Source organism: Paenibacillus athensensis, from assembly GCF_004514475.2.
GTDB classification, from domain to species: Bacteria; Bacillota; Bacilli; order Paenibacillales; family NBRC-103111; genus Paenibacillus_AL; species Paenibacillus_AL athensensis.
Window position 1 is genome coordinate 518,824 of record NZ_MYFO02000002.1, and the last position, 44,441, is coordinate 563,264.

Here is a 44,441-nt window from a genome sequence, read left to right on the forward strand (position 1 = left end):
CGGCGCGCAACTTCGGCGGTTTCGATTACCGCCGCTATTTGCGCCTGCATCGCATCCATTGGCTGATCACAGCCAAAGGGACGGAGCAGGCGGAGGTCGTGCCGGCCCGCTTCGCGTTCGGGCTGACGTCGCTGCTGCGCGCGAGCGACGGGCTGCGCGACGCCCTTGGCCGGCGGATGGACGTGCTTTTTCCCGGCGAGCACGCGGGATTAATGAAAGGCATGCTGATCGGCCTGCAGGACGATCTGGACCCCCAGCGGTTTCAGCAGTTTTCTGAGCTCGGGTTGACCCACATCCTGGCGATTTCCGGCTTGAACGTGGCGGTATTTCTCGGCGTGGCGATTTGGGCGATGCGCCGGCTGCGGCTCACGCGGGAAACCTATCTGGCAGTTGCGATGGCGCTGCTGCCCGTTTACATCGTGTTGACCGGCGCTTCGCCATCCATTGTTCGCGCAGGGCTGATGGCGATGCTGGGATTATTCGCGACGCGTCGCAAATGGAAGTATGAAGCGCTGCACCTTGTTGCGGTTGTCGGCTGGGCGATGCTGCTCTGGAATCCGTATTATGTGCTCGATGTCAGCTTCCAGCTCTCGTTTCTGGTTACGCTGGGCCTGATCCTCGGCGTACCGGCAGTCGACAGTGCGCTGGCCGGACGGTTGCGGCCGGAGTGGCTGCGCAAAACGCTGGTCATCACGCTGGTTTCACAAGCGGTGTCTTTTCCGTTATCCATCTACTACTTTAATCAGTTTTCTCTGCTGAGCTGGCTGGCCAACGCTGCTTTGGTCCCGGTGATCAGTTTGGTTATTTTTCCCGCTGGTCTGATTACATTGGTTGCAGGACTGCTCTATATGCCGCTCGGACAGCTGTTGGGCAAGGTGGTCGGTTGGCTGAATCAAGCCGTTTTTTGGCTTACCGACCGCATGCAGGAAGGGAGCGCGCTGCTGACGGTTTGGCCGTCGCCTTCGTTGGTCTGGATTGCGGCGTATTTCGGTTTGTTGGCCATGTTGTACATCGCATTACGCCGCCAAAAACGGCTGGCGGTCGATCCGCTTGCCGAAAAGCCGCTGCTGTCGCATCCCTTGCAGCTTGCTCTAATCGGCTGCGGGCTTCTGCTGCTGCTGTGGATCGGTTACAACCCGCAGCGTTTTTCACATGACGGGCTGGTGCAATTCATCGATGTCGGTCAAGGGGACAGCATCCTGATCCGCACGCCGTCAGGCAAACATCTACTGATCGACGGGGGCGGCACGCTGGACTTCAGCCGGCCCGGCGAGGAGTGGAGAAAGCGCAAGCGGCCCTTCGAGGTCGGTGCCAAGCTGCTTGTTCCGTTGCTCAAAAAACGCGGTGTTCATCACATCGACATGCTGATCATGACGCATGAAGACGCCGACCATAGCGGCGGACTGCAAGCCGTTGTTGAGCAGCTGCCGGTTCGCCAGCTGTGGTTTAACGGTACGTACAAGCCAAACCGGGACATTCAAAAACTGTTTCAGACGGCTTTGGACAAGCGCATCCCGCTGCTCCCCGCCGAGGCTGGGGAACGCATGCAAATCGATCGGCAGACGACGTTGACCTGGCTGCACCCGTTTTCGTCCGCTCAAGCGCAAGTTGAGGTACAGGCAGAGCAAAACAACGCGTCCGTTGTATTTGTGCTAGAGATGGAAGGAACCCGCTGGCTGTTTACCGGCGACATGGAAAAAGAAACGGAAACCGCCGTGCTGCAGCACCTCGAAGCCAATCCACTTCCCGCGGCGGCGGCAGGCGCTTCCGTCGACGTGCTGAAAATCGCCCATCACGGCAGCAAAACCTCAACCACTCAGGCATGGCTGGATTACTGGCGTCCGCGTACAGCGGTCATCTCCGTTGGAGCTACGAACAGCTACGGTCATCCGTCTCCTGACGTATTGACCCGGCTGGGACTAGCCGGTATTCAGGTATTGCGCACCGATCAAAGAGGCGAAATCCAACTGCGCGTCGTGCAGGGGCACATCAAGGTGCGAACGATGCTGCAGCCGCCGTGAAATCGGCAAAATAGTTTGTCGCTCATCCCGAGTTTGCATGAGAATCTCGGCACCCTATGCCTTCTTCCGAATCACGTTTCAGTGCCCATTCCGGCACCTCTTTTGGGCACACGAGTCTTCCCCGCACACGTCTTTCGGCATGCCAGTTTGCCACATAGCGACGGGCAGATGCGGACCCGATCTTTGCGAGAAGAAGACTATACGGAAAACATATAAAATGGTAAAATTTAGGATGTTAATCTTGAGATGTATAGCATGGAGGGATTTTCATGACTTATCTGGGCATTATTATTGCTCAATCCTTGACCGACGCTGAAGCGTTGCGGCAATTTGATATCCTGGCAAAACGGCAAAGCGGCGATTGGTCATTCGTTATGGTCTCCACTGGAGCAGCTTGACTTTCAGCCTTGTACGCGCGTCGAGGCCCTGCAGTGGTTTGAGCTGAATGAGCAACAGGCCTGACAGGAACCGATGGGCATGAATCCGGCCTGGACTTGCCTGAACCTGCCTGCAGATCAGCAGATACGGACCCGTTCCGAGTTGCTTTAAAACAATTTTTTCCTGTGAAATTAAAAAACAGCCCCCGCAGCATGGCGGAAGCTGGAGCTTTTGACGAATAGCTAATTGACGAGCTTTAACTGGATCAGCATCGCTTTGTGATCGGACAGCTTGGTATCCTTGCGCGTATCGTACGAAAGCACATCGACCTTTTTATTGTAAAGAAAATGATCGATTCGCCACCAGAAAATGCCATTTTCCTTCCATGAGCTTGGCACAAAATCCTTCGATTCCCACGTCGTCGGCACGATTTCTTTCGAATGCTTGACAGCGTCGCTCAACTCGCTGCGCAGCGTCTCCAGTCCGCCCATCAGCAGCGTCGTATTAAAATCGCCGGTGACGATCAGCGATTGGCCGTTCTCTTGCTTGACGAATTGTTGGATTTCATCCAAGCCTTGGGTGCGGATTTGATGGCGTTCTTTGACATAGTTCCAGAAAATCGGCGACAGCAGCCCGTTGCCCAAGTCAACATGCGGCCGCAAATGGACATTGACGATCGACAAGGTCCGTCCGTTCACATTCAGGTGCAGCAGCAAAACCTGCTTCGACGCGGAAAGCTGATGGTCAAGAATTGGATATTTGCTGATCACGACAAATTGATCTATCGTCATGATTTGATAATCGGGGAAATTGTCGCGCAGCTCCTTGCTGCGGTCAATCAAATAGGGCTCCCAGTCCTTGGTAATGTATTCGTATTCCTGCAACACGTAAATATCCTGATTTTGTTGCTTGATAAAATCATAAATGCTGTCGTCTTCGTCAATCTGGTCCCACAGCTCCGTATTCCAGCCCATTATTTTAATTGCACCGGGGTCGTTGACCTCCGGCGAAGCGCTAAACGCGTGGAGATTGATATCGATGCGCGGCAACAAACCCAGCAGCAAAATGAAAGAGCTTAAAAAATAAAACAGCTTGCGCTTTTCCCTAATGGCGAGCAAAGCAACCAGAACAGGCAGCAGGAGCAGAAACAGGGTAGGTACACTGCCGACGACGTTCCACCAGAACAGCCGCCCGGCGATCAGCCAGCTGCAGATGAACGAGATGATCACTACGGCAATAACGGTATAATGCTTCCAGCGTAATTTCATGACGTCTCCTTTAAGATTCGCTTAATTTTTTGACATAATCGAGTCCGACCTTCCACAAGCTGCCGGAAAGCACCTTTTTCAGCGACTCAATAAAGTAGTCGATATGCTCCTTGCCAATGATCAGACTCGGCGTGATCAGCAGCTGGGCCGAATCGTGCGGCGGCGTAAATGTCAAAATATTGTATTGCTTGAGCAGCGTCGTAATAATGGCGCCGGTGACGAATTTCTCCATATACTCGGTGCCAGCGCTGGAGATCAGGCGCATCAGCTTTTCGCCCTTGGTCTTGAATTTGATGCATGTCAGCAAGCCGATTCCACCGACGTCGGCAACGATATCCGGAAATTCTTTTTTGACCTCCTGCAGACGGCTGAGCAGGTAACGGCCCATGTCTTCGGAATTTTCCACGAGCCGCTCATCGTTTAAAATGTGCAGCACCTCCAGCGCCGAAACGATTTCTTCGCCGTAGCCGTTGTAGGTGGTCGAATGAAGCGTGGCTTCGTTCATTTTCGGATACGCCTTGCTGTAGATGCGCGGCCGGGCTATAAAAGCGGCAAACGTCGCTTTGCCTCCGCCAAACGCCTTGGAAAATGAACAGATGTCCGGACTGACGCCAAAATGCTCGAACGCGAACATTTTGCCGGTTCGACCGAAGCCGGTATAAATTTCATCAAAAATAAGCACGATATCGTATTCATCGCAAAGCTGGCGCACCTGCTTGAAATAGTCGCGGTCGGGAATGACGACGCCTTCCGTGCGGATTGCTTCCACGATAAACGTTCCAACTCGCGAGCTGTTTTTGCCGGTTTTGTGGGCTTCAACAACGCGGCGCAAATCGTCGATGTCGCCATATTTGACCATGACGCAGTTGTCGATTTGATGAAAATGGTGATTTTGATGCTTTTCCGAGCCGGATACGGTCAATGTGGCGTGCGTTTTACCGTGGAAGGAAATATCTGTGTATACGATCAAATTACGATCAGGACCGGCGTATTTTTCCGCCAGCTTCATCGCTCCCTCATTCGCCTCCGCGCCGCTGTTGCAAAAAAACACAACCTCCAGATCCTCTGGAAAGATCAGCGACAGATTGTGGCATAATGCGGCTTGGTAGGGGGAAGGGAAAAACTTCCACGTTTCCAGTCCTTTGCGCTCAGCCCATTTGCGGCGCGCCTCCAAAATGCGCGGGTGGTTGTGTCCGGCGACCAGCACGCCGACGTGGCCGGTCATGTCGAGGATCTTCCGTCCGTCGCTCAAGGTGATATACATACCTTCGGCTTTGACCGGAATGGAATCCCCAAAGCCAAGCATCGACAGCATTTTACCGAGATTGCCGCCGAGATGTTTTTTAAACAGGCGCAAATTTTCTTTCTCGCTCATTTGATCCGCGTCTTCGACTGACATCAATTTCAAGCCTTGCAAGGTTGGCATAACGGATTGCTCCCTTCCGGATTAAAAGAAAATTTTAGCGTATTTCAGCACGCCCTGATTCCATACGGCATTGTTGCCGAGGCCGGGACTTTTGGCGTTTTTGCGATTTTCCATATACCAGTGGTAATTGCGGATCAGCGATTGCTTGTTCGAGTACACCGGCCGATAGCCGAGCTTCGTTGCCGCCTTGTCCAGCGAGACGTAATAATCGCGATTCAGCTTCATATAAAGTCGCTTGTAAAAAGGGGATAGCTTCAGCTTCTCCAGCACCTGCAAAATCAGCAGCATCGGACGGGCCGGCAGGCTGATGATCCGTTTGCCGAAGCCCGCTTCGTCCAGCACGGCCTGGTAATCTTCTTTGATCGTGGTGAACTCGCCTGCGCCGATGTTGAACAAATCGCTGACCTTGGCCGGATCGCCGGACATCGCCAAATAGACGGCCTGGCACAAGTCTTCGACATCCAGCAGCTGGTAACGGTTGCTGCCCGGTCCAAGCATCGGGAAATGACGGCCTTCGCTGGCCCATTCATAGAGAATGGCGAACGTTCCGAGCCGGTGCGGACCAAGGAACGAGCGTGGACGCAGCACGGTGACGCATTTGCCGCGGTCTCGCCAAGCCGAGCAAAGGGCTTCAGCCTGAATTTTGCCTTTGTTATAGGCGTCGTAGGGTTTTACTTCATCCGTTTCCAAGGTCGGCGCCTTCTCCGGGACACCATAAACCGAGGTCGAGGAGATATACACGAACCGCTCGACTTGATTGTCGCGGAAGGCGCAGTCGAGCAGGTTGCCGGTGCCGCCGATGATGATATCAAGAATATCCGCTTCGGGAAACGACGGTGAAGCCGAGGCGCAGTGTACGACAATGTCGATATCCTTCATCAGCTCGCGCACGATGACAGGATCGCGAATGTCTCCCGTAAAGGTTGCGTATCGGGCCGTATGCTCGGTGCTTTGGGCGATATCAAAGAGCACCAGCTCGTATTCGCCATTGTACTGCCGCTCCAGATAGTGGACGAGATTTTTACCCAAAACGCCGCTGTTGCCGGTAATCAGCACTCTTTTTCTCATCTTTTTACTCCCCGTAGCTATATTTCAGACGGAAATCTTTGCTGGTCGCAAATTCGAACAGACCGCGGACAAAGCCCCAGAAGACGACGGCCGTAATCAGCCAGTGGACAACGATAAAATACATCGTAAACAGCGGGCCTTTTTCCTTGAACACAAAGGTGTATTGACCAAAATCGGTCAGCAGGAAAATGAGCAGCGAAGCCAGAAACAGTCCGAAAAAAAGCGGATGGACGAGCGAGAGTGGCAGCGCGACGCTGCTTAATCCGACAAACATCATGCCGATGCCGCGCAGCGGCGTTTCAAAGCCCTTTGTAAACTTTTTACGATGAAAATAAAATGGCACTCGCTGGCGTGCGCGTTCGTGCATTTTACGGGCCAGTCGCTTGAATTCATGCTCGTCGTCGTGGTAGCCCATGACGGTGCTGGTCAGCAGCAGCCGATAGTTGATATTCAGCCGGTGACCGAATTCGATGTCCTCCGAGTTGTTCAGGTTTTCGTTGAACCCGCCAAGCTCGATAAATACCGATTTTTTAACCGCACCGAGCGAAAAAAATCCGGCAGTTACATAGCCCTCTGAGCTTTTGCGCCAATAGTAGCCCTGCAGCGTGCGATATTCCTCGAACAAGCTGTCGGTAAACAGCGCCTCCTTCGCATAGATGCCGCAAACCGAGCCCAGCGTTTCGTCCTTTCGGAACGCGTCCACGGTATTGGCAATCGCGTCTTCAAACAGCGCTACGTCGCTATCGAGGAAAAAAACGATTTCTCCGGCCGATTCGGCGACGCCGGTATTGCGTGCTGACGAAACGCCTTTATTTTGCGTGCGAATCAGCTTGCACGGATATTTCTGAATAATCTCCACCGAATTGTCGGTACTGCCGTCGTCAACGACGATAATTTCCAGCGGCTGATACGTCTGCTGCATCAATGAATCCAAGCAGCGGGGCAGCGTTTTGGCATAGTTGTAATTCGGTATAACAACCGATACGAGCGGTTTGCGTTCCATGAAAGAGCTCCTTTCGTTATTTGCTCAAGCCGGCTTTCTTTTCCTTGATCAGCGATTGGTTGATCTGCATGCCGACAAGCCTGATCTTGATATAAAATAAAGTGAGCACCCAATAGACAAGACTGTATTTGTATTTCCCCATCATGTATTTCAGGTTTTTCAGCGATTGCTTCGTCCGTTCGGCGATATTGAAGCTGCTGTCGTGCAGCAAATGATAGGCAGTGATACTGTTATCACGCGAAAAGGGAACGCCGATCAGCGAAAGCCGGATGCCCAGATCAAGGTCCTCGTGGCCCCAACCCTGAAATTGTTCGTCAAAGCCGCCGGCTTGCTCGAAATGGCGCTTCTCCAATGACACATTGCCTGTATAAAACAACAGCCAATTAAATCGGCTGTTCAGTCTGATCGGCATTGGCTTGTGCAGCTCCCCGTCGGTCAGCTTCTCCTTCAGGATTCTTTCCGTATGGCTCACCTTGCCGTGACGGAACAGGGCTTCGATTTCAAATTCGGAGACCAGCGAATCCTGCCGGCCGCCAAGCAGCACGCAAGGCGTGCGGTGCCCCTCGCGATGTTTGCGGATAAAATCGTCCGCAGGTACGCGGTCGTCGTCGAGAAACACGATGATATCGCCCGATGCGTGCTTGACGCCCAAATTGCGGGCTGCGGCGCGTCCGACATTGCGCGCGCAGACCACCGTTACCGGAGTGAAGGAAAAGGGAATCAGAGCGAATTGCTCCACCATCGACGGCTCGCAGCCGTCAAAGACGATCACGACCTCTGAATTTGCGTCCATTTGCGCTTCGAGCGCCTGCAGCGTCAGCTTGAGACGGGAGAGCTTGTCCTTGGTGGGAATGACAATGCTTAGCTTCATCAATTTGCGGAAACCTCCTTGCTTGGGATAGCGGTTTTTCCGGCTTCGCCGGGCAAGTAGCGGCGCTGGATGAACAGGATGAACGTACCGAGCAGCACCAACTGTGTGAGCAGCGAAGCGAGCATCGTTCCCGTGATGCCGAATTTCATGGTCAGTCCGACGGTTGCGAGCAGCAGCAGGGGCAGCGGCAATCCGAGAACGATCAGGTTCAGCGTTGCTCCCTTGCGGCCTTCGATCGTGAATACGGAATTGAACACCCAGTAGATAAAATGGAAGCCTGTGCTGGCGGAAACAAAACCTACGTATGTCCAATGGAGCGTGTAGCCGGAGCCGTACATGAACAAAAGCAGCAGGCATAAGACGGCGTTGGCGGCGACGGATAACGGCAGCAGCCAAGGGATCATACGCAGCACGGTTTTGTAGATGCGGATCTTGTCCATGTGGGCAATTGCCGGCAGAAACACGACAGCAAATACCTCAAAAAACATCAGATTGAAAAAATTTCGCACGTTGATTTGATAAACGGAGTATACCCCGACATCGTAAGCCGAGCAGAAGTAATTGACGATAAACAAGTCGCTGGAAAACAGCAGCATCGACAGTGTGCCGCTCACCATGTTGATGGCTCCGAAGCCGTACAGCTTGCGGGACATCGGCCAGGAGAAGCCAAAGCTGCGAATGCCTGAACCGAACCAGGCAATGACGGCAAATATAGCGAAATTGGCAACCAGCGCGCCGATGAAGTAGGAGAAATTGTCCGCCTTGGGAGCGTAAAGCAGCACGATCAGGAAAAACACGACGGTACCGATCATTTTGCTGGCGCTTAGCAGAAAAAATTTGTTTTGCGCTCGCAGCACCGCTTCCAGTACGGTAGAAAAATTGAGCGCGACCGCGAGCGATACGCTCAGCCCCCATTTCAGCGGGGAGAGGTGCGTCCATCCCGAAAACCAGGCTGCCAGCAGCACATACAGAAGCAGGAAGCCTGCCGTCAACAGCAAATTCCACGTCCAGACCGAGCCGATCAGCCGCTTGGCGTCGGCCGGCGCTGCGAGCGGCAAATATTTGATGATTGAGAACGGTACGCCAATAACGATCGGAATGATCAGAAAGTAAGCGGCGTTTTGCACAGTAACGATATCGCCGAGGGCCGTCACCCCCTGATAGCGGGCTGCCAGCGTCAAGCCAAGCAAATTCAGCGCCGCCGACAGCAGACGGAATATGAATACAATGCTCAACCGGCTGAAAAAGCTGGAGATATCGCGGTTATGGCGCAGCGCAAGCAGCCTGTCCCACAGCTGCAGCGCGCTTTTGCCCGGTCCGTTCGGCGCTGTTCTTCTCACAGGAACGGCTGCCCGAGCAGCGAGACGTAGACAACAAGCCACAGGAGCATGATCAGGACGATGGGCTTGTCCTTGAGCAGCACTAGCTCCGGACTTTCCCCGTAATCCGTGCGGCTCGTCAGGTACTGGTAACGCAAAATGCCGTACAGCGCCATCGGAATGGTCACGATCATCAGCTTGGAGCCCGTTTCGTAAATGATGAAAAATGAATAGGACAAAATGGTGCAGGAAGTCAACATCGGAATAATTTCGTTGATCAGCGCAATCGAATACTTATCGAGATTTTTGCGATGATGATGCGAGCCTTCGGCCAGCGTCAATATTTCCTTCTTCCGTTTGTTCAGACCGAGAAACAGCGTCAGAAAAGCAATCGCAAGCAGAAACCACAGCGACAATCGCCCTTCGACGACAAAGATGCCCGAAAGCGCACGCAGGACGAAGCCTGTAGAGATGATAATGACATCGACGAAAACATAATCCTTGAGCTTGAAGCAATAGCTCACATTCAGCAAAAAATAAGCGGCGACGACGCAGCCGAACTGCGGATTGAGCCAAAACGAAGCGACGAGCGTACACGGTCCCAGCAGGAGCAGGGCGGCCACAGCGTGCCGCAGCTTGATCGAGCCGGACGGAAGCGGACGGAGCTTCTTTCTGGGGTGCAGCCGGTCCTTTTCGATGTCGACCATGTCGTTCAGGATATAAACGGAGCTGGATATGCAACAAAACAGTAAAAAAGCGAGCAGCGAGCGGCCGACGGCCGTCCAGTCCAGCGTATCCAGCGACAGCAGCAGTCCGGAAAAAACGAAAATGTTTTTCGTCCACTGCTTGATGCGGAAAAGCTGTAAAAAATGTCGGATCACGTTCATCTTCTCGATGTACAGTCGAGTTTCTTCGACTTTTGGAGAAAAATGCAAAACGATCATCTCTTTTCGTTCAGATTTCGTTCGTACCTGATTTCCCTCCTTTGCTGACTGATGGTGAATGGATATCGATTTACACGACCTAACTATATGGCAAAAAAATCAACGCGTGCAGTACCAACTTTTTTAGTACCGTTCGTGGAAGCGTTGACATTTAATGTAATTTTTTATAAAGTTAACGTGAAAAAGGTCGATGCAGCGCAGTTTAAAAATACTAAATCATACAAAATATTGCATTTTCGGCGTCAATTGTTTAAGATAAAACTATTATTCTCTGATTTAGCAAAAGGGGGGTATGATAGTGCCTATCAAGATTTTGGTCGTCGAAGATCATCCTGACTGGTTAAAGTTAATCCCGGCTTTTCTGAACGAGGAAAACGATTTTGAAGTGGTGGGTATGGCCGGCACGCGCAAAGATGCCGTGGAGCTGGTGGAGAAGCTGGACGTCGACGTCGTGCTGATGGATTTGTTTTTGACCAACAGTCCGTATGACGGCATTTATGCGGCTGTCGAAATTTTCGAAAAAAAGCAGGTCAAAATGATCATGTTAAGCGCTCTGGACGCCAATGATCTGATTTTGCAGGCTTTTACCGCTGGCGCTGTGCAATTTTTGCAAAAGGAGCGGCTGTCCGAGCTGCCGCGCGCCATTCGGGCCTGCGTGCAGGAAACGCCGGCCTTTGAAGTTGTGCTGCGCGACTACCGGCGCTTGAAGCGGGAAGAGCAGCTGCAGGCGCTGACGCCGGCCGAACGAAGCGTGTACGAGCAGGTGCAGATGGGCGTAACGCTGCCGCAAATGGCGGAAATGATGCTCAAATCCGAGCGTACGCTCAAGAATCAGGTCAATTCCATGCTGAAGAAGCTCGGCGTTTCGAGCTGCAAGGAAGCGATTATGAAAGTCAACCGGCGGGGGCTGTTCACTGCCAAAAATCAGACAGATAAAAAAATAACCGGATAGTCAAAAGGAGAGTCACTGTGCGAGACATCAACGCCCCGCAGAGTGATTTTTTCTTCTTCTCCCGGATTTCATGCTGTCGGATCTTCAGATTGCTTTTGCCCCTGATCGGGAGCGGCCATTTGCTCGGCCCGCTTCCAAGGCGGCGTGCCTGCTTCGTGCAGCTTGCGCACCAGCCAGCCGACAACCAGCGGAATCAGTCCGGACAGCAGCGCGCAGCTCATCACCAGCTTGGTCGGTATTCGGCCCAAAAACGTTTCCCACATAGCGCTCACTCTCCATCGTCGTTGTTGGTTTTGTTCTTGTTGGCTTCATCCATTTTATTTTCATGACTGTGGCTTTTGTTGATGTTGCCGATACGGCGGAGAATTACGTTCGTATGCACCTGAATATCGGCTTGCGAAAACAGGTTTTCGCCATTGTCCCAATTGGCAGCGATCGGCTTCCAGACCTTGTAGTGATTTTCATACAAATACATGCCCAACCCAAGCACATCTTTACGGTATGTTTGCTGTAATTTGTGAATGGTTTCATAGCAAATAGCTTGCATTTTCCGCTCCAATATTTCTTCCGTTTCCACAATCGTTGGTTTTTTCATAAAGTTGATCGAGTTTGGGGATTTATCCAGCACGCCTTCCAACTGGATGTTGATATGGAAAATAAACCGATTACCTGATTTTTCATAACGTATCGTGCGCTTCCCGCGTTCAATCAGAAAATCAACACGGTTTACACCTTCCGCGGCCTCCAAAACACCTCCTTTGATTTGACCTTTTATCATATTTAGCCCTTGCGTTTCCTGCCCGTTCAGTTGACCCACCATACGGTTGGAATTGCCGTCAAAAATCGCGCACCCCGATACGGATACGCCTTGTTTTTGCGTGTTGGCAATTCGTTGCACGACGTAGCTTTCCTTGCGCATCAAATATTCATGAATTTGTCCGATTGCCGTTTCCGGCAGCATGTAGGTTGTTTTTCGGTTGTTATTCACAATCGACTCGATATAGGAGGCGGGAATACGCTCACTTTTTGGTTTGGTGCTCAAGACACTCAGAGCGCTGCCATCAGCGATCAGCACTTTAATGCCGCGGCGCATTTCGCTATTTCGCAGGAAATAATCCATGATGCTGGAAAATTCCTCTGGCTTTCGCGCCAGCGAATCAGAAACAATGATCAGTTTCAAATGCTCGAAATAAGGAGAGCGGCTCGTTTCGCTGGCCATTTTGGCGCTTAACGCGGACATGGAGCTTTCCGTCGTACCCAAATTCATATAGGCTTGCGTATCGTACGAGCTTGATCCGGAAGGGCTGCTCATCTTGAGTCCTCCAGGGACAACGAACTGGTAAGTACCCAAATAACGTGTGTTACGCTCTTCCGATTCGTCGATAGCGATGCCGACAACAAAGCCGCGCTGGTCGATTTCCACCCGGTCCCAGCAGCCCGCAAGCATCAGACAGGCGCAGCAGCCTGCTGCTTGTACCAGCTTTTTAAGGAACATGAGATTTCCTCCTTCGCACCAGACTGATCAGCAGAATAAGAATGGGCGCTCCATAAGCAAATACGTTGGCGAAATCACAGACCAGCTTGCCGAGCAAATCGAAGTCGACGTTGTCCTGCGGCACCATACAGGTCAAATAAATAAGTGGGCAAAGCGCAATGACCCAGGTCGTCCGCTTCACCTTGCGGAACAGGGAGCTAAGACAATAAATGGCCGAATCAAACGCCATGCTCATCGTGTTAAATACGGTCAATAGCCAGATCGTAAACAGCATCGATTCAAATCTTTCGAAAAATTGTCCCGGCACGCGAACCTCTTTGGCCAGCTCCAGTGTCGGGTATTTGATTTCGCGCAGTGAGGCGTTCGAGAATACGCCGACTGCTGTAATATAGATCAGCAAATAAAGCACGGTTGGCACGATCACCCCGAGCATGGCGGCTTTGGGAGCATCCTTGGGCTTGTTCATGATCGAAATATATATAAGGATCGTTTCAAAGCCGAGGTACGGATATTCGCTGCGTTTCATTCCATGAACGATCTGCTTCCAATCCGAAATGAAAAACGGTTTGAGATCGCCAAAGGAAAATATCGAATAGCTGCAAAAGGTCACGATTATCGCGATCACAATGACCAGAGGCAGAAACAGCACATTCAAGCGAATCAATCCGACGCGCGTCCCGCTGACGGCATAAGCCACGACAAGCAGAAATATGAGCGCGATCACTTCTGCAGGCGTCTGTTCAAACAAATATTGCTTGGACGTATTGGCGATTGACCGGACCTCGTATGATGAGAACAGCAGGAAGTAGACGCTTAAACCGAGCATAAAAATCGATGCAAGCGGCTTGGTGATGACGGACGCGCTGTAGCCGTACAAGCCCTTGGTGCCTACGCGAATCGCCAGCTTGCCGATGATCCAGGCGCAAGCGACAGCGATCAGTCCTGCAGCGGCAATCGATATCCAGCCGTCTGAGGCTTCCGTAACTTCGGCGACTTCGCGCGGCAAATTCAAAATGCCGACATCGATCAAAATAGAAGCGATCGTAATCGCCATTTGCGCGGACGAAATTTCCTGATCTCCGTATTCGAAAGCTTTCATAATGAGCCGTCACCTTTTTTTCGTTTGACTTATCCGCTTCTGATCCGGGCTTTGAGTCAGCCTCGGTCGGGAATTCATAAACATGACAGGGGCGCGCAAAATCAAATCTTTCCAGTCCTTGGCGAAGAAGGGGGCAAACGGCGTTGAATAGGGAATGCCGAAGCTTTTGAGATTGACCAGATGCACATTGATCATCACGTACGCCATAATGACGCCGAACAAGCCCATCACCGACGCGGCCAGCATGATGCCGAAGCGGAGTATGCGCAGCGAAATTGCAAACGAGTAAGACGGCAGGGCAAAGGATGCAATCGCCGTCACCGCTACAACGATGACCATAATCGGACTGACGATGCCGGCAGCGACGGCGGCTTCACCAATGACAAGCCCACCGACGATGCCGATCGTCTGGCCGATCGGCTTGGGCAAGCGTAGCCCCGCTTCGCGCAGCAGCTCCAGTGTAATTTCCATCATGAACGCCTCAATCACAGCGGGGAACGGCACGCCTTCGCGTGCTCCAGCAATCGAGAAAGCAAGCCGCGACGGGATCATGCCGTGGTGGAACTCCAGCAGCGCAATGTACAGTGACGGCAGGAACGTTGCCATAAAGGCGGCCATCAGCCGCAGAATTCGGGTCAGCGTAGAAATCAGCCAGTGCTGGTAGTAGTCTTCGGGCGACTGGAAGCAGGAAGAAAGCGTGATCGGCAGGACGAGCGCAAACGGGTCTCCGTCCACAAGAACGGCTACGCGGCCCTGCAGCAGCGCTCCGGAAACCTTGTCCGGTCGCTCGGTGTTCAGCACAAGGGGAAACGGCGTCAGGAAGCTGTCGGCAATCCATTGCTCGACGTAACCGGAGCCCTCCACGTCGTCTATATCAATCGTATCCAGCCGTCGCTTCAGCTCGGGGACGAGCGCGGGATGCACAACGCCGTCGATATAAGCGATCATAACCTCGCGCCGCGCACGCCGTCCGATGCGTTGAATGTCAAAGCATAAATTGACATCGCGTATACGGCGTCGCAACAGCGACGTATTCGTGCGCAAATCCTCGGTAAAACCGATACGCGGACCGCGGATGATCGATTCTGTCTGCGGTTCTTCGAGCGCGCGGGTTTTCCAGCCGCGGCTGCCGACGACCAAACCGCAGTCCGCGCCGTCGGCCACAAGCAGCGTATCCCCGGATAACACGGCCAGCAAGCCGTCGTCGAGCGTTGTGACATGATCGAGCTCAAAGGCAGTGAGCACCTCGCGCTCCACCGTTTCGAGTAACCGGACGCCATCCTCGTCGGCGGCGCAATAATGAATCAGCGGCTTGAGCACCTGCTCGTTGATCAGCGCGGCATCCACCATCCCGTCAATGCAAAAGAGAGCGAACGGACAAGCGGCGCTGCCGACCGTAAATTCGCGCACAATCAGATCGTTGGGGGAATGCAGTGCGGTGCGGACCGCTGCAAGCGTCTCAGCCAGACTAGGCGGAATCGGCGTTCCGGGCGAAGGTCCCGCTGCCGCGGCTTGCGCTGTGCGGGCAATCGCCCTGCGAAAAAAGAGCTGTTTGAACATGTTCATCCCTCCGTTCGGTACAGTCGTTTTACTATTTGCTATTTCTGGATTTGTTAACCGGATTCCACAAAGCCAATGGATATTTTTAAAGAAAATCAGCATCTTCAGAAAACGATTTCTGATAAAAAGAACAATGGAAAGTTAAAAATGACAGCGTTATTTACTTGAATTAGAGAAAATTGGCATATTTTTTTGTCGAAATTATCGGAAAACGATTTCCAAATTCCGTGAAATAAGCTAGAATACAAGTATCAGCTGAAATAGACGGGAGGAGCAGCTTCACGTAATGCGATGTATGAAAGGGGGAACCGATAATGATACGAGTGATGCTGGTAGAGGATGATCCGTTTTGGATCGAACATTTGCAGACCGAGCTCGGACAAGAGGAGGACCTTCGCGTCATCCGGGTTGCAACCACCCGTGAGGAAGCGGTAGAAGCTGTGCGCAAGCTGGCCATTGACGTCGTTTTGATGGATGTCAACCTGACCGCAAACAACCTGGACGGCATTCAAGCGGTGCGTGAGATTTCCCGGCTCGGGAAAACGAGAGTCATTATGCTGACATCCTTCACGGAAAAAACGATCATTCTGGAATCGCTCAAAAATGGCGCCGTCAACTACATCACCAAGGAGCATTACCGCGATATCGTATTTGCGATTCGCAACGCCCATGCGAATCAGTCGCCAATTCATGCCAGCGCCGCAGGCGCGCTGCTCAAGGAGCTGCGCCTGAAGGAGCTGACGCCGACAGAGCGGATTGTTTACGACCTGCGCGAGCAGGGGTTAAGCAAATCGGATATCGCCGTTCGGCTGCAGCGTTCCATCGAAACCGTCAAAAGCCAGTTCAAGAACATTTCGAAAAAACTGTACCGCTAACCTATCCGAAACAATGGAGATGAGGCGATGAAAGGAAGCCGTATCGCGGCTTTATTGGCCGTGTTTCTGTTAGTTGCGCTTCCGCAGCTGCCGGCTGCCGCTTCCCCGGACGCTTCCCCAGAAGCCAAGCTGTCCGGCGGCATTCAACTGGACCGCGGCTGGGAGTACCGCTGGAGCGAATCGGACGATTGGCGGCGGCTACAGCGCTTGTCCGAACCGCCGCAGCGCGAGCGCCGGACCTCCGTGTGGCTGAAGACGAGGCTGCCCGAACAGCGGTTTCCGGAAGCTACGCTGTATGTGAAGGACATCGAGCAGTCGTACGAGGTGTTTTTGGACGGTCGGTCGCTTCGCACCGTCGGCGATGTCAGCGGAGAGAAGCGCTTCACCGGCTATGAGCTCAATCTGATTCCGCTCGATTCGGATTATGCAGGCAAGGAAATCGTTTTCCATATTGTTTCCGATTATTCGCAGATTGGCTTGTTCGGCGGTGCGGAGCTGAATTCGCGTTCGGCGCTGATCGAGCGAATGGTGCGGTCCGACGCTGTGCGCATCGGATTTGCGTTCCTTTACGTGCTTGTCGGCATCTTTTTTATGTTTTTGTTTCTCAAGGATAGGCAGAAAGCGTATTGGTGCTTCGGCTTTTTTTTGATATTCATGGGTCTGTGGATCGTTGCGCGTACGGAATCGAGATTTTTGCTCTGGGATGCGCCCGCTTTTTGGCTGGACTGCCGGATCTATGCGATTTATCTGGTGCCCGTATTTTTCGTGCAATTCTACGAATGCTTGCTGGGAGAGGGCTATCGCAAGCTGAGCAGACGCATTTGGCAGCTGCATTTGCTCTATGCCGTAGGGGCGGCTGTAGCTGTTGAGTGCCGTCTGGTGCCGATCATGAACACGCTCGTACCGTTTGATATTTTGCTGCTGCTGAGCATTTTGTACACGATTACGTTCGGCATTGTCAAATCGCTGCAGGGCAGCAGCGAAGCGAAAATATTTTCCCTCGGCGTCATTACCTTTGCGCTGACTTCGGCTTACGACATCCTGAACACGCTTGGGCTTGTCAAATGGTCGCAGCCGATCAGCCACTGGGGTTTGTTTATTTTCGTCGTCAGCATGGTGTTTATATTGGGCCGGCAGTTTTTGCGATACGGCATTATCGGAGCGACGCTGAATTTCCGCAAGGAGCAGATGGAGCAGACGATGCGGGCAATGACCACCGGAACGGCAATGATGAATCATATGATCAAAAACGAAATTACAAAAATCAATTTTCTGGCCGGACGCATCAAGGATGCAATGGCCGAGCGCCACTATGAGCAAGCCGATCGCTCGGTGGATTCGATTTTTTTTACCGTGCAGCATTTGAAGGAAATGGTTGACAAAATTAAGGAACGGACAGCGGAAATTCATCTGAACGAAATGGTGTGCGAGGTCGAGGCGCTGGTCGAGCAAGCGGTGTCGTCCGTGCAGCCGTATCTGGAGCAAAAAAACGTCGAGCTGGTCAGGGAGCTCAAGGATAAGGGTATCCTGCGCTGCGATCCGTGGTATTTGAGCGATGCGATTGTCAATATTTGCTTGAATGCCGTCGAGGCGGTTGAGCCCGGCGAAGGAAAAATTGCGCTGAAGGTATGGCGTTCGCGCAAGGAGCTGCTGCTGGAGATCCGCGATAACGGCTGCGGTATTCCCGAAGCGTATGTCAGACGGGTGCTTGAACCGTTTTTTTCTACCAAAAATCGCAAGGACAACCACGGGCTTGGTCTGAGCTATTGCTACAATGTGGTCCGCAAGCATGGCGGAACGCTCGATATTCAAAGCCGCGTGCAGAGCGGCACGTCGGTGACGATACGCTTGCCGGCCAAAGCGGGCTCGTAGGTGATCGGCAAAACGCAGGAAATAAGGGAATAACGCAGGAAACGGCCTTGGACGACGGGGTCGTTTTTTTATTTTGCGTCGTAAGCTACGGCAAGGGTAAGGGGAAATGGAGGGGCTAAGGAGCCCGATGAAAGGAATTTTGTCGTTCGCGTCGAAACCAAACAAATTGAAAACCGCGGCTGCTTCACAAACCGCGTGCGGCAAGGTACTAGGCGAAAATAGTACTATCCGGCAACAGCAAACTTTTTAGACAATAAGAGTACACTGATTTTCTTGAACTGACGGAGGATGAAGCATGCTGACTCGCGACGTTAAAATAGAAGGAACGGGCAAATATTTGCCCCGAAAAGCCGTTTCGGCGGAGGAAATGGACCGGCGTCTCGGCGTGGCCGAGGGTTGGGTGCGCAAAAAAACAGATGTCGCTGTGCGATATTTTGCCGATGAATCGGAAAGCGCCGCATATATGGGCGCAAGAGCGGCCGAAGCCGCTTTGGCTGCGGCGGGCCTGGGCTTCGCCGACATCGATTGTCTCGTCTGCGCGAGCGGCACGATGGTGCAGCCGATCCCGTGCACGGCGTCGCTGATTCAAGAGGCGCTCGGCGAGCTGCATGCCGGCGTACCGGCGTTTGATCTGAATGCGACCTGTCTGAGCTTTGTCGCCGCGCTTGATATGCTGAGCTGCTTGATCGAAGCGGGCAGGTACAGGCGGGTGCTGCTGGTGTCGTCCGAGATCGCTTCCAAGGGCTTGAACTATAAGCAAAAAGAAAGCGCGGCGCTGTTCGGCGACGGCGCTTGCGCCGTTGTGCTCGGCCGCAGTGGGCCTGGTGAGCAGTCGCGTATTTTGCATGCGCAGCTGGAGACGCACAGCGCGGGAGCGCACTTGTCGGAAATCCGCGGCGGCGGCAGCAGGCTGCACGCCAGCGACCGCAGTGAGGCTAATGTCGATGATTATTTGTTTGATATGGACGGCGAAGCGATTTATCGGATGGCTTCGCGTTTGCTGCCGGCATTTGTGGACCGCTTGCTGGCCGGAGCGGGAATCCGCATGCGCGATTTGCGTTTGGTGGTGCCTCATCAGGGCAGTGCAATGGCCATGCGGCTGCTGCGTCGCAAGCTGGGCATCGCCGAGGAGCAGCTGATGTATATTGCCCGCGACCACGGCAACACGATTGCCGCCTCCATTCCGATGGGCCTGCACGAAGCGGTGCGCCAGGGCCGGATCTCGCGCGGCGACAAGGTGCTGCTGCTCGGCACGTCGGCCGGCTTTTCGCTGGGAGGCGTCGCGCTTGCGTACTGACGGTCCCGGCGTGTTGCTGACCGGCGGCCGCGCGCCTGCGGCGCTGGAGCTGGCCCGGGCGCTGGCGGAAGGGGGCTGGCGCGTGCATGCGGCGGAAAGCCTCAGCCGCCATCTGTGCCGCGCTTCCCGCGCCGTGGCGGGCAGCCATCGCGTGCCGGCTCCGGCGGAGGACCCGGGCCGCTATGCAGCCGCGCTCGCCGAACTGGCAACGCGCGAAGGGCTTGGCGCGCTGGTCCCGGCATGCGAGGAGGTTTTTCATATCGCCCGCTATGCGCAGCAGCTGGCGGCGAGCGGCTGCCGGGTGCTGGCGGCTCCGCTGACGGCGCTGGCGCGGCTGCACAGCAAGTGGGCGTTCATCCGGCTCGCGGCAAGCTACGGCTTCGACGTGCCGCACACGCGGCTGCTGACCTCACCTGCCGCTTGGCGCGAGGCCGTGGAGCAGACGGATGAACGGCTTGTGCTCAAGCCGGTGTATTCGCGCTTCGCCGCGAACGTGACGTTTGTAGGCGCTATGCCGGGAATACCCGCAAAGCGCGGGGCGGTTGGCGTTTCACCCGCGGATCATTTGATACCGCCTGTGTCCGAGCGTTATCCGTGGGTGGCGCAGCAGTATGTCGCCGGCCGGGAACTGTGTGCATACGCGATCGCGCACGAGGGGAGGCTGGCGGCTTTCGCTGTGTACGAATCGTTTTACCGGGCGGGACGTGGAGCCACGGTGTACTTTGAGGCGCTCCCTCATGCGGCGCTGCGGGAATGGGTAGGGCGCTTCGTGGCGCTGGAGCGCTTTAGCGGACAAATCGCCTTTGATTTTATCGAAACGCCGGAGGGACGACTGTACCCGCTGGAATGTAATCCGCGGGCGACCAGCGGCGTGCATTTGTTCCGCGGCGACGGAGCGCGGCTTGCTGCAGCGCTGCTTGCGCCGGAGCGGCTTGACGGTGTGTGCTTGCAGCCGCGGGCCGGGGCGAAGGCGATGCTGACGCTGCCTATGCTCGCTTGCGGGCTGGCGGCGCAGCCAACGCCCCGCGGGGCGTTGCGCTGGCTCGGCAAGCTGCTGACGGCGCGCGATGCGGTGTTTCGCTGGCGTGATCCGCTGCCATATGCGGGCCAGCTAGGCCTGCTGGGCGAATTAGCCCGCATAGGCCGCAAGCGCGGAGTCTCGCTGATGGCGGCATCGACACTCGACATGGAATGGAATGGTGATGCATGAAGGCGTTAGTTACGGGAGGCACCGGCTTTTTGGGTGGACGGCTGGCCCGTCGTCTGCAGGCGCTGGGCTGGTCGGTGACCGCATTGGGGCGCAGCCTGGATGAAGGACGGCGGCTTGTCGAGGACGGCATTGTTTTTGCAGCGGGTGACGTGCGCGACGGGCGGCTGGTTGATCGTCTTTGCGTTGGGCAGGACGCCGTGTTTCATTGCGCTGCCTTGTCCGCGCCGTGGGGCGCTTATCGTGATTTTTATGAAACCAATGTCGGCGGCACCGAGCATGTGCTTGCCGGCTGCCGGCGTGCGGGAGGGCCGCGGCTGATTTACGTCTCTACGCCAAGCGTATTGTTTGGTCACCGCGACCGGCTGAGCGTGGCTGAGTATGCCGCACCGTCCGCTGCACCAGTCAACGCGTATGCTCGCACGAAATTGCTCGCCGAGCGGGCTGTGGCGTTGGCCTCGGCGGCGGGGCAGCCGGTGGTGACAGTGCGGCCGCGCGCCATATTCGGCCCCGGCGACCGGACGATTTTCCCGCGGCTGATTGCAGCGAATCGTCGGCGCGGAGTGCCGCTAATCGGTGGCGGCCAGGCGCTGCTCGACTTAACCTATGTCGATAACGCCGTCGATGCGCTGCTGCTCTGTCAGGCGGCTCCTGCCGCGACCGTGCTCGGCCGGACGTTTCACATCACGAACGGCGAGCCGGTGCCGTTTGCGGCTGCGCTGCGAGAGCTGTTTACGCTGCTGGGCGAGCCGCTGCGCGAGCTGTCGCTACCGCTGGCTGCTGCGTATGGCATCGCTGCGGCGCTGGAGCTGGCCGCGCTGCTGACGCCCGGCCGTCCGGAGCCGCTGCTGACGCGAGCCGTCGTCTCGATGCTCGGCCGCTCGCAGACGCTGGACGTGTCGGCGGCCCGGCGCGACTTGGGCTACACGCCCAAAATCAGTGTCCGCGACGGCTTGGCGGCATACGCAAGGTGGTGGCGCGCATGCAAGAGCTGAAGCCGGAGCAGCGACAGCAGGGCCGTGCCGGGGAAGCCGGGCTTGCCGCAGCTGCGGTAGGGCCGCACGGAGCTGACAGCCGCCGTTCGGCCGGCACCGCGCTGCGGGAGTCGCGCGCTGTGCGGTTGACCGCGGCAACGGGCGTCAGCGAGGTATCGGAACCGGAGCGTGCATCCGCGGTAACGGACGTCAACGAAGCATCGGAACCGTGTCGTGTGTCCGCGGCAACAGGCGTCAGCGAAGCATCGGAACCGGAGCGTATCCCGGCTCCTGCGGCGTTCCTGCCGCCGATGCCGCGCGTCAAGCTGCGTCTGTTTGCCACGGGCTGCTGCACGCATCCCGAGTGGGTGACGCTGCGCGGAGGGTCGCTGCGCGTGGTACCGATTCCCGCGTTGTTTGCCTTGATCGAGCACCCCGAGCGGGGGCTGATCCTGTTCGACACCGGCTATGCCAGCCGGTTCTACAGCGAGACGAGCCGCTTGCCGCAGGCGCTCTACCGCTGGGTGACTCCCGTGCTGCACAGCACGTCGCAGGACGCCGTCCGCCAGCTTGCCGAGCTCGGCGTCAAGCCCGATGACGTCAGCGTTGTCGTCATCTCGCATTTTCACGCCGACCACATCGCCGGTCTGCGTGATTTTCCGTCCGCGCAGCTGCTGTACCGGCAAGCCGCCTTTGACGCCGTGCAGCCGCTTCGCGGGCTGCGCGCCGTCCGGGCGGCCTATTTGCCGGGCCTCTTGCCGGACGATTTTGCCGCGCGCGCCCGCCCGATCGACGGCGCGCCCGCCGCGCAGCTGCCGCAGCTGCCTTTCGGCCCGGCGCTGGACATCCTCGGCGACGGCAGCCTGCTCGCCGTGGATTTGCCCGGCCACGCGGCCGGGCAGATCGGGCTGCTGCTGGCGACGGACCGCGGACCGCGGTTATTGTGCGCCGACGCAGCCTGGTCCAGCGCGGCGTTCCGAGAGAACCGGCCGCCGCACGCATTGGCAGGTCTGATCATGCCAAGCCGCGCCGATTACCGCCGCAGCTTCGCTGCGCTGGTCCAGACGCATCGTGCTTACCCCGACCTGCTCATTTTGCCTTCGCATTGTATGGAGGCGCGGCAGCGTTTTGTGGAAGGAGGCGAGCCGCTGTGAAGCTGCGCGAGCAATTAACGGTGCTGTATCACTTCATGCTCACCCGCAGCCGTCACTGGAGCGGCCGCAGCGAGCTGGAGCACTGGCAGGAAGCGCGCATCCGCACGCATATCGAACGCGTGCGCAGCGCTTCGCCGTTTTACCGCGAGCTGTGGGCCGGTCGGCCGGCCGCTGAATGGCGGACATTTCCGACGATTGCCAAAGCCGAGATGATGGCGCATTTCGACGCGCTCAATACGGTCGGTCTGCGCCGGGAGGAGGCTTGGGCCGCTGCAGTCGAAGCCGAGCGTACCCGCGGTACGGCTCCGGAGCAACGCGGCTGCGCAGTCGGCTTGTCGTCAGGCACATCGGGCAGCCGGGGGCTGTTCGTGGTCAGCCGCAAGGAGCGACTCGCGTGGGCCGGTACGGTGCTGGCCAAGGTGCTGCCGGGCTCGCTTGTGCAAGCGCACCGCATCGCTTTTTTCCTGCGCGCCAACAATGAGCTATACGGTTCGGTCGGCAGTCGGCGCATCGCCTTTGATTTCTACGACCTGCTGCAGCCGTTCAGCGATCATATCCGCCGGCTAAACGAGCAAGCGCCGACACTGCTCGTGGCCCCGCCGTCCGTGCTGCGGCTGCTGGCGGCGGCGCTCCGCCGGGGCGCGCTGCGAATCGGGCCGCGCAAAATCGTCGCCGTCGCCGAAGCGCTCGATCCGCTGGATCGCGAGGAGATTGAAGCGGCGTTCGGCCAATTGCTGCACCAGGTCTATCAATGCACGGAAGGATTTCTGGCTGCGACCTGCGCCGAAGGACGGCTGCATATCAATGAAGATATCGTCCATATCCAGCAGGAGCCGCTGGATGCGGCGGCGCGCAAGTTCGTGCCGATCGTCACCGATTTTTCCCGTTTGGCCCAGCCGATCGTGCGTTACCGTCTGAACGACGTCCTCACGGCGGCGGCTGCGCCGTGCCGGTGCGGCTCGCCGCTGGCAGCGCTCGACGCCGTGGAGGGACGCTGCGACGATATGTGGTACGTTCCGGCTGGCAGCGGAGCGGGTCTTGTCCGGCTGTTCGCCGATTATATCAGCCGCGCCATCATCGGCGCTTGCGCCAATCTCGAAGCCTATCGGGCCATTCAGCATGCGCCCGAACGCATCGAGATTGAACTGGCGGCGCCACCCGGGCAGCTGGCTGCTGCCGAGTCGGCCGTTCGGCAGGCCCTTGCGGCGCTATGCGCCCGCGTTGGCGGCAGATTGCCCGCCGAGCTGACGTTTGCGGCTTATCGGCCACCGGGAGGCGACCGCAAGCTGCGGCGCGTGGAGAGGAGGTTTGCTGTTGATGAAAGCCGCGATGCGATTGTGGAATAACCTGTCCGCAGCGGAAAATGGCCCCGCATGGCTCGATACGACCGAGGGACGCTACGCTCAAGCCTACTTGCAGCCGTTGCTTACATCGGGAAGCCGCGCGTTCGCGGCCAATATCGACACGCAGATCCTGCTGCTGGAGACGGCCGATGCGATCGTGCCGGTTACGTTGAACGACAGGCAATACGACAGCTCCTACGTTGTCTCGCCGTATACGCATTATGTCAGCTATGCGATTCAAGAGCTGCAGCTGCTTCGCAATAAGCCGCTGGAGCTGCTGCTGGCCGGTTTGCTGCGCTCGCTGGGCCTCTTGTTCAAAGCCGCGGGCATCAACCGAACGGTGCAGCTCAACAATTGGCTGCTTTCGACCAATTTATATCCGGCAAGCCTGACGCCCGATATGGCGCTGGAGGCTGCCGGTCTGCTGCAGGCCGCTTATCCCGACCATACGGTGATTTTTCGCTCCTTGTGCCGGACCTTGCACGGCCCGCTGCTTGACTCGCTGCGCGCCAGCGGTTTCCGGCTGGTGCCCAGCCGGCAAATCTATCTGTGGGAGCCGTCCCGGCTGAACTCGAAAGCCCGCTGGCTGCTCAAACGCGATCGCGCTTTACTGGAAACGCACGGCTACGAGCCGGTCGAGCATGAGCGCCTCGGCGAAACGGATGTACCCCGGCTGCTGGAGCTGTATAACCTGCTGTATCTGGACAAATATTCGCTGCACAATCCGCAGTTTACCGAGCGGTTTTTGCGGCAGGCGCTGCGCGAGCAAACGCTGCGCCTGCATGCGCTGCGCTGCCGGAAAAGCGGACGGATCGACGCCGTGCTGGGCTGTTATACGCGCGGCGGCATCATGACGACCCCCGTATTCGGCTACGATACGTCGCTGCCTCAGGAGCTGGGACTGTATCGCATGTTGTCGGCTGAGCTGCTGCGGCTGGCGGCTGCCGGTCCATACCTGCTTCACGAAAGCTCGGGAGCGGCGGAATTCAAGCGCAACCGCGGCGCTTTTGCCGACATTGAATATCTCGCTGTTTATGACCGGCATTTGCCTTTGCGCCGCAGGCTTGTCTGGAGCTTGCTGGAAGGCGTGCTCAACACGTTAGGCGTGCCTCTTATGAAAAAACGCAAATTATGAACCGAAAAGCCCCAAGCCGCGTCCAAGCTGATGAACAGTATACCTGGCGCGGTTTTTTTGATATTCTGATAGAGATTCTCCTGGGCTTGAAAATTTATAGAATGGTATGCAACCTTACCGGCGTTTCCGCCGTCAATAGGAATGCAAGAGGGGGGATCCCAGTGGTAGCACCCGAATTGGTCAAAGCCGCGCAAGCCGGCGACCGCGATGCTCTCATAACCCTGTTGCGAGAAATTGAGGCCCATGTTTACCGGACCGCCTACTATATTCTCGGCAGCGAGCAGGATGCGATGGACGCTTCGCAGGAAGCTTTGATCCGCATATATACAAAAATCGGCTCCTATGAAGAAAAGGCGCTTTTTAAAACATGGGTGCAGCGTATCGTAACGAATATTTGCATCGATAAGTTCCGCAAGATGAAACCAACGGTGTCGATCGACGAGCACGAAATGGTGTTTGCGGCATCGCAAAATGTAGAAGAGGAAATGTTAACCGGCTATTTGGCGAAAGATATTCGGGAAGCGATCGACAAGCTCCCGGCTCACCACCGATCTGTGGTCGTGCTCCGATATTTGCAGGACTTTTCGTATCATGAAATCGCCGAGTCGCTCAATTTGCCTCTGAATACGGTGAAGTCTTATTTGTTTCGGGCGCGGCAGCAGTTGCAGACGCTGCTGCAGGATTATCAGAAAGGAGGTGTGCGGGGATGAACTGTCCTGAGGTGATGGAATTGATGCAACGACATTTGGATGAGGATTTGGATCAAAAAGAAGAAACTGAGCTGGCCGCTCATTTGCAGGGCTGTCTGGATTGCCGCTTGATGCTGGAACGGCTGCAGGAGCTGTCCGACGAGCTGGCGCAGCTGCCCAAGGTCATGCCGCCGTTCAGTCTGGTCGACTCGATATTGCCGCAGCTCGATGCCATTGATCGGCAGGCGGCAGGCCAGCCGGAGCCGTTTGCTGCGGCTGCGGGCGGCGCAGGGCGCGTCGATTCCGGCGATGTGACGGTGCTGCCGTTTGATAAGCCGGGCCGTGAGCGGCGTACGGGTTCGCCGATTTCCTGGAAGGTGGCGGGCGGCGTAGTCGCTGCCGGCTTGATCATCGGCCTGTTCGCTTTTAACGTCAATCAGCCGTCTACGCAAAATGCGGATATGGCTCCTGAGCTGGCGCGTTCGCAGGCCAAGATGGCCGACCAGCGTTCAGCGGCAGCAGCGACGGAGCAGCAGGAAGGCCAGAGCTACGGCTACACCTCGCAAGACCAGTCCGGCATCCACGAGAAGCAGGATGTTAACGGAAACGCATCGGCATCGGCAGGTGGCGGCTCGGCCGAAGGGTCGGGGACGATTTCGTCGACGGAAGCGCCGCAATTGGTTGAGCCGCAAGCGGTGAAGCCAGAGGCGTCCCTGCACTTTAGCGCCGATGCTCCCGCTTCCGAGCCCAGCCCTCCGGGCACGGCCCCGAGCGGCAAAGCCGGCGCGGCAAGCAAGCAGCCTTCCGCAAGCGCGGGAGCCGGCGCAAGCGGTGCAGACGCGTCCGGCGGCGAATCCGGCACGGCCGGCGCGTTGGCTGCGCCTGCGCCCGACAGCGGCGGCGGGGCAGCGGCGACGGATGGCGGCACTATGGGCGCTTCGCCGGCAGCAGACGAAAGCCGGCGCGCTACGCTAGGCGCTTCCGGCGACTCGGCGGCTGGCGATGCGCCGCAGACGAAAGCCGGCAAGATGATGCTCGGTACAGCAGCGATCCCCACGACGCTGGCTTCGCCAAGCGGCATCTACGTGGCAGCGCTTGAGGACCGGCGCGTCGTGATTCGCCAAGCCGATTCGCAGGAGATTGTTTTTGCCTCCGAGCGCGTATGGAGCGATTCCGATACAGTGAGCTTGCTGGCATGGTCGCAGGACGACCGGCTGACATACAGCGTGGAAAGCGGTCAGGTTACGCAGGTGTTTACGATGGACGTCAAAGCGCATACCGAATCGCAAGCCAACAAATAATTGCTTGCGCGCATGCACCAAATGCCCGCAGGCGCGTATAGTGTAGTAAACGCTTTGCCCAGTCGTGAACGCTGCGATCGGGAGGTACGGTCACTCGGCATAAGGTTTCTAGAGCCTTGCGCCGGTGTTTAAATAGATGCGGTGCCCGGGAATGTTCCGGGATACTTGCTTCCATTTGCTCGGCAAAGGGATTGTGTTAAGCCCGAAAAGGGTTTTGACGCAATCCCTTTGTTGTTGGTAAGATAAGCGAAAGAGGTGGAAGCGATGGATGTCCGAAAAGCGGCCAAAGACCTACAAGCCGGCAACCCCGCGCCGGTTTACTTATGCTACGGGCCCGAGAAATACCGCATGCGCGAATTTATCCAGCTGCTTTCCGATTCGTTGTTTGACCCCGATATGAAGGAGTTCGCGGTCAGCAAATTCGATCTGAGCGAAACGCCCTTGTCGCAGGTCATCGAGGACGCGGAGACGCTGCCGTTCATGGTGCCGCGCAAGCTGGTCATTGCGACCAATGCGCTGCTGTTCACGGGAGCCAAGGAAAGCAACAAAATCGAGCATCACGTCGACCGTCTGCTCGATTATTTGAAGGCGCCGGCCGAGCACGCGATTATCGTGTTCACGGTCGATGCGGACAAGCTGGATGAACGCAAAAAAATCGTCAAGGCGCTCAAGGAGCGCGAAGCGGCGGTGCCGTTCCCTACGCTGACGGCCGAGGAGCTGCTTCAGTGGGTGGCGCGCCGGGCGCAGCGGTTGGGATTTGCATTTGCTCCGGGCGCTGCCGAGCAGATTGCCATGTACACGGGCGGTAATTTGCAGGCGTTATCGGCCGAATTGGAAAAAATCTCGCTGTATGTCGGCGCCGGCGGCACAGCAACTTCGGCGGTTGTCGATCAGCTTGTGCCGCGCACGATTGAGCAGAACGTCTTCATGCTGATCGAGGATATCGTGCAGCTGCGGCTCGACCGCGCGTTTGTACTGCTCGAAGAGCTGTTGAAGATGAAGGAGGAGCCGATCAAAATTACGATGCTGATCGCCCGCCAGTTCCGGATCATGCTGCAAGTCAAAGAGCTTGGCAAGCAAGGCTACTCGCAGCAGCAGATGGCCTCGCAAATCGGGCTGCATCCGTTTGCCGTGCGCATCGCCGAAGGACAGGCCCGCCGGTTTGATCTGCCGCGGTTGTGCGCGATTCTCGCCCAGCTGGCCGATCTCGATTTTCAAATGAAAAGCGGCCGCATTGACAAGGTGCTGGGGCTGGAGCTGTTTTTGCTCAAGCTGGCGGCTTGAGCGGCGGCAAGCAACCAAAAAAGTCCAGTTCTCATCGAGAACTGGACTTGCTTTGTCGCACGTATGTGTGTGAACCTTACGCTTGAGCCGAAAGAGCGTTCAGCTTTTTAGCCAGACGGGACTTCTTGCGGTTAGCGGCGTTTTTATGAATTAAACCTTTGGAAGCTGCTTGATCCAATTTCTTGGAAGCGTAAACGAGAGCTTCTTTGGCCGATTCAACGTTACTGCTTGCAGCTGTTTCGAAAGCTTTCACAGCGGTACGCAGTGCGGACTTTTGCGAAGCGTTGCGCTGACGGCGTTTCTCGCTCACTTTCACACGTTTGATAGCGGATTTAATATTTGGCATGGACGTTCACCTCCTACTTCACGAAACACGTTCAACGTTACTTTTCAGGTTCGCTGACAACTTTAGATATTCTACCATGCTGATTGGAAAATTGCAAGAGGTTCGTTTTGGCAAACGAAAGCTGCCGTGCATAACGCTTCAGGCTTCGTTGCACACTAAGCTATGCACGTTATCTGGAAAGGGGTTTATCCTATGGAGGAGTTGCAAAGCTATTCCACGCATACCGACCTTGCGCTGGACGCCCGGGATCTGGCGACGGCTGCCAGTCGCGGCGAAGCCATCCCCGGCATCGAAACGGAAACGAAACGGGAAAACGGCGTTCGGATTACCAAAATCAAGGTGCTGAACGAGGAGGGCTCGCGTGCTCTGGGCAAAATGCCGGGCCATTACATAACGATTGAGGTGCCGGCTTTGCGGCAAAAGGACAGCGACCTGCAAAACCGGGTAGCGACCAAATTCGCTCAGGAATTCGAGCAATTTCTTGTAGATATCGGCATCCGCAAAGACGCCAAGGTGCTGATTATCGGCTTGGGCAACTGGAATGTAACGCCGGACGCGCTCGGACCGCTGGTGGTCGAGAACGTGATGGTGACGCGGCACTACTTCGAGCTGATGCCGGATGATGTAGGCCCCGGCTATCGCCCGGTCAGCGCGGTCGCTCCCGGCGTGCTGGGCACGACAGGCATCGAGAGCAGCGATATCGTGCAGGGTATTGTTGAGAAGTCGCGGCCGGATCTGGTCATTGCCATTGACGCGCTGGCTTCGCGTTCGCTGGAACGGGTCAACACGACGATTCAGATTGCCGATACCGGCATTCATCCCGGCTCGGGCATCGGCAACAAGCGCAAGGGACTGACCAAGGAATCGCTTGGCGTCCCGGTAATAGCGATTGGCGTTCCCACCGTCGTGTACGCCTCGACGATCGTCAACAGCGCTTTTGATATGATGCGCAAGCATTTCAGCGAGCAGACCAGCAACACCGGGCAAATTCTCGGCATGCTCGACAACATGCACGAGGAGGAGCGGCTGATGCTGGTCAAGGAAGTGCTCAATCCCGTCGGGCACGACCTGCTCGTAACGCCCAAAGAGATCGACGAGTTCATTGAAGATATCGCCAACATGATCGCCAGCGGTCTGAACGCTTCGCTGCACGACGCGGTGAGCGTGGACAATGTCGCGGCGTATACGCACTAGCTTTTTACGGAATGGACTCTCATCTATCGGGGGTTCTTTCTTTTTTTATCGGCTTTTTGTCGGCAATTGCGAGATTCCAGGCGATTTGCGGTTCTAGTGAAGCGATCCGGTTCATAGAGTGAAAGTAAGATAGATTAGGAGGAATCACACTATGAAATGGACATCCGCTACACTGAATCTCAGCCAAGTTCGCAAAACGTACCAGAGCGCAAGCTCGATGGGCAAAACCTTTCTGCTGCTCAGCGTGGCTACCTTCCTGCTATTCGTGCTGCTGGGTGTCGGCGGCTTTGTGCAAGCCAGATGGATGACGGCTTCGCCGGTTTCGTCGATGAAGGGGCTCGCCGCGTCGGTTTCCAATCAATTTTTCATTGATATGCTTGGTATGGAAGTGCCGCATCTCAATCAGGACCATAAGAAGTTTACGTTTTCCCAGCACAACGTGTTTAATTTCGCCTTCCGGCTGATGACGGATATTAATCCGAATGATCCAAAAAGCTTGATCGCCAGCGAGGTCGCCGGCATGGACGCCGGCAAAACGACGCTGCTGATCGCCGGCAGCGCAACGAATCCGAGCGAGCCCGTGGAATACGGGCCGAAGCAGGGCGCGCTTGATGCCGAGCCTAAGGTTGAGCCGATGCCGTCCGCAACGCCCGACGTATCCCAGGAGCCGTCGGCAACGACGAACCCGGCAGCCGGAGCGGGAGCAGGCGCGGGCGCGCAAGCCGGTTCCGGATCTACCGCACAGCCGCCCAAAACAGCGGGCGCGAACATCGCGTTCATTTACCAGACGCATAGCAATGAATCGTTTCTGCCGGAGCTTAAAGGCGTCACCGACCCGGACGAGGCTTACAGCGACAAGGTCAATATCATTTCCGTCGGCCAGCGGCTGGCGCAAAATCTCGAAAAGGACGGCATCGGCGCGGTGCATTCCAATACGATTTATCCCAGTACCGTACGCGGCTTCAAATATCCGTATTCCTATAAATACTCTGCGAAAACGCTGCAAGAGGCCATGTCGTCCCATCCCGATCTGACGTATTTCTTCGATATTCACCGCGATTCGGCGTCGCGCAAAAATACGACCGTGACGATCGGCGGCAAGGACTATGCGCAAATCTTTTTTATCGTAGGCGGCAAAAATCCGAATTGGAAAAAGAACGAGGAATTCGCTAATCAAATTCATCAGGTGCTGGAGGACAAGCATCCGGGTCTGTCCAAGGGCATTCACGCCAAAACGGCAGCCGACGGCAACGGGCTGTACAATCAGGACGTATCGCCGAACAGCATTTTGATCGAGGTTGGCGGTCCGTATAACTCGCTGGAGGAGTGCTATCGCACGACCGATTGGCTGGCCGAGGCGATTTCCGAAGTGATTTTGAATGCCAAGAAGGTCGACGCTCCGGTAGCCTCGCCCAAGGTAAGCTGATACTCGCGACGCTTGTCGGAGCAAGGAGATGCCAGACAGTTCATGACATTGGCCCGGTTGCTGTGATCGCCGAACGTGCGTTGTTCAAGCTTGGAAGCCGTGGAGGAGGGAGTGGGCATGAAACGATTTTATGTAAAGGTAACGTTGTTTGGATTGCTGGCGTTATTTTGCGTGATGTTCGGGGTCAGTCTGGCTTCGAGCGGCGTGGCGCGCATTTCCGGCCCGATCGGTCAAGCCGGTGCAGCGGTCATGGGTGCGGACGGCGTTCGGGCTGCGTCGGCAAACGGCGCTGGAACGGCGCGCGCCAAAGCAGGAGCACAGGCAAACGGCGAGGAGCAGGCGACGGGACGTGTTGGCAAGGCAGCGGTCACAGGGGGCAAAGCGATAGAGGCAAGCGGCGCGGGTGGCGAGCAAACGGCGAAGGGAGCGGGCGAAGGCGGAAAGAGCAAGCAGGCAGGCAAGATGATAACGGACGCTGACAAGGGAGCGGGCGTCGGCAAGGAAAGCGGCCCCGCTGCCGCTGGCAAAGACGCTGCGCTGAATCAGGTGGGCAACAAGCTCGGCGACCTGCTGCAAATTATGGCTCATCACAGCATCCGCGCGTTTATCGGTTTGTTTGACGCTGTGCTCAGCAAAGGATAAATCTGGGCTGTGGCGGCGTGGCCCGCTGCAGCCGCATCGCGGCGCGGCAGCACCCGGTTGTCGATTAGGCTCCCGCTAGGCGGGGGCTTTTCTTTGTCCCGACATTGAAGCAGGTTCCCACAACTGTTATAATGAAAATTATTTGCAGTTAGTGGGGGTAAAACGTTAGCATGACGGACATTCGCGCCAGACAAAAGAAAATCCGCAACTTTTCAATCATTGCGCATATTGACCACGGCAAATCGACGCTTGCCGACCGGATTCTGGAATATACGGGCGCGCTGTCTTCCCGCGAGATGCAGGAGCAGGTGCTCGATCAAATGGACCTGGAGCGCGAGCGCGGCATTACGATCAAGCTGCAGGCCGTGCGCTTGAACTATCGCGCCGACGACGGAGAAGAATACATCCTCAACCTGATCGACACGCCGGGACACGTCGACTTTACGTATGAAGTATCGCGCAGCCTCGCGGCTTGCGAGGGCGCGCTGCTCGTGGTAGACGCCGCGCAGGGGATTGAGGCGCAAACGCTGGCCAACGTCTATCTGGCGCTCGACAACAACCTGGAAATTTTGCCGGTGATCAACAAGATCGATTTGCCAAGCGCCGATCCTGACAAGGTGAAGCAGGAAATCGAAGACGTCATCGGTCTGGACGCCAGCGAAGCGGTGCTCGCTTCGGCCAAAGCCGGCATCGGAATCAAGGACATTATCGAGCAGGTGTGCCAAAAGGTGCCCGCGCCCGAGGGCGATCCGGACGAGCCGCTGAAGGCGCTTATTTTCGACTCGCATTATGACCCTTACAAGGGCGTCATTGTGTATGTTCGCGTCGTGGACGGCTCGATTCGTTCCGGCTCGAAAATCAAAATGATGGCCACGAACAAAACGTTCGAGGTGATCGAGGTCGGCGCGTTCAAGCCGCGGATGTCGATGGTCGATGCGCTGGAGGTCGGCGATGTCGGCTTTATCGTCGCCGGGATCAAAAACGTCGGCGACACGCGCGTCGGCGACACCGTGACCGATGCGACGCGTCCGGCCGCCGAGCCGCTGCCAGGCTACCGCCGGATCAATCCGATGGTATTCTGCGGCTTGTACCCGATCGAGACGTCGGATTACAACGATTTGCGCGAAGCGCTGCAAAAGCTGGAGCTGAATGACGCATCGCTGCGCTTCGAGCCGGAAACGTCGTCGGCGCTGGGCTTTGGCTTCCGCTGCGGCTTCCTCGGCCTTTTGCACATGGAGATCATTCAGGAGCGGATCGAGCGCGAATTTAACATTCCGCTGATTACGACGGCGCCGAGCGTTATTTATCGCGTGACGCTGACCAACGGCGATGTCATCGACATCGACAACCCGTCCAACTATCCGGAGCAGCAGCGGATCGAATACGTGGAGGAGCCGTTCGTCAAGGCGTCGGTGATCGTGCCCAACGATTATGTCGGAACGATTATGGAGCTTTGCCAGGGCAAGCGCGGCGAATATTTAAATATGGAATATCTCGACTCCAACCGCGTCACGCTGACGTATGACATTCCGCTTTCGGAGATTGTCTACGACTTTTTTGACCAGCTCAAATCGCGGACAAAGGGTTATGCTTCCTTTGATTACGAAATTTCCGGCTACAAGAAGTCCAATCTCGTCAAAATGGACATCCTGCTCAACAACGAGCAGGTCGATGCGCTGTCGTTCATCGTTCACCGCGACGGAGCCTATAACCGCGGCAAAATCATTTGCGACAAGCTCAAGGAGCTGATCCCGCGGCAGATGTTCGAGGTGCCGATTCAAGCCGCGATCGGGCAAAAAATCATCGCCCGCGAAACCGTCAAGGCGATGCGCAAAAACGTGTTGGCCAAATGCTACGGCGGCGACATTTCGCGGAAGCGCAAGCTGCTGGAGAAGCAAAAGGAAGGCAAAAAGCGCATGAAGCAGGTCGGCAGCGTCGAGGTGCCGCAAGAAGCGTTTATGGCCGTTCTGAAAATCGACGAGTAGTCTCATCAAGCCGGGGAGGCGGAGCGATCCGTCCCTTGGCTTTTGTTATCCCCTGCGCGTTTCGCGCGGAAAGGAAGAGGGCCGTGACGCTGACAGCTGCCGCGACGCCGCAAGCGGTATATATCCATATCCCGTTTTGCACGAACAAATGTCATTATTGCGATTTTAACTCTTATGTGCTCAAGGGCCAGCCGGTCATGGACTATCTGGATGCGCTGGAGCGCGAAATGGAAGCGACGGTCAAGCTGGCGCCGCCAGGCGAGATCGAAACGATTTTCGTCGGAGGCGGTACGCCGACGGTGCTGTTGCCGGAGCAGATGGAGCATTTTCTCAAGCTGGTGCGGACGTATTTTCCCGCGGACCCGGAGCGCGTTGAGTTTTCGATGGAGGCCAATCCGGGCACGACGGACGCCGACAAGCTGGCGGCGATGAAGGCTGGGGGCGTCAACCGGATCAGCTTCGGCGTCCAGTCGTTCGATAACGGCTTGCTGGCGGAGATCGGGCGGATTCACAATACCGACGACGTATACCGGAGCTTGGAGAATGCGCGCCGCGCGGGATTTACGAATATGTCGATCGATCTGATGTTTGGCTTGCCCAAGCAAACGGTCGAGCTGATGGAAGCGACGCTGCGCGAGGCGCTGGCGCTGAACCTACCGCATTATTCGATCTACAGCCTCAAGGTTGAGGAAAACACGCTGTTTCATACGTTGTTTCATAAAAACCAGCTGCCGCTGCCGACCGAGGAAGAGGAGCTGGACATGTATGTGCTGATCATGCAGCGACTGAAGGACGCGGGCTACGGTCAATATGAAATCAGTAATTTTGCCAAGCCGGGCTTTGAAAGCCGCCATAATTCGATGTATTGGCGCAATCGTTATTATTACGGGCTTGGAGCGGGCGCGCACGGCTACCGAAGCGGCCGCCGTCATGTGAATATCAAGGGCGTGCAGCCGTATATCGATGCAACGCGGCACGGACTTCCGGAGCTGGAAAGCTTCGACGTTTCGCGTCAGGAAGCGATGGAGGATTTCATGATGGTCGGCTTACGCTTGCTGGCGGGCGTGCGGGAGGCCGATTTTGCGCAGCAATTCGGCACGAGTCTGGCGGCGACTTTCGCGCCGCAGCTGCAGCGGCTGCTGGGGCAGGGGCTGCTGGAGCGAACGGCCGAGGGCTTCCGGCTGACCCCGCAGGGCGTGCTGCTGGGCAACGAGGTGTTCGGGTCGTTTCTGGTTGATTGATCCGCCGGCGCATTGCGGAAAAAAGCTTGTGCAAATATACGATTTGTTGTATATTTATACATAAATCCACGCGGTACGATCGTTTTTGGTGCACAACCGCGGTGGATTTTGTGTATTTTTTGTATGTGAATGGTGGGATGGACGATGACGACGACAGTAACCGTCAGAAAAGCTTCCGTTGCGGATATCGGAAAGCTGCACGATATTATACAGGGGTATGCGCGCCAGGGCATCATGCTGCCGCGCACGCGCGAGATGCTGGAGGAGAACATCGATTCGTTTGTTGTGGCGGAAGCGGACGGCGAGCTGATTGGCTGCGGCTCCTTGACCCGGCTGGGACCGGATCTCGTGGAGATTCGCTCGCTGGGCATTACGCAGGGCTTCAAGGGACAAGGAACGGGCCGCAAGCTGGTTGAGTTTCTAATAGAAGAAGCCCGCAACATGAACATCGTCAAGGTGATGGCTTTGACTTACGAGGTCGCGTTTTTTCAGAAAAACGGCTTTACGGTCGTGCCCAAGGAGATTTTTCCGGAGAAGGTTTGGAAGGATTGCATTCATTGCAAAAAGCAGTATTGCTGCGACGAAATCGCCGTACTTAGGCGCTTGGATTGACTTGACAACAGACCTTAGGGTCTGTTATTTTTGTATTAGGATTTAGCACTCATCAAAGTGGAGTGCTAACGATGATCAACGAGGGTGCCAGAAGGAGGAATAACGATGTTGTCCGAACGCCAGCGAATGATTCTCAGCGCCATCATCGACGATTACGTGCGTTCCGCCGAACCGATCGGTTCACGAAGCATTTCCAAGCGGGGCGACGTGGCTTTCAGTCCGGCTACGATCCGCAATGAAATGTCCGATCTGGAGGAAATGGGCTTTCTGGAGCAGCCGCATACGTCGGCCGGCCGCATTCCTTCCCATAAGGGCTACCGTTATTACGTCGATCATCTGCTGCAGCAAGGCGCGCTAGGGCCGCACGATCTGGACGCGGTCAAGCTGATGTTTGCCGAGCGCATTCAGGAAATGGAAGATGTGATTCAGCATGTGGCGAGCATGCTTTCCGGTCTTACGAATTATACGTCGATTGTGCTGGGTCCCGAAGTATTCAGCACGACGCTCAAGCATTTGCAGATTGTGCCGCTGACCGACACGACGGCGGTGGCAATTATTGTCACCAATACGGGACATGTCGACAATAAAACGGTGACCATTCCCGAGGGCATGCCGATGGCTGAAATCGAGAAGGTCGTCAACCTGCTGAACGCGCGGCTGAAGAACGTGCCGCTGCTTCAGTTCAAGTCGAAGCTATATAATGAAATTGCCAAAGAGCTCAGCAGCTATATCAGCGGCTACGAGGAGCTGATCGGCGTCGTTGAAAGCGTGCTGGAGAACGATGAAAAGGATCGTGTTTTCTTGAGCGGCATGACGAACATGCTGATTCAGCCCGAGTTCAAGGACGTTGATAAGGTGAAAAATATTCTCGATCTGCTTGATCAGACGCCGATGCTGCTCAAGCTCGTTGCGCCAGGATCGGCCGGAATCGAGGTCAAGATCGGCTCGGAGAACAGCATTGAAGCGATCAATAATTGCAGCTTGATTACGGCTTCGTATTCGCTCGGCGACCAGCCGATCGGCACGATCGGCATTCTTGGCCCGACGCGGATGGAATACGGGCGCGTGATCGGGTTGCTCAACCATTTGTCCCGCCATCTTGAGGTTGCGCTTGGGCGCTGGTACGGCAAGTAAGCCAAGGCGCGGCTGCTGCAGGGTGCAGCGGTTTGATGTCTGCGGGCTTGCGAGCCTGAGGAGAAGGAGCTGACGTTCGATGAACGGAGTCAAGCAAGGCAGTGGCGAAGGCGACGAACGGCTTTCGACGCTGATCAATAATGCCGCGGCTGTCCGCGCCATCTGCTCAGCGGTTGAAGGAACGCTCGGCCCCAAAGGGCTCGACACGATGCTCGTCGGCGGCCAAGGCGATGTGATCATTACCAATGACGGAGCGACGATTCTGGAGCGGATGGATGTCTCGCACCCGGCGGCGCGCCTGCTGATTCAAGTAGCGAGCTCGCAGCAGCGTCACGTCGGCGACGGCACGACGACGGCGACAGTGCTCGCCGGCGCGCTGGTCGGCGAAGGCGTGGCGCAGGTGACGCGCGGCGTCCCGGTGGCCAAGGTGGTCAGCGGGATGCAGGAAGGCATCCGCCTCGCCTTGGCCGCGTTCCGCGCGCACAGCCGCGCCGTCGCCGGCGCTGACGATCCGGCGCTGCGCCGGATCGCCTACACCGCCGGCCGCGAGCACGACGACATCGCGCAGCTTGTCGTCGCCGCTGCGGCGGAGGCCGGCGCGGGCAAGCTGCGCGAAGACGGCTTTCGCTTCGCGGATTGCGTGCTCGCGCATGAAGCGGCGGCGAGCGCGGTCTGGCCCGGTATCGTGCTGAGCCAGAAGCCGCTGAGCCCGCTGCTCGCGCCAGCGCAGCGCGACGTAGGCGTGCTCGTCCTGCACGATGCGTTCGAGCCGGAGGCGGTCGGCGACGAGGCGCTCGTGACCGAAGCGGGCTTCCAGCGCCATCTGCTGCTGCGGGAGGCGTTCCGCAGCGATTTGGCAAAGCTGCCCGAGCTTGGGATCGGCCTTGTCGCCGTCGACCGCGGAGTCGACGCCGAGGCGGAGCAGTTCTGCGCCGACCACGGCATTCTCCTGCTGCAGCGGCTGCCGCGCAAGGAGCTGCAGCTGCTGTGCGCGCACACCGGCGCGCGCCCGCTGCGCCGCACGGCGCTGCGCAAGCCGCCGGGCGAGCTCGCCGCGGCGCTAGGCCGCGCCGGGCAAGCCGCTTACGACGAGCGGCTTGCCAAGGTACGCGTCGCGGGAGGCGCGGGCGAGCCGCACGTGACCGTGCTCGTAGGCGCCGCGACGCGCGAGGTTGTGGGCGAGCGTGCGCGCATCGCCCAAGACGCGGCTTCCGCCGTGCAAGCCGCCATCCGCGGCGGCTACGTGCCCGGCGGCGGCGCCGCAGAGCTGGCGGTGGCGCATGAGCTGGAGCGCCACCGCGAAACGATGCGCGGCATGGAGGGCTTCGGCGTCGCAGCCGTCGCCGAAGCGCTGCGCCGCCCGCTCGCGCAAATTGTCGTCAACGCGGGCTACAATCCGCTGGAGAAGGTCGAGGAGCTGAAGGCGGCGCAGTTGGCCCGCGGCAGCGATGCGCTTGGCATCGATTGCGACACCGGGCAAGTCGTCGATTTGCTGGAAGCGGGCGTGCTCGATCCGACGGAAGTGAAAATTCACGCGCTGCAGGCTGCGGGCGAAGTAGCCGCAGCAGTGCTGCGCATTCATACAGTGATCAAAATGAAGCCGCCTTTTGAAGAGCCTTGAAGATGGGCACACTGACGGCTAGAGAAGCTTTTTTAAGGAGGTGAAGGACATTGAGTACGGAAGAGAAACAAACCGTGGAGCAGGAAGCCGCACAGGCTACATACGCAGCCGGGGATCAGCAGGAGCAAGCCGCTGAAGCCGTTGCAGGGGAGCCGCAGGAGGCAGCCGCAGATACGGAGCTGGAGGCGCTGCGCAAGCAGGCCGACGAAAATCACCAGCGTTATTTGCGGGCGCAAGCCGACTTTGACAATTTCCGTCGCCGTTCCAGACAGGAGAAGGAAGAGTTTGCGAAATATGCGTCGTTGAAATTGATCGAGCAGCTGCTGCCGGTCGTCGATAACTTCGAGCGCGCGCTTTCATCGAGCAAGGAGACGAAGGATTTTGACAGTCTGGTGAAAGGTCTGGACATGACCTTCCGGCAGCTGGATCAGCTGCTGTCGCAAGAAGGCGTGACAGCCATCGAGGCTGTCGGCCAGCCGTTCAACCCCGAGTTCCATCAAGCGGTTATGCAGGTGGAGTCGGAGGAGCACGAGGAAGGCATCGTCGTCGAGGAGCTGCAAAAAGGCTATGTGCTGAAGGATAAAGTGATTCGACCCGCAATGGTGAAGGTTAGCGTATAATAGAGCATTGCGAACGTTCAGATAAACAAAGGAGGCATTCCTATTATGAGTAAAGTAATCGGTATTGACTTAGGTACAACCAACTCCTGCGTCGCGGTCATGGAGGGCGGAGAAGCCGTCGTTATTCCTAATGCCGAAGGCAACCGCACGACGCCTTCCGTGGTAGGCTTCAAAAAAGACGGCGAGCGCGTCGTCGGCGAAACCGCAAAGCGTCAAGCGATCACCAACCCGGACAAAACCGTCATGTCGATCAAGCGTCACATGGGCACAAACCATAAGGTGAAAATCGACGATAAGGATTATTCGGCGCAAGAAATTTCCGCGATGATTCTGCAAAAGCTGAAAGCCGATGCCGAAGCTTATCTCGGCTCGACGGTTACGCAAGCCGTTATCACCGTTCCGGCCTATTTCAATGACAGCCAACGCCAAGCGACCAAAGACGCCGGCAAAATTGCCGGTCTGGAAGTGCTGCGGATCGTCAACGAGCCTACTGCGGCTGCGCTTGCTTACGGTCTGGAGAAATCCGAAGATCAGACCATTCTCGTTTATGACCTTGGCGGCGGTACGTTTGACGTTTCGATTCTGGAGCTGGGCGACGGCTTCTTCGAAGTGAAAGCGACAAGCGGGGACAACCGTCTCGGCGGCGACGACTTCGACCAAGTGATCATCGACTACCTCGTAGCCGAATTCAAAAAAGAGCAGGGCATCGACCTGAGCAAAGATAAAGCAGCTGTGCAGCGTTTGAAGGATGCAGCGGAAAAAGCGAAAAAAGAGCTGTCCGGCGTCTTGACGACGACGATTTCGCTGCCGTTCATTACGGTAGCCGACGGCGTTCCTCAGCATTTGGAGCTGAACCTGACGCGCGCCAAATTCGAAGAGCTTTCCGCTTCGCTGGTTGAAAGAACGCTTGGACCTACACGCCAGGCGCTGAGCGACTCCGGTCTGTCGCCGAGCCAAATCGACAAGGTTGTGCTTGTCGGCGGCTCCACGCGGATTCCGGCTGTTGTCGAAGCGATCAAAAAGCTGATCGGCAAAGAGCCGCACAAAGGCGTTAACCCGGACGAAGTCGTAGCCCTGGGCGCTGCGGTTCAAGCAGGCGTTCTGACCGGCGACGTGAAGGACGTTGTTTTGCTCGACGTTACTCCATTGTCGCTCGGTATCGAAACGGCTGGCGGCGTATTTACAAAAATGATCGATCGCAACACGACGATCCCTACGAGCAAATCGCAGGTGTTCTCGACGTATGCGGACAATCAGACGAGCGTAGAAATTCACGTTCTGCAAGGCGAGCGTTCGATGGCTGCCGACAACAAAACGCTGGGCCGCTTCATGCTTGGCGACATTCCTCCGGCGCCGCGCGGCATTCCGCAAATCGAAGTCAGCTTCGACATTGACGCCAACGGCATCGTGAACGTGTCTGCGCTGGACAAAGGCACAGGCAAAAGCCAAAAAATCACCATTACTTCCTCCAGTGGCCTGAGCGACGAGGAAATCGATAAAATGATGAAGGACGCCGAAGCGCACGCCGAGGAAGACCGCAAGCGCAAAGAGCTGGTTGAAGCGCGCAACGAAGCGGATCAGCTGATCTACTCCGTCGACAAAACGATCAAGGATCTCGGCGACAAAGTCGATCAAGGCGAAATCGACAAAGCCAACGCAGGCAAAGAGAAGCTGAAATCGGCGCTCGAAGGCAATGATCTGGAAACGATCAAAGCAGCGACAGCCGAGCTGACCGAAGTGGTGCAGCAGTTGTCCGTGAAGCTGTACCAGCAGGCGCAAGAAGCTGAAGCCGGAGCGCAAGCGGGCGGAGCAGCCAGCGGCGAAGGAACAGCGAAAGGCCGCGAGAACGTAGTTGACGCCGACTACGAAGTCGTGGATGATAAGAAGTAATTACAAATCCCTTTAAGCGGGATGCGTAAACGGGTGAAGTCAAAGCTTCGGGGATTTCCTGGCGCTTTGACTTTCCGTTTGTAGTCTTGGACATGGGAGTGGAACGATGAGTAAACGCGATTATTACGAGGTACTGGGCGTAGGCAAGGACGCTTCGCAGGAAGATATCAAAAAAGCGTACCGCAAGCTGGCCCGTCAATATCATCCGGACGTGAACAAGGCGCCTGACGCCGAAGACAAGTTCAAGGAAGCCAAGGATGCGTACGATGTGCTGAGCGACGACCAGAAGAAGGCGCAGTACGACCGTTTCGGCCACGTTGACCCGAATCAGGGCATGGGCGGTATGGGCGGCGGCGATTTTGGCGGCTTCGGCGATATTTTCGACATGTTTTTTGGCGGAGGCGGCGGCAATCGGCGCAATCCGAACGCGCCGCAGCGCGGTAACGACCTGCAGTATACGATGACGATTGAATTTAAGGAAGCGGTGTTCGGCAAGGAAACCGATATCCACATTCCGCGCACGGAAACGTGCGATACGTGTCACGGCTCAGGCGCCAAGGCCGGTACGAAGCCGGAGACATGCTCGGTCTGTCACGGCAGCGGTCAGCAGGAGGTCGTGCAAAACACGGCGTTCGGCCGTATCGTTAACCGTCGCGTCTGTACGGCGTGCAGCGGGCAAGGCAAAATCATCAAGGACAAATGCGGTACGTGTCACGGCGCAGGCAAAGTGAAAAAGCAGCGCACGATTCACGTGAAAATTCCGGCCGGCGTTGACGAAGGCGCGCAGCTGCGCGTATCCGGCGAAGGGGAAGCGGGAACCCGCGGCGGCCCTCCGGGCGATTTGTACGTGGTGATCCGCGTCAAAACGCATGAATTTTTCGAGCGTGAGGGCGATGACATTTATTGCGAGGTGCCGCTGACTTTCGTGCAGGCTGCATTGGGAGACGAGATCGAAATCCCGACTTTGACCGAAAAGGTCAAGCTGAAAATTCCGGCTGGCACCCAGACGGACACGTATTTCCGGCTCAAAGGCAAGGGCGTGCCGCGTCTGCGCGGTTACGGTCAAGGCGACCAGCATGTCAAGGTTGTCGTTGTGACACCGACGAATTTGAGCGACGAGCAAAAGGAGCTGCTGCGCAAGCTTGGCGGATTAAACGGCGAGCATATGCACGAGCAGCAGCAGTCGATTTTTGAACGGATGAAAAAAGCATTTTTAGGCGATTAAAGCTACGCCTGATCGTAAGAGCCGCTTGGGGCCGCAAGCTCCCAAAGCGGCTTTTTGCTGTTTGTTGCTTTGCTTCAAGGGCAACGCTTGCACTTGGCAACTGGACCCGCCTCGCTCCGGCCATTTCCGCCCGTTGCTGCTTGTATGAAAACATCGCCGGAAGCGGACAATAAAGCCGATTGCAAGTACGACACTCGAGGAGGTTCACAATCATGAACAACAAGCAAACGAAGATGAACCAGGTCAAGGAGCAAACGGCTCAGGAGCAGGTTCCGGTGTTCAGCCAGCAAACTCAGGCCCAGCAAGCGCCGTATGCCAAAAGTGAGGACGTTGAATTTAACGCCGAGCTGGCCGATGCCGACGATCTGGAGGCGGCGGAACGCGCACAGGCAGCCGACGCCCGCCAGCAGCAATAAGGGGGAGCGGCAATGGCCGAGAAAAACATTTTAGCCTACTTTCATGACCCTGCGCAGGCGGAAGCAATTGCCATGAAGCTAAAGACGTTGCGGGCAGCCGACGTACAGGTCGATCGCATCAGCGCGTATCCGGGCGGAGAAATCGATCGGGTGATGAATCCGATTAACGGGGATGTCAGCAGCCTGGCGACGTTGACGCAAGGCGCTGAGCTTTCGAGCGTCAGCGACGGGATCCTGATTGCTGCCAGCCCAGCAGCCAGCGGCATGAGCGACGGCGGAGACAACGACGTGACAGGCCGGAATATTTTGCTTACGGCCGTTGTTGACGAGACAATCTACGAGCAAGCGATGCGCGTTATTCAAGATGCTGGCGGCAGCGTATAAGCGCCGTGAGCGAAAGGGCACTGCCGTCCGGACGGGATGTTCGGGCAGGCGGTGTTTTTTTGTATCATGCACGTACCGCAGACAGGAAACAAATCAACATTGAAATTCAATTGTTCAATCGCTATGGCATCGAGAAACGTACAGGAGTGACAGATGGAAAACATTGTGCTAATCTAAAAATAATATGTCGTATAAAATGAACAAAATGAATGGGGTGAGCGGGTGAGCGGGATCAGGCTGGACATCCAAGTAACCAGCGAAGTGAACGGCCAATTGCAGCAGTTGAAGCGGCGGTTAGCGGAGGTGCGCAGCCATGCTGCGTCGGCGGGAGTGGACGGTGCCATCGCTTCCCGGCGAAGCATCAGTTCGCGATTGAGCGGCACTGTTCAGCGATTGGACAGGGTGGAAGCGGCGCTCCAGCAGCTGTGCGGCTGTATCGAAGGCGCTGTGGATCGCTATGGACAGGCCGAGTCGGACATCGTACGCAGGTCCGGACAACTGACAGACGTCCGCGTTTTGGATGGAGGCGACAATGGCTGGTGGAGCGCGGCCAAATCGGCGTGGAACCGCGACATGCACAGCATCGCATCAAAAGTGGTACAATATGGACAATACATGGGTCAACAAATCCAAGCAAAGGAACGGTTGATCGACCTCGGAGAAACGATGGTTATGCGCTGGTTCGACGGGGGCGAGCGCTTCGTAGAGGAATGGCTCGAAAAAGGCGTGTACAACGGGGAGTACAAAAGCATCGCGGAGAAATGGCTGGAAGGGACTTGGCTGGACAACAAGTACCTGCATCAAGTGATCGATACCGTGGATCAGGGGGCGCAGCTGGCATCGCATTTTCGGGTAGGTGCAGCTCGCGGCTTGACTTCAACGGCATTTATATTGGCAGAAGGGGTTGTCCTGTCTTCGGCGGAGCTGTTCAAGCACACACCGTCAAACGAGATGACCAAAGCCACGACGTACCTGATTGAAACGGCCGCGGACGACAAGCCGCTGGAGAAGCTGCGCCAAGATGCGCTGCAAACGATGAAGCAAAAGGCAGCGGAAGGACAGGAGATGTGGCAAGGCATCAAGCAAAGCTTTTCGGATAAGAAGGAGCAGTTTGCACAAGGCGATCCGAACAAGAAAGCGGATATGCTGGGCTTTGGTGTAGAGCAGGTG

General features: G+C 56.6%; 40 protein-coding genes (1 of these 40 running past the window's edge). 28 read left to right on the top strand and 12 right to left on the bottom strand.

The window, feature by feature from the left end; all coding sequences use genetic code 11:
- Window positions 1-2,021, top strand: the 3' portion of a protein-coding gene (locus tag B5M42_RS06285) for a DNA internalization-related competence protein ComEC/Rec2 (protein WP_134752098.1). The gene continues 511 nt to the left of window position 1, outside the view; 2,021 of the gene's 2,532 nt are visible here — the last part of the coding sequence; its start codon lies off the left edge, out of view; it ends in the stop codon at window positions 2,019-2,021.
- A 269-nt stretch (window positions 2,022-2,290) separates the two neighbouring features.
- Window positions 2,291-2,419 (top strand): hypothetical protein, encoded by a 129-nt coding sequence (locus B5M42_RS25270; protein ID WP_268999085.1) that lies wholly within the window; start codon window positions 2,291-2,293, stop codon window positions 2,417-2,419.
- 222 nt (window positions 2,420-2,641) lie between these two features.
- On the opposite strand, the gene B5M42_RS06290 is transcribed toward B5M42_RS25270, so the two are convergent.
- From B5M42_RS06290 to B5M42_RS06320, 7 genes are read right to left on the bottom strand one after another with little or no spacing between them, the layout of a single operon-like run.
- Window positions 2,642-3,667 carry an endonuclease/exonuclease/phosphatase family protein gene (locus B5M42_RS06290; protein ID WP_134752100.1) on the bottom strand — a complete coding sequence of 342 codons (1,026 nt, stop codon included), beginning with the start codon at window positions 3,665-3,667 and terminating at the stop codon, window positions 2,642-2,644.
- A 10-nt stretch (window positions 3,668-3,677) separates the two neighbouring features.
- Window positions 3,678-5,093, bottom strand: a complete 1,416-nt coding sequence (locus tag B5M42_RS06295) for an aspartate aminotransferase family protein (protein WP_134752102.1) — start codon at window positions 5,091-5,093, stop codon at window positions 3,678-3,680.
- Between the two features lie 21 nt (window positions 5,094-5,114).
- On the bottom strand, window positions 5,115-6,161 hold the full coding sequence (locus B5M42_RS06300) for an NAD-dependent epimerase/dehydratase family protein (protein WP_134752104.1): 1,047 nt from the start codon (window positions 6,159-6,161) through the stop codon (window positions 5,115-5,117).
- A gap of 4 nt (window positions 6,162-6,165) precedes the next feature.
- A complete protein-coding gene (locus tag B5M42_RS06305; protein WP_134752106.1) occupies window positions 6,166-7,164 on the bottom strand; it encodes a glycosyltransferase in 999 nt (332 codons plus the stop codon).
- 16 nt (window positions 7,165-7,180) lie between these two features.
- Window positions 7,181-8,035 (bottom strand): glycosyltransferase family 2 protein, encoded by an 855-nt coding sequence (locus B5M42_RS06310; protein WP_167689814.1) that lies wholly within the window; start codon window positions 8,033-8,035, stop codon window positions 7,181-7,183.
- Window positions 8,035-9,375 carry a lipopolysaccharide biosynthesis protein gene (locus B5M42_RS06315; RefSeq protein ID WP_167689816.1) on the bottom strand — a complete coding sequence of 447 codons (1,341 nt, stop codon included), beginning with the start codon at window positions 9,373-9,375 and terminating at the stop codon, window positions 8,035-8,037. Before B5M42_RS06315 ends, B5M42_RS06310 begins: the two co-directional genes overlap by 1 nt.
- Complete coding sequence (locus B5M42_RS06320) at window positions 9,372-10,289, bottom strand: decaprenyl-phosphate phosphoribosyltransferase (RefSeq protein ID WP_209280688.1); 918 nt, start codon at window positions 10,287-10,289, stop codon at window positions 9,372-9,374. Before B5M42_RS06320 ends, B5M42_RS06315 begins: the two co-directional genes overlap by 4 nt.
- Window positions 10,290-10,596: 307 nt before the next feature.
- Here B5M42_RS06320 and B5M42_RS06325 point away from each other — a divergent pair, with 307 nt between their 5' ends.
- Window positions 10,597-11,250 (top strand): response regulator, encoded by a 654-nt coding sequence (locus B5M42_RS06325; protein ID WP_407946111.1) that lies wholly within the window; start codon window positions 10,597-10,599, stop codon window positions 11,248-11,250.
- Window positions 11,251-11,318: 68 nt separating this feature from the next.
- Here B5M42_RS06325 and B5M42_RS06330 read toward each other — a convergent pair whose 3' ends face one another.
- Genes B5M42_RS06330 through B5M42_RS06345 form a run of 4 tightly spaced genes read right to left on the bottom strand, consistent with a single transcriptional unit; the run spans window position 11,319 to window position 15,404 of the window.
- Window positions 11,319-11,513: a hypothetical protein gene (locus B5M42_RS06330; RefSeq protein ID WP_134752114.1), complete on the bottom strand. Its 195-nt coding sequence runs from the start codon at window positions 11,511-11,513 to the stop codon at window positions 11,319-11,321.
- Window positions 11,514-11,518: 5 nt separating this feature from the next.
- Entirely contained in the window at window positions 11,519-12,745 is a 1,227-nt protein-coding gene (locus tag B5M42_RS06335) for a Ger(x)C family spore germination protein (RefSeq protein WP_134752116.1), read from the bottom strand.
- The gene (locus B5M42_RS06340; RefSeq protein ID WP_230632735.1) at window positions 12,735-13,844 is read right to left on the bottom strand and encodes a GerAB/ArcD/ProY family transporter; all 1,110 of its coding nucleotides are present in this window, start codon (window positions 13,842-13,844) and stop codon (window positions 12,735-12,737) included. The genes B5M42_RS06335 and B5M42_RS06340 overlap by 11 nt, the downstream gene beginning before the upstream one ends.
- A gap of 9 nt (window positions 13,845-13,853) precedes the next feature.
- A complete protein-coding gene (locus B5M42_RS06345; protein ID WP_134752120.1) occupies window positions 13,854-15,404 on the bottom strand; it encodes a spore germination protein in 1,551 nt (516 codons plus the stop codon).
- Between the two features lie 314 nt (window positions 15,405-15,718).
- On the opposite strand from B5M42_RS06345, the gene B5M42_RS06350 reads away from it, so the two are divergent.
- The 11 genes from B5M42_RS06350 (at window position 15,719) to holA (ending at window position 28,535) form a co-directional block, all read left to right on the top strand.
- Window positions 15,719-16,279 carry a response regulator transcription factor gene (locus tag B5M42_RS06350; RefSeq protein WP_134752122.1) on the top strand — a complete coding sequence of 187 codons (561 nt, stop codon included), beginning with the start codon at window positions 15,719-15,721 and terminating at the stop codon, window positions 16,277-16,279.
- A gap of 27 nt (window positions 16,280-16,306) precedes the next feature.
- Complete coding sequence (locus B5M42_RS06355; protein WP_134752124.1) at window positions 16,307-18,151, top strand: sensor histidine kinase; 1,845 nt, start codon at window positions 16,307-16,309, stop codon at window positions 18,149-18,151.
- Window positions 18,152-18,446: 295 nt separating this feature from the next.
- Window positions 18,447-19,448, top strand: a complete 1,002-nt coding sequence (locus tag B5M42_RS06360) for a beta-ketoacyl-ACP synthase III (RefSeq protein WP_134752126.1) — start codon at window positions 18,447-18,449, stop codon at window positions 19,446-19,448.
- On the top strand, window positions 19,438-20,658 hold the full coding sequence (locus B5M42_RS06365) for an ATP-grasp domain-containing protein (protein ID WP_134752128.1): 1,221 nt from the start codon (window positions 19,438-19,440) through the stop codon (window positions 20,656-20,658). Before B5M42_RS06360 ends, B5M42_RS06365 begins: the two co-directional genes overlap by 11 nt.
- A complete protein-coding gene (locus tag B5M42_RS06370; protein WP_134752130.1) occupies window positions 20,655-21,650 on the top strand; it encodes an NAD-dependent epimerase/dehydratase family protein in 996 nt (331 codons plus the stop codon). The genes B5M42_RS06365 and B5M42_RS06370 overlap by 4 nt, the downstream gene beginning before the upstream one ends.
- On the top strand, window positions 21,638-22,783 hold the full coding sequence (locus tag B5M42_RS06375; RefSeq protein WP_329959254.1) for an MBL fold metallo-hydrolase: 1,146 nt from the start codon (window positions 21,638-21,640) through the stop codon (window positions 22,781-22,783). Before B5M42_RS06370 ends, B5M42_RS06375 begins: the two co-directional genes overlap by 13 nt.
- Window positions 22,780-24,129, top strand: a complete 1,350-nt coding sequence (locus B5M42_RS06380; protein WP_230632737.1) for a F390 synthetase-related protein — start codon at window positions 22,780-22,782, stop codon at window positions 24,127-24,129. Before B5M42_RS06375 ends, B5M42_RS06380 begins: the two co-directional genes overlap by 4 nt.
- The gene (locus B5M42_RS06385; protein ID WP_134752132.1) at window positions 24,101-25,261 is read left to right on the top strand and encodes a GNAT family N-acetyltransferase; all 1,161 of its coding nucleotides are present in this window, start codon (window positions 24,101-24,103) and stop codon (window positions 25,259-25,261) included. Before B5M42_RS06380 ends, B5M42_RS06385 begins: the two co-directional genes overlap by 29 nt.
- A 161-nt stretch (window positions 25,262-25,422) precedes the next feature.
- A complete protein-coding gene (locus B5M42_RS06390; protein ID WP_134752134.1) occupies window positions 25,423-25,971 on the top strand; it encodes an RNA polymerase sigma factor in 549 nt (182 codons plus the stop codon).
- Complete coding sequence (locus tag B5M42_RS06395; RefSeq protein WP_134752135.1) at window positions 25,968-27,251, top strand: anti-sigma factor family protein; 1,284 nt, start codon at window positions 25,968-25,970, stop codon at window positions 27,249-27,251. Before B5M42_RS06390 ends, B5M42_RS06395 begins: the two co-directional genes overlap by 4 nt.
- Window positions 27,252-27,515: 264 nt before the next feature.
- A complete protein-coding gene (gene holA / locus B5M42_RS06400) occupies window positions 27,516-28,535 on the top strand; it encodes a DNA polymerase III subunit delta (RefSeq protein WP_134752137.1) in 1,020 nt (339 codons plus the stop codon).
- A 76-nt stretch (window positions 28,536-28,611) separates the two neighbouring features.
- Here the strand turns inward: holA and rpsT are convergent, their stop codons facing one another.
- On the bottom strand, window positions 28,612-28,881 hold the full coding sequence (gene rpsT, locus B5M42_RS06405) for a 30S ribosomal protein S20 (RefSeq protein WP_134752139.1): 270 nt from the start codon (window positions 28,879-28,881) through the stop codon (window positions 28,612-28,614).
- A 192-nt stretch (window positions 28,882-29,073) separates the two neighbouring features.
- Here rpsT and gpr point away from each other — a divergent pair, with 192 nt between their 5' ends.
- The 14 genes from gpr to B5M42_RS06475 all read left to right on the top strand — a co-directional run.
- Window positions 29,074-30,075: a GPR endopeptidase gene (gpr, locus tag B5M42_RS06410; protein ID WP_134752141.1), complete on the top strand. Its 1,002-nt coding sequence runs from the start codon at window positions 29,074-29,076 to the stop codon at window positions 30,073-30,075.
- Window positions 30,076-30,226: 151 nt separating this feature from the next.
- The gene (gene spoIIP / locus B5M42_RS06415) at window positions 30,227-31,501 is read left to right on the top strand and encodes a stage II sporulation protein P (protein WP_134752143.1); all 1,275 of its coding nucleotides are present in this window, start codon (window positions 30,227-30,229) and stop codon (window positions 31,499-31,501) included.
- Between the two features lie 117 nt (window positions 31,502-31,618).
- Window positions 31,619-32,143, top strand: a complete 525-nt coding sequence (locus tag B5M42_RS06420; RefSeq protein ID WP_134752145.1) for a hypothetical protein — start codon at window positions 31,619-31,621, stop codon at window positions 32,141-32,143.
- Between the two features lie 170 nt (window positions 32,144-32,313).
- The gene (gene lepA / locus B5M42_RS06425) at window positions 32,314-34,128 is read left to right on the top strand and encodes a translation elongation factor 4 (RefSeq protein WP_134752147.1); all 1,815 of its coding nucleotides are present in this window, start codon (window positions 32,314-32,316) and stop codon (window positions 34,126-34,128) included.
- An 83-nt stretch (window positions 34,129-34,211) separates the two neighbouring features.
- Complete coding sequence (gene hemW / locus B5M42_RS06430; protein ID WP_209280689.1) at window positions 34,212-35,369, top strand: radical SAM family heme chaperone HemW; 1,158 nt, start codon at window positions 34,212-34,214, stop codon at window positions 35,367-35,369.
- A gap of 144 nt (window positions 35,370-35,513) precedes the next feature.
- A complete protein-coding gene (locus tag B5M42_RS06435) occupies window positions 35,514-35,981 on the top strand; it encodes an N-acetyltransferase (protein WP_134752149.1) in 468 nt (155 codons plus the stop codon).
- A gap of 105 nt (window positions 35,982-36,086) precedes the next feature.
- A complete protein-coding gene (gene hrcA, locus B5M42_RS06440) occupies window positions 36,087-37,115 on the top strand; it encodes a heat-inducible transcriptional repressor HrcA (RefSeq protein ID WP_134752151.1) in 1,029 nt (342 codons plus the stop codon).
- Window positions 37,116-37,194: 79 nt separating this feature from the next.
- Window positions 37,195-38,736 (top strand): TCP-1/cpn60 chaperonin family protein, encoded by a 1,542-nt coding sequence (locus B5M42_RS06445; protein WP_134752153.1) that lies wholly within the window; start codon window positions 37,195-37,197, stop codon window positions 38,734-38,736.
- A gap of 50 nt (window positions 38,737-38,786) precedes the next feature.
- Window positions 38,787-39,356, top strand: coding sequence for a nucleotide exchange factor GrpE (gene grpE, locus B5M42_RS06450; protein WP_134752155.1), 570 nt, complete (start codon window positions 38,787-38,789; stop codon window positions 39,354-39,356).
- Between the two features lie 45 nt (window positions 39,357-39,401).
- Window positions 39,402-41,246: a molecular chaperone DnaK gene (gene dnaK / locus B5M42_RS06455; RefSeq protein WP_134752157.1), complete on the top strand. Its 1,845-nt coding sequence runs from the start codon at window positions 39,402-39,404 to the stop codon at window positions 41,244-41,246.
- A 106-nt stretch (window positions 41,247-41,352) separates the two neighbouring features.
- A complete protein-coding gene (dnaJ, locus tag B5M42_RS06460) occupies window positions 41,353-42,471 on the top strand; it encodes a molecular chaperone DnaJ (protein ID WP_134752159.1) in 1,119 nt (372 codons plus the stop codon).
- Between the two features lie 212 nt (window positions 42,472-42,683).
- Window positions 42,684-42,887 carry a YfhD family protein gene (locus tag B5M42_RS06465; protein WP_407946112.1) on the top strand — a complete coding sequence of 68 codons (204 nt, stop codon included), beginning with the start codon at window positions 42,684-42,686 and terminating at the stop codon, window positions 42,885-42,887.
- A 12-nt stretch (window positions 42,888-42,899) separates the two neighbouring features.
- On the top strand, window positions 42,900-43,271 hold the full coding sequence (locus tag B5M42_RS06470) for a hypothetical protein (protein ID WP_134752161.1): 372 nt from the start codon (window positions 42,900-42,902) through the stop codon (window positions 43,269-43,271).
- 222 nt (window positions 43,272-43,493) lie between these two features.
- Window positions 43,494-44,441: hypothetical protein (locus B5M42_RS06475; RefSeq protein ID WP_230632739.1), on the top strand; the 948-nt coding region annotated here is incomplete at its 3' end.

What these genes read in the sequence shown, in the direction of transcription:
- B5M42_RS25270 (WP_268999085.1), top strand. Translation starts at nt 2,291, where the DNA reads ATGACTTATCTGGGCATTATTATTGCTCAATCCTTGACCGACGCTGAA.
- B5M42_RS06290 (WP_134752100.1), bottom strand. Translation starts at nt 3,667, where the DNA reads ATGAAATTACGCTGGAAGCATTATACCGTTATTGCCGTAGTGATCATC.
- B5M42_RS06295 (WP_134752102.1), bottom strand. Translation starts at nt 5,093, where the DNA reads ATGCCAACCTTGCAAGGCTTGAAATTGATGTCAGTCGAAGACGCGGAT.
- B5M42_RS06300 (WP_134752104.1), bottom strand. Translation starts at nt 6,161, where the DNA reads ATGAGAAAAAGAGTGCTGATTACCGGCAACAGCGGCGTTTTGGGTAAA.
- B5M42_RS06305 (WP_134752106.1), bottom strand. Translation starts at nt 7,164, where the DNA reads ATGGAACGCAAACCGCTCGTATCGGTTGTTATACCGAATTACAACTAT.
- B5M42_RS06310 (WP_167689814.1), bottom strand. Translation starts at nt 8,035, where the DNA reads ATGAAGCTAAGCATTGTCATTCCCACCAAGGACAAGCTCTCCCGTCTC.
- B5M42_RS06330 (WP_134752114.1), bottom strand. Translation starts at nt 11,513, where the DNA reads ATGTGGGAAACGTTTTTGGGCCGAATACCGACCAAGCTGGTGATGAGC.
- B5M42_RS06335 (WP_134752116.1), bottom strand. Translation starts at nt 12,745, where the DNA reads ATGTTCCTTAAAAAGCTGGTACAAGCAGCAGGCTGCTGCGCCTGTCTG.
- B5M42_RS06340 (WP_230632735.1), bottom strand. Translation starts at nt 13,844, where the DNA reads ATGAAAGCTTTCGAATACGGAGATCAGGAAATTTCGTCCGCGCAAATG.
- B5M42_RS06345 (WP_134752120.1), bottom strand. Translation starts at nt 15,404, where the DNA reads ATGTTCAAACAGCTCTTTTTTCGCAGGGCGATTGCCCGCACAGCGCAA.
- B5M42_RS06350 (WP_134752122.1), top strand. Translation starts at nt 15,719, where the DNA reads ATGATACGAGTGATGCTGGTAGAGGATGATCCGTTTTGGATCGAACAT.
- B5M42_RS06355 (WP_134752124.1), top strand. Translation starts at nt 16,307, where the DNA reads ATGAAAGGAAGCCGTATCGCGGCTTTATTGGCCGTGTTTCTGTTAGTT.
- B5M42_RS06360 (WP_134752126.1), top strand. Translation starts at nt 18,447, where the DNA reads ATGCTGACTCGCGACGTTAAAATAGAAGGAACGGGCAAATATTTGCCC.
- B5M42_RS06370 (WP_134752130.1), top strand. Translation starts at nt 20,655, where the DNA reads ATGAAGGCGTTAGTTACGGGAGGCACCGGCTTTTTGGGTGGACGGCTG.
- B5M42_RS06375 (WP_329959254.1), top strand. Translation starts at nt 21,638, where the DNA reads ATGCAAGAGCTGAAGCCGGAGCAGCGACAGCAGGGCCGTGCCGGGGAA.
- B5M42_RS06385 (WP_134752132.1), top strand. Translation starts at nt 24,101, where the DNA reads ATGAAAGCCGCGATGCGATTGTGGAATAACCTGTCCGCAGCGGAAAAT.
- B5M42_RS06395 (WP_134752135.1), top strand. Translation starts at nt 25,968, where the DNA reads ATGAACTGTCCTGAGGTGATGGAATTGATGCAACGACATTTGGATGAG.
- holA (WP_134752137.1), top strand. Translation starts at nt 27,516, where the DNA reads ATGGATGTCCGAAAAGCGGCCAAAGACCTACAAGCCGGCAACCCCGCG.
- rpsT (WP_134752139.1), bottom strand. Translation starts at nt 28,881, where the DNA reads ATGCCAAATATTAAATCCGCTATCAAACGTGTGAAAGTGAGCGAGAAA.
- gpr (WP_134752141.1), top strand. Translation starts at nt 29,074, where the DNA reads ATGGAGGAGTTGCAAAGCTATTCCACGCATACCGACCTTGCGCTGGAC.
- spoIIP (WP_134752143.1), top strand. Translation starts at nt 30,227, where the DNA reads ATGAAATGGACATCCGCTACACTGAATCTCAGCCAAGTTCGCAAAACG.
- B5M42_RS06420 (WP_134752145.1), top strand. Translation starts at nt 31,619, where the DNA reads ATGAAACGATTTTATGTAAAGGTAACGTTGTTTGGATTGCTGGCGTTA.
- lepA (WP_134752147.1), top strand. Translation starts at nt 32,314, where the DNA reads ATGACGGACATTCGCGCCAGACAAAAGAAAATCCGCAACTTTTCAATC.
- B5M42_RS06435 (WP_134752149.1), top strand. Translation starts at nt 35,514, where the DNA reads ATGACGACGACAGTAACCGTCAGAAAAGCTTCCGTTGCGGATATCGGA.
- hrcA (WP_134752151.1), top strand. Translation starts at nt 36,087, where the DNA reads ATGTTGTCCGAACGCCAGCGAATGATTCTCAGCGCCATCATCGACGAT.
- B5M42_RS06445 (WP_134752153.1), top strand. Translation starts at nt 37,195, where the DNA reads ATGAACGGAGTCAAGCAAGGCAGTGGCGAAGGCGACGAACGGCTTTCG.
- dnaK (WP_134752157.1), top strand. Translation starts at nt 39,402, where the DNA reads ATGAGTAAAGTAATCGGTATTGACTTAGGTACAACCAACTCCTGCGTC.
- dnaJ (WP_134752159.1), top strand. Translation starts at nt 41,353, where the DNA reads ATGAGTAAACGCGATTATTACGAGGTACTGGGCGTAGGCAAGGACGCT.
- B5M42_RS06465 (WP_407946112.1), top strand. Translation starts at nt 42,684, where the DNA reads ATGAACAACAAGCAAACGAAGATGAACCAGGTCAAGGAGCAAACGGCT.
- B5M42_RS06470 (WP_134752161.1), top strand. Translation starts at nt 42,900, where the DNA reads ATGGCCGAGAAAAACATTTTAGCCTACTTTCATGACCCTGCGCAGGCG.